This window comes from Frankia gtarii, assembly GCF_025403375.1.
GTDB lineage: Bacteria > Actinomycetota > Actinomycetes > Frankiales > Frankiaceae > Frankia > Frankia gtarii.
Window position 1 is genome coordinate 1 of sequence record NZ_JAMPTM010000004.1, and the last position, 57671, is coordinate 57671.

Annotated in this window: 50 protein-coding genes and 1 pseudogene (1 of these 51 running past the window's edge); 27 read left to right on the forward strand and 24 right to left on the reverse strand. The window is 72.2% G+C overall.

The genetic code is table 11. From position 1 onward, the window contains the following. Positions 1–17: 17 nt before the first annotated feature. The 4 genes from NBZ83_RS01310 to NBZ83_RS01325 all read right to left on the reverse strand — a co-directional run bounded on the left by NBZ83_RS01310 (position 18) and on the right by NBZ83_RS01325 (position 5109). On the reverse strand, positions 18–911 hold the full coding sequence (locus tag NBZ83_RS01310) for an ABC transporter permease (protein ID WP_261564873.1): 894 nt from the start codon (positions 909–911) through the stop codon (positions 18–20). A 1-nt stretch (position 912) separates the two neighbouring features. Then, the gene (locus NBZ83_RS01315) at positions 913–1947 is read right to left on the reverse strand and encodes an ABC transporter permease (protein ID WP_261564874.1); all 1035 of its coding nucleotides are present in this window, start codon (positions 1945–1947) and stop codon (positions 913–915) included. 118 nt (positions 1948–2065) lie between these two features. After that, positions 2066–3640: an ABC transporter substrate-binding protein gene (locus NBZ83_RS01320; protein ID WP_261574165.1), complete on the reverse strand. Its 1575-nt coding sequence runs from the start codon at positions 3638–3640 to the stop codon at positions 2066–2068. Between the two features lie 44 nt (positions 3641–3684). Beyond that, complete coding sequence (locus NBZ83_RS01325) at positions 3685–5109, reverse strand: NtaA/DmoA family FMN-dependent monooxygenase (protein WP_261574166.1); 1425 nt, start codon at positions 5107–5109, stop codon at positions 3685–3687. A gap of 350 nt (positions 5110–5459) precedes the next feature. Between NBZ83_RS01325 and NBZ83_RS01330 the strand changes: the two genes are divergently transcribed. Beyond that, entirely contained in the window at positions 5460–6380 is a 921-nt protein-coding gene (locus NBZ83_RS01330; RefSeq protein ID WP_261564878.1) for a LysR family transcriptional regulator, read from the forward strand. 116 nt (positions 6381–6496) lie between these two features. Here the strand turns inward: NBZ83_RS01330 and NBZ83_RS01335 are convergent, their stop codons facing one another. Beyond that, positions 6497–7432 (reverse strand): LLM class F420-dependent oxidoreductase, encoded by a 936-nt coding sequence (locus tag NBZ83_RS01335; protein WP_261564879.1) that lies wholly within the window; start codon positions 7430–7432, stop codon positions 6497–6499. A gap of 155 nt (positions 7433–7587) precedes the next feature. On the opposite strand from NBZ83_RS01335, the gene NBZ83_RS01340 reads away from it, so the two are divergent. From NBZ83_RS01340 to mctP, 9 genes are all read left to right on the forward strand, one after another. After that, a complete protein-coding gene (locus tag NBZ83_RS01340) occupies positions 7588–8211 on the forward strand; it encodes a TetR/AcrR family transcriptional regulator (RefSeq protein ID WP_261564880.1) in 624 nt (207 codons plus the stop codon). Between the two features lie 161 nt (positions 8212–8372). Continuing rightward, complete coding sequence (locus tag NBZ83_RS01345) at positions 8373–9449, forward strand: DUF2889 domain-containing protein (protein ID WP_261574167.1); 1077 nt, start codon at positions 8373–8375, stop codon at positions 9447–9449. Between the two features lie 604 nt (positions 9450–10053). Then, positions 10054–11058, forward strand: a complete 1005-nt coding sequence (locus NBZ83_RS01350) for an ABC transporter ATP-binding protein (RefSeq protein ID WP_261564883.1) — start codon at positions 10054–10056, stop codon at positions 11056–11058. Further along, complete coding sequence (locus tag NBZ83_RS01355; protein ID WP_261564884.1) at positions 11055–11882, forward strand: ABC transporter permease; 828 nt, start codon at positions 11055–11057, stop codon at positions 11880–11882. The genes NBZ83_RS01350 and NBZ83_RS01355 overlap by 4 nt, the downstream gene beginning before the upstream one ends. Before the next feature lie 52 nt (positions 11883–11934). Then, positions 11935–13299, forward strand: a complete 1365-nt coding sequence (locus tag NBZ83_RS01360) for a sensor histidine kinase (protein WP_261574168.1) — start codon at positions 11935–11937, stop codon at positions 13297–13299. Continuing rightward, the gene (locus NBZ83_RS01365) at positions 13296–13901 is read left to right on the forward strand and encodes a response regulator transcription factor (protein ID WP_261574169.1); all 606 of its coding nucleotides are present in this window, start codon (positions 13296–13298) and stop codon (positions 13899–13901) included. The genes NBZ83_RS01360 and NBZ83_RS01365 overlap by 4 nt, the downstream gene beginning before the upstream one ends. A gap of 277 nt (positions 13902–14178) precedes the next feature. Further along, entirely contained in the window at positions 14179–14841 is a 663-nt protein-coding gene (locus tag NBZ83_RS01370; RefSeq protein WP_261574170.1) for a GOLPH3/VPS74 family protein, read from the forward strand. 219 nt (positions 14842–15060) lie between these two features. Beyond that, the gene (locus NBZ83_RS01375) at positions 15061–15312 is read left to right on the forward strand and encodes a DUF3311 domain-containing protein (protein WP_261564890.1); all 252 of its coding nucleotides are present in this window, start codon (positions 15061–15063) and stop codon (positions 15310–15312) included. After that, positions 15309–17027 (forward strand): monocarboxylate uptake permease MctP, encoded by a 1719-nt coding sequence (gene mctP / locus NBZ83_RS01380; protein WP_261564891.1) that lies wholly within the window; start codon positions 15309–15311, stop codon positions 17025–17027. The genes NBZ83_RS01375 and mctP overlap by 4 nt, the downstream gene beginning before the upstream one ends. Here the strand turns inward: mctP and NBZ83_RS01385 are convergent. Next, positions 16988–17287: a VOC family protein gene (locus NBZ83_RS01385; protein WP_261564893.1), complete on the reverse strand. Its 300-nt coding sequence runs from the start codon at positions 17285–17287 to the stop codon at positions 16988–16990. The genes mctP and NBZ83_RS01385 overlap by 40 nt on opposite strands. A gap of 42 nt (positions 17288–17329) precedes the next feature. On the opposite strand from NBZ83_RS01385, the gene NBZ83_RS01390 reads away from it, so the two are divergent. From NBZ83_RS01390 to fxsT, 5 genes are all read left to right on the forward strand, one after another. Then, on the forward strand, positions 17330–18589 hold the full coding sequence (locus NBZ83_RS01390) for a M20 metallopeptidase family protein (protein WP_261564894.1): 1260 nt from the start codon (positions 17330–17332) through the stop codon (positions 18587–18589). 222 nt (positions 18590–18811) lie between these two features. Beyond that, positions 18812–19345, forward strand: coding sequence for an NUDIX hydrolase (locus NBZ83_RS01395; RefSeq protein ID WP_261564895.1), 534 nt, complete (start codon positions 18812–18814; stop codon positions 19343–19345). A gap of 328 nt (positions 19346–19673) precedes the next feature. Next, positions 19674–21236, forward strand: coding sequence for a VMAP-C domain-containing protein (locus NBZ83_RS01400; protein WP_261574171.1), 1563 nt, complete (start codon positions 19674–19676; stop codon positions 21234–21236). Between the two features lie 27 nt (positions 21237–21263). Beyond that, positions 21264–22340 (forward strand): AAA family ATPase, encoded by a 1077-nt coding sequence (locus NBZ83_RS01405; protein ID WP_261564899.1) that lies wholly within the window; start codon positions 21264–21266, stop codon positions 22338–22340. A gap of 140 nt (positions 22341–22480) precedes the next feature. Then, positions 22481–26770: an FxSxx-COOH system tetratricopeptide repeat protein gene (gene fxsT / locus NBZ83_RS01410; RefSeq protein ID WP_261574172.1), complete on the forward strand. Its 4290-nt coding sequence runs from the start codon at positions 22481–22483 to the stop codon at positions 26768–26770. 146 nt (positions 26771–26916) lie between these two features. Here fxsT and NBZ83_RS01415 read toward each other — a convergent pair whose 3' ends face one another. Then, entirely contained in the window at positions 26917–27534 is a 618-nt protein-coding gene (locus NBZ83_RS01415; protein WP_261564901.1) for a TetR/AcrR family transcriptional regulator, read from the reverse strand. A gap of 260 nt (positions 27535–27794) precedes the next feature. Between NBZ83_RS01415 and NBZ83_RS01420 the strand changes: the two genes are divergently transcribed. Then, on the forward strand, positions 27795–28805 hold the full coding sequence (locus tag NBZ83_RS01420) for an NADP-dependent oxidoreductase (protein ID WP_261574173.1): 1011 nt from the start codon (positions 27795–27797) through the stop codon (positions 28803–28805). A gap of 278 nt (positions 28806–29083) precedes the next feature. Here the strand turns inward: NBZ83_RS01420 and NBZ83_RS01425 are convergent, their stop codons facing one another. The 5 genes from NBZ83_RS01425 to NBZ83_RS01445 all read right to left on the reverse strand — a co-directional run bounded on the left by NBZ83_RS01425 (position 29084) and on the right by NBZ83_RS01445 (position 33317). Further along, a complete protein-coding gene (locus NBZ83_RS01425; protein WP_261574174.1) occupies positions 29084–30961 on the reverse strand; it encodes an HEXXH motif domain-containing protein in 1878 nt (625 codons plus the stop codon). Between the two features lie 125 nt (positions 30962–31086). Next, positions 31087–31278: a hypothetical protein gene (locus NBZ83_RS01430; protein ID WP_261564905.1), complete on the reverse strand. Its 192-nt coding sequence runs from the start codon at positions 31276–31278 to the stop codon at positions 31087–31089. Between the two features lie 261 nt (positions 31279–31539). Further along, entirely contained in the window at positions 31540–32355 is an 816-nt protein-coding gene (locus NBZ83_RS01435; protein ID WP_261574175.1) for a TIR domain-containing protein, read from the reverse strand. 23 nt (positions 32356–32378) lie between these two features. Continuing rightward, complete coding sequence (locus NBZ83_RS01440) at positions 32379–33062, reverse strand: DedA family protein (RefSeq protein ID WP_261564908.1); 684 nt, start codon at positions 33060–33062, stop codon at positions 32379–32381. Positions 33063–33119: 57 nt separating this feature from the next. Then, the gene (locus NBZ83_RS01445) at positions 33120–33317 is read right to left on the reverse strand and encodes a hypothetical protein (protein ID WP_261574176.1); all 198 of its coding nucleotides are present in this window, start codon (positions 33315–33317) and stop codon (positions 33120–33122) included. 246 nt (positions 33318–33563) lie between these two features. Here NBZ83_RS01445 and NBZ83_RS01450 point away from each other — a divergent pair, with 246 nt between their 5' ends. Next, the gene (locus NBZ83_RS01450) at positions 33564–33902 is read left to right on the forward strand and encodes a hypothetical protein (protein ID WP_261574177.1); all 339 of its coding nucleotides are present in this window, start codon (positions 33564–33566) and stop codon (positions 33900–33902) included. Between the two features lie 195 nt (positions 33903–34097). Here NBZ83_RS01450 and NBZ83_RS01455 read toward each other — a convergent pair whose 3' ends face one another. Next, the gene (locus NBZ83_RS01455; protein ID WP_261574178.1) at positions 34098–34694 is read right to left on the reverse strand and encodes a pyridoxamine 5'-phosphate oxidase family protein; all 597 of its coding nucleotides are present in this window, start codon (positions 34692–34694) and stop codon (positions 34098–34100) included. Positions 34695–34850: 156 nt separating this feature from the next. Here NBZ83_RS01455 and NBZ83_RS01460 point away from each other — a divergent pair, with 156 nt between their 5' ends. The 3 genes from NBZ83_RS01460 to NBZ83_RS01470 all read left to right on the forward strand — a co-directional run bounded on the left by NBZ83_RS01460 (position 34851) and on the right by NBZ83_RS01470 (position 38434). Beyond that, positions 34851–35891 carry a zinc-dependent alcohol dehydrogenase family protein gene (locus NBZ83_RS01460; RefSeq protein ID WP_261564913.1) on the forward strand — a complete coding sequence of 347 codons (1041 nt, stop codon included), beginning with the start codon at positions 34851–34853 and terminating at the stop codon, positions 35889–35891. Between the two features lie 357 nt (positions 35892–36248). Then, a complete protein-coding gene (locus NBZ83_RS01465) occupies positions 36249–37358 on the forward strand; it encodes an LLM class flavin-dependent oxidoreductase (RefSeq protein ID WP_261564914.1) in 1110 nt (369 codons plus the stop codon). A gap of 122 nt (positions 37359–37480) precedes the next feature. Next, positions 37481–38434 carry an SAM-dependent methyltransferase gene (locus NBZ83_RS01470; protein WP_438803129.1) on the forward strand — a complete coding sequence of 318 codons (954 nt, stop codon included), beginning with the start codon at positions 37481–37483 and terminating at the stop codon, positions 38432–38434. Between the two features lie 27 nt (positions 38435–38461). On the opposite strand, the gene NBZ83_RS01475 is transcribed toward NBZ83_RS01470, so the two are convergent. The 8 genes from NBZ83_RS01475 to NBZ83_RS01510 all read right to left on the reverse strand — a co-directional run bounded on the left by NBZ83_RS01475 (position 38462) and on the right by NBZ83_RS01510 (position 47431). Further along, positions 38462–39823, reverse strand: coding sequence for an LLM class flavin-dependent oxidoreductase (locus NBZ83_RS01475; protein ID WP_261574179.1), 1362 nt, complete (start codon positions 39821–39823; stop codon positions 38462–38464). Further along, positions 39820–41232 (reverse strand): LLM class flavin-dependent oxidoreductase, encoded by a 1413-nt coding sequence (locus NBZ83_RS01480; RefSeq protein WP_261574180.1) that lies wholly within the window; start codon positions 41230–41232, stop codon positions 39820–39822. Before NBZ83_RS01480 ends, NBZ83_RS01475 begins: the two co-directional genes overlap by 4 nt. After that, a complete protein-coding gene (locus NBZ83_RS01485; RefSeq protein WP_261574181.1) occupies positions 41229–42326 on the reverse strand; it encodes an LLM class flavin-dependent oxidoreductase in 1098 nt (365 codons plus the stop codon). Before NBZ83_RS01485 ends, NBZ83_RS01480 begins: the two co-directional genes overlap by 4 nt. Positions 42327–42381: 55 nt before the next feature. Then, positions 42382–43212, reverse strand: a complete 831-nt coding sequence (locus NBZ83_RS01490) for an ABC transporter ATP-binding protein (RefSeq protein WP_261564919.1) — start codon at positions 43210–43212, stop codon at positions 42382–42384. Then, a complete protein-coding gene (locus tag NBZ83_RS01495; RefSeq protein ID WP_261574182.1) occupies positions 43209–44036 on the reverse strand; it encodes an ATP-binding cassette domain-containing protein in 828 nt (275 codons plus the stop codon). The genes NBZ83_RS01490 and NBZ83_RS01495 overlap by 4 nt, the downstream gene beginning before the upstream one ends. Continuing rightward, positions 44033–44902: an ABC transporter permease gene (locus tag NBZ83_RS01500; RefSeq protein ID WP_261574183.1), complete on the reverse strand. Its 870-nt coding sequence runs from the start codon at positions 44900–44902 to the stop codon at positions 44033–44035. Before NBZ83_RS01500 ends, NBZ83_RS01495 begins: the two co-directional genes overlap by 4 nt. Next, on the reverse strand, positions 44899–45849 hold the full coding sequence (locus tag NBZ83_RS01505) for an ABC transporter permease (RefSeq protein ID WP_261574184.1): 951 nt from the start codon (positions 45847–45849) through the stop codon (positions 44899–44901). Before NBZ83_RS01505 ends, NBZ83_RS01500 begins: the two co-directional genes overlap by 4 nt. Positions 45850–45913: 64 nt before the next feature. Next, entirely contained in the window at positions 45914–47431 is a 1518-nt protein-coding gene (locus NBZ83_RS01510) for an ABC transporter substrate-binding protein (protein ID WP_261574185.1), read from the reverse strand. Positions 47432–48020: 589 nt separating this feature from the next. On the opposite strand from NBZ83_RS01510, the gene NBZ83_RS01515 reads away from it, so the two are divergent. The 4 genes from NBZ83_RS01515 to NBZ83_RS33575 all read left to right on the forward strand — a co-directional run bounded on the left by NBZ83_RS01515 (position 48021) and on the right by NBZ83_RS33575 (position 52033). Further along, the gene (locus NBZ83_RS01515) at positions 48021–49199 is read left to right on the forward strand and encodes an isopenicillin N synthase family dioxygenase (protein WP_261574186.1); all 1179 of its coding nucleotides are present in this window, start codon (positions 48021–48023) and stop codon (positions 49197–49199) included. A gap of 19 nt (positions 49200–49218) precedes the next feature. Next, entirely contained in the window at positions 49219–50517 is a 1299-nt protein-coding gene (locus NBZ83_RS01520) for a bifunctional o-acetylhomoserine/o-acetylserine sulfhydrylase (protein ID WP_261564925.1), read from the forward strand. Between the two features lie 181 nt (positions 50518–50698). Further along, positions 50699–51232 carry a large conductance mechanosensitive channel protein MscL gene (gene mscL, locus NBZ83_RS01525; RefSeq protein WP_261564926.1) on the forward strand — a complete coding sequence of 178 codons (534 nt, stop codon included), beginning with the start codon at positions 50699–50701 and terminating at the stop codon, positions 51230–51232. A gap of 195 nt (positions 51233–51427) precedes the next feature. Then, positions 51428–52033 carry a LysR substrate-binding domain-containing protein gene (locus NBZ83_RS33575; RefSeq protein WP_498041036.1) on the forward strand — a complete coding sequence of 202 codons (606 nt, stop codon included), beginning with the start codon at positions 51428–51430 and terminating at the stop codon, positions 52031–52033. A gap of 215 nt (positions 52034–52248) precedes the next feature. Here the strand turns inward: NBZ83_RS33575 and NBZ83_RS01540 are convergent, their stop codons facing one another. Continuing rightward, positions 52249–52608 carry a putative quinol monooxygenase gene (locus NBZ83_RS01540; protein WP_261564927.1) on the reverse strand — a complete coding sequence of 120 codons (360 nt, stop codon included), beginning with the start codon at positions 52606–52608 and terminating at the stop codon, positions 52249–52251. A 294-nt stretch (positions 52609–52902) separates the two neighbouring features. Then, complete coding sequence (locus tag NBZ83_RS01545) at positions 52903–53976, reverse strand: alkene reductase (RefSeq protein ID WP_261564928.1); 1074 nt, start codon at positions 53974–53976, stop codon at positions 52903–52905. Between the two features lie 120 nt (positions 53977–54096). Between NBZ83_RS01545 and NBZ83_RS01550 the strand changes: the two genes are divergently transcribed. Together NBZ83_RS01550 and NBZ83_RS33580 are read left to right on the forward strand one after the other, a co-directional pair. After that, the gene (locus NBZ83_RS01550) at positions 54097–54468 is read left to right on the forward strand and encodes a MerR family transcriptional regulator (RefSeq protein ID WP_261564929.1); all 372 of its coding nucleotides are present in this window, start codon (positions 54097–54099) and stop codon (positions 54466–54468) included. 50 nt (positions 54469–54518) lie between these two features. Beyond that, positions 54519–54659, forward strand: a pseudogene (locus tag NBZ83_RS33580) (threonine dehydratase); the annotation flags it as partial. 200 nt (positions 54660–54859) lie between these two features. On the opposite strand, the gene NBZ83_RS01555 reads toward NBZ83_RS33580, so the two are convergent. Then, entirely contained in the window at positions 54860–55762 is a 903-nt protein-coding gene (locus NBZ83_RS01555) for a siderophore-interacting protein (RefSeq protein ID WP_261564930.1), read from the reverse strand. 817 nt (positions 55763–56579) lie between these two features. Between NBZ83_RS01555 and NBZ83_RS01560 the strand changes: the two genes are divergently transcribed. After that, positions 56580–57671, forward strand: the 5' portion of a protein-coding gene (locus tag NBZ83_RS01560) for an LLM class flavin-dependent oxidoreductase (protein WP_261564931.1). 186 nt of this gene lie beyond the right edge of the window; 1092 of the gene's 1278 nt are visible here — the first part of the coding sequence; it begins with the start codon at positions 56580–56582; its stop codon lies beyond the right edge, outside the window.

A 57671-nucleotide genomic window follows, 5' to 3' on the forward strand; every position in this document is an offset into this window, starting at 1 on the left:
ATCGGGACGGGTGGTCGTCATCGGGCGGCACCTCCGGCGGGGATCGGTTCGGGCTGGGCGGGGCGACGGGCGCGGGCCCGGCGGCTGTTCAGCAGCGCGCGCCCCGCCTCGCCGGACACATCGCGGATCGCGTCGGCCAGCAGGTTGCTGCCCCACACCGTCGCCATGATCAGGACGGCGGGAACGACCGGAGCCCACGGCTGGTACGACAGGTAGCCGAGGTCGGAGGCGAGCAGGCCACCCCAGGTCGGCGCCGGCGGCTGCACGCCGATGCCGAGAAAGCTCAGGCTGGAGACGACGACGAAGCCGATGCCGATGGTCTGGGCCAGTGACACCGCGACGGGCGGCAGCACCTTTCCCCACACGTGCCGCCGCGCGATCCGGCCGACGGACGCCCCGGAGATCAGCGCCGCCTCGACGTACTGCGACCGGGCGACCGCCAGCGTCGCCGCCCGCGTGACCCGGTAGAACAGCGGCGAGACGAGCACGCCGACGGTGAGCATCGCCTGCGGGATCCCGTTGCCGAGAAGCGCGGTGACGGCCACGGCGTAGATGAGGAACGGCAGCGCGATGAGCGTGTCGGCGATCCGCAGCGTGAACCACTCGAACACGCGGCCGAGGTACACCGACAGGATGCCGGGGGCGACGCCGACGACCAGCGCTATCAGCGCGACCTCGACCGAGCCGAGCACGCTGGTGCGCGACCCGGCGAGCAGCCGGCTGAAGACGTCCCGGCCGAGGTAGTCCGTCCCGAGCCAGTGCTCCCAGGAGGGGCCGGCCAGGGTCTGCGCACTCGTCCCCAGCGGGTTGTGCGGAGCCAGGGTCGGGCCGAGGATCGCCAACAGAACAATCATGGACAGGATGCCGGCGGCGAGCCGGCCGGTCGGCAGCGCCAGGAGGCGGCGGACCATGTCACACCCCCCGCTGCGAGGCCGGGGTGACCCGGCCCAGGACGACGTTGACGATCAGGTTGAAGGTGACGACCAGCACGATCGAGACGACGAGCACGCCCTGGACCGCCGGCACGTCGCCGGCCTGCGCGGAGTCGTTGGCGAACCGGCCGAAGCCCTGCAACCCGAAGATCCACTCGGTGACCACCGAGCCGCCGATGAGCGTGGGGAACCGCCATCCGAGCACGCTCAGGGCCGGTCCCACACCGTTGCGCAGCACGTGCCGGAAGAAGATCCGCCGCGGACTGAGCCCCCGCACGATCGCGCCGGTCACGTAGTTCTCCTGGTAGGAGGCGATGAGGCCGGAGCGCAGCTGGCGGGCGACGTCGGCCATCGGGTCGAGGCTGAGCGCCAGCGCGGGCAGCAGGATGTGCGCCAGCCACGGCCACGTCCCCGCACTCGCCGGCACGTAGCCCGCCGCCGGCAGCCAGCCGAGCCCGACGGCGAAGACCGTCACCAGAACGATGCCGACCACGAAGGGCGGCATCACCGAGAAGACCGTCATGAAGCCCGTGATCGCCCGGTCGATCCAGGTGGTGCGGCGCACCGCCGCCAGCGTGCCGAGCCCGAAGCCGAAGAGCACGCCGATGATCAGTGCCAGCACCACCACCGACAGGCTGACGGTCAGGCCGTTGCCGATCAGCTCGGTGATGGATGTGCCGTTGGCCCAGCTCGCGCCGAGCTGGCCGTGCAGCATGTCGGTGAACCAGGTCCAGTACTGGGCGAGGAACGGGCGGTCCAGACCCCACTGCTGCTCGATGCGGGCGACCGCGTCCGGGGTGGCGCTCTCGCCCAGCTGCATGGCCGCGGGGCTCAGACCGCTGAGCGCCCGCAGCGCGAAAGTCAGGAAGGTCGCCACCAGGAAGACCGGGACGAAGATCGCGACCGAACGGGCAAGTGTGACCAGGATGCGGCCGGCGGCGCGGCGCGCCCTGGCGGCGGCGAGCGTTACCCCCGGGTCGGCAACGACCGCGCGGTCAGCCGTGCTCACCGCCATGGATTGCCTCCTCTCTTAGGGCCTGTACGGACGTCTTAGGGCCTGTACGGACGTGGGCTGGCGGAAATGCAGGTTGGCGGAGCTGCAGGTTGGCGGAGATGCGGTCGGGTCGGCGGGATCAGTCGCCGATGGTCACGCCGGTCCAGTCGATGTGGGCCGGATTCGCCGGCAGGGCGGAGATCGCCTTGTTCTTCACGAACAGGTTCGGCGCGGAGTAGGTGAAGACGAGCGCCTTGCTCTGCAGGCCCACACGGGTGGCCGCCTGCAGGATCTGCGGGTAGTCCGGCGCGTCCAGCGGCGTCTGGCGGACCTTGGCGATCGCGGCCTCGAAGCCGTCGGGCTCGTACGGCGAGCTGAGGTTCAGCGGGCCGTCCGGGCCGAAGTGCGCCGTGAGCGTCTGGACCGCCGAGTCACGCCCGGTCGTGCCGTACAGCGAGAGCGTCAGATCCTTGGCGAAGAAGGGCGTCGCCCAGTTCTTGTTGACCTTGATCGTGACGGTGATTCCGACCGCGGCCAGCTGCGACTGCACGATCTCCGCCGCCGGATCCTCCCCCATGATGACCAGGTCCAGCTTGATCTGGCCCGGCTTGTAGCCGGCCTGTTCGAGCAGCTGCTTCGCCTTCGCCGGGTCGTACGGGTAGAGGTTCGCCGACTTGGGGTCGTAGGCGACGTAACCTGACGGGAAAGGCTGGTTTGTCGTCTTCCCGTACCCGAAGGTGAGTTTGTCGACGAACTCCTGCCGGTTGACGGCGGAGCGGACGGCGTCGACAACCTTGGGGTTGTTGAACGGCGCCTTGTTGATGTTCAGGCTGATGTTCGAGGCATTGAAACCCGGCTGCACGAAGACGTCGAGACCGGCCGCCTTGGCGGCCTTCGCCTGGCTCGGGGCGAGATCGGCGAAGTTGTAGACGCCCGTCTGCAGACCGGAGACGACCGTCGCCTTGTCGGGCGCCGAGACCAGCTGCACGTTGTCGATGTGGATGTTCTTGGCGTCCCAGTAGTTCGGGTTCTTCTTGAGCACGACCTTCGTGCCCGGAATCAACTGCGTGACGATGAACGGTCCGGCGCCGACCGGGTTCTGGTCAAGCTTCGCCGGGTCCGCCGCGGCCTTGGGACTCGCGATCTGCAGCACGCGCTCACCGAGCAGCAGCGGGATCTGGTGATCGACCTGCGTGAGGTGGACGACCACGTCCAGGTCGCCGCCGGTCGTGACCGACTTGATCGAGGTGAGGTCACCGAACAGCGCCGAGTTCTTCTGCGTCTTGGCCCGGTCGATGGCGTTCTTGACCGCCGCGGCGTTGACCGGTGTGCCGTCGCTGAACGTCAGGTTCGGCCGCAGATGGAACGTGATCTCGTCGCCGGCCCCGTTGTAGGCCCAGCTCTGCGCCAGATCCGGGACGGCGTCGCCCTTCGCGTCCGTCTTCGTCAGTGCCGCGTAGGGCAGGGCGAGGATGCGGAACTGGGCACCGCTACCCCCGACCACCGGATCCCAGTGCGTCGGGAAGAAGGAGGAGGCCCATTTGAGGGTGGTCGATTTGCCGCCGCCGCCTCCGCCGCCGGCGGCGGCCGCGGTTCCGGCGCCGGAACCGGAGCCGCAGGCGCTGAGGACGAGGGCCGCGAGGGCCACCAGGGCCCCGAGGACGGCGCCGCGTCTCGTGCGGCGGGCGGACGGCAGATGTTGCGCGGAGGTCATTGGCTTCTTTCTCTGTTCGGATCTCGACGGGAATGTTGCGTGGTTCAGGGGACGAGCACCGGGGCCGCGCTGTCGGCCACCGCCTCGCCGGCGGACTGCTCCTCGCCGGCGGACTGCTCCTCGCCGGCGGACTGCTCCTCGCGGCGTCGGGCCGCCGTGTACCGGTTCTCGGGGATCGGCAGGCCGAGGTTGCCGCGCAGCGTGGTCGACTCGTATTCGGCGCGGACGACGCCTCGTTCGCGCAGGATCGGCAGCACCTGATCGGTGAAGCGCGCGAACTCGCTCGGCACGTTCACGGTGATGTTGATGCCGTCGAAGCCACCGCCTTCGAACCAGCGCTGAATCTCGTTCGCGACGGTCAGGGGCGATCCGACGAAGGGCGAGCGGCGGGCCTGCAACTGGTGCTCGACCACCTGGCGCAGCGTGAGATTGTTCTCCCGCGCCAGCGTGGTGATGGCGTCCGCATGGGTGCGGAAGCTGCGCTCGGCGATCTCCCCCACCTCGGGGAACGGCGCATCCAACTCGTACTGCGAGAAGTCGTGCCAGCCGAAGGGCCGACCGAGCTCGGCCAGGGCCCGCTCGAAGCTGCCCTCACCGACGATCGCATCCTCCTTGGCGCGGGCCTGCTCATCAGTGTCGGCGATGATCGGGAAAATCCCGGGGACGATGAGCAGGTTTTCCGGGTCGCGGCCCTTGGCCGCCGCGCGGGCCCGCAGCTCGGTGCGGAACGCCTGCGCCTGCTCAAGCGTCTGCGAGTGGGTGAAGATTGCGTCGGCGATGCCCGCGCCGAGGTCGCGCCCTTCCTCTGAGTCGCCTGCCTGAAAGATGACCGGCTGCCCCTGGGGAGTGCGCTCCAGGTTCAGTGGTCCGACCACGGAGAAAAATTCACCTTTGTGATTGAGCGCATGCTGACGGCTGCGATCGAAGAACTGGCCGCGCTGCTTGTCGCGGGGGAAGGCGTCCGCCTCGTAGGAGTCCCAGAGCGCCTGCGCCACCCCCACATGTTCAAACGCGCGCCCGTAGCGGGTCGGATAGTCGTAGTGCTCGTCGCGGCTGTAGTTGCCCGCCGTTCCGGAGTCACCACTGGTGACGACGTTCCAGCCGGCCCGGCCGCCGCTGATGTGGTCGAGGGAGGCGAGGCGGCGGGCGACGTTGAAGGGCTCGTTGTAGGACGTCGTGATCGTCCCGACCAGGCCGATGTGGTGGGTGTGAACGGCGATCGCGGAGAGCAGCGTCAACGGCTCGAGCCGACTGAGGTAATGGTTCGGGGAGTCCGCGGTGATGAACTGGCTGTCGACGATGAAGACGTGATCGAACCTCGCGGCCTCCGCCTCCTGGGCGCGGGCGATGTACCAGCGGACGTCCACGCTGGCATCGCCCGGGATCTCGGGGCTCAGCCACGTGTTGTGCTGCCCCGGACCGCCGACGCCGATGAGGACGGCGCCCAGTTTGAGCGTGCGAACAGACATGGTGGAACCTTCCCGAGCTGGGGACGGGACGCGCATGACGACAGCGGCGTCCATCGGGACGAATCCGGCTCCGGTGACGGCTCCGGTTACGACGTAATGGGCGCGCTGAAGCACGCGGAAAAGGGAGAGAGATACCTACGTCGCGTCGCGACGAGCGACGGCTTTGGCTGCGGCTGCGCAGCGACCGGTCAGGTCAGCGACAGAGCGATGCCTGGCCACGGGCAAGATCGAGCCAACGGCAACACGTGAGCAACACGGCCGTCAGCTGGGTCATGTCGATGAGCATGCTGGTCCGGCGTCAAGATGTCCAACGACGCTTCGTTATGGCGATCAATCGCGTTCGGTTATGAATGTCCAGTACCCTGACCGACATGCGACGAACACTGGACATCGCCCCGCTGCGCAGCTTCGTCGCTGTCGCGGAGTGTGGCGGTTTCCAGCGGGCCGCGACGTCGCTGCACCTGAGCCAGGCTGCGGTGAGCCAGCACGTGCGCCGGCTGGAGTCCGCCACCGAACGCGCGCTGATCGAACGCCAGGGACGCGGCTCCCGGCTGACCCCCGACGGCGAGCACCTGCTCCGCCAGGCCCGGCGGATCCTGGCCATCCACGACGAGACCCTGCACGGTTTCGACATGGAGACCGAGCAGACGGTCGTGATCGGCTCGACGGAGCATGCCGCGGCGCAGCTGCTGCCCTTCCTCGCCACGGCGCTGGAGCAGTCCCTGCCCGGCTATCGCATCCGCTTCCGCATCGACCGCGGCACCACCCTGCGCGAGGGCCTGGACGCGGGGCGGATCGATCTGGCGTTGCTACTCGGCCCGCCCAACGACCTGCGCGCGACGCCGGTCGGTGAGCTGGAGCTGACCTGGTATTCCTCCCCCATGTGGCGGCGGCCTGCGGCGGCGCAGCCGGTGCCCGTGGTTGCCTTCGACCATCCCTGCGCGCTGCGCACCTGCGCGCTGGAGGCATTGTCCTCGCAGGCGATCCCCGCGGTGATCGGCGCGGAGGCGATCCAGCTCGCCGGCGTCCAGGCGGCCGTGGGCGCCGGCCTGGGGGTCGCGTTGATGGCCACCATGGGGCAGACGCCCGAAGGGCTCGCGGCACGCGACGACCTGCCGAAACCCGCGCCGCTGCCGCTCGCGGTCTGGTCCCGCCACGGCCTGGCCACGATCATCTCGGAGCGGGTCGCGGTGGCGTTGGGGCGGCTGCTCGCCGAGCCGGCGGCGGCCGAGACGGCCGTCGAGAGCCTCCAGCTCGCCAGGAGAGCCTGAAGCTCCGTGCTTCATGCTCTCCCGACGTGCCGACGTGCCGCGATGCCGACGTGCCGCGATGCCGACGTGCCGCGATGCCGACGTGTCGATGCCCGGTGGCCGCCGCCCCGGCCCGCTCAGACGTGCGGGAGCACCTCGGCGGCGATCAGGTCGAGGTGGTCGAGGTCCGCCAGGTCGAGGACCTGTAGGTAGATCCGGCTGGCCCCGGCGCCGTCGGGGCCGAAGGTCGCGAGCTTGGCCAGGATCTCCTCGGGGGTGCCGGTGAAGCCGTTGGCACGCAGCTCGTCGACCCCGCGGCCGATGCGCTCGGCCCGCCGGGCGAGGTCCGCGTCCGACTTCGCGCAGACGACGACGTTCGCCGTGGAGTAGACCAGGTCCGCCGGATCACGCCCGGCCGCCGCGGCCACCTCCCGGACCCGGGCGAACCGCCGCCCGACCACCTCGGCGGGGGCGAAGGCGGCGTTGAACTCGGCCGCGTAGGTGACGGCGAGCTGCGGGGTACGCCGCGGCCCGCCTCCCCCGATGATGATCGGCGGCCGGGGCCGCTGCGTCGGCTTCGGCAGCGCCGGGCTGTCGGCGAGCTGGTAGTACCGGCCGTCGTGGGAGAAGGTCTCGCCGGGTGGGGTTCCCCACAGCCCGGTGATGATCGCGAGCTGCTCGGTCAGCCGGTCGAACCGCTCCTCGACCGAGGGAAACGGGAGGCCGTAGGCGGTGTGTTCCGCCTCGAACCACCCGGCGCCGAGGCCCAGTTCCACGCGGCCGCCGCTCATCGCGTCCACCTGCGCGACGGCGATGGCCAGCGGTCCGGGCAACCGGAAGGTCGCGGAGGTGACGAGGGTGCCCAGCCGGATCCGCGAGGTCTCGCGGGCCAGGGCCGCCAGCGTCACCCAGGAGTCCGAGGGGCCCGGCGACGGATCACCCGGCCCCATCCGCAGGTAGTGGTCGGAACGGAAGAATCCGTCGAAGCCGGCGTCCTCGGCGGCCTTCGCCACGGCGAGCTGCCGCTCGTAGGAGGCGCCTTGCTGAGGCTCGATGAAGATGCGCAGGTCCATCCGTCCACCCTGGCAAATGGCCGCCTGATCCGCGCGGCGGCCCCCGGGCCGGGAGGTGGGGTCGAGCTCGGGCGGACGGCCCGACGCCGGTAGGGTGATCGTCAAGGCACTTCCGGCGCTGCGGCGGGACGTGACGAGGGCGAGGAGGTGGCACCGTGGCGGTCCCGGACGACCAGGACGACGAGCGAGAACTGATCATGGACGCCGCCTACCGGTGCCTGCTCGCGAGCGAGGGCGTCTCCGTGTCGATCACCGACATCCTGCACGCCGCCGGCCTGTCGACCCGCGCCTTCTACCGCCACTTCGCGTCCAAGGACAGCCTGCTGCTGGCGCTGTTCCGCCGCGACTGCGAGCGCGTCACCGACGAGCTGGCCTCGTCGATCACCGCGGCCGCGACCGCCCGCGAGGCGTTGCGCCGCTGGATCGACGGCGTGCTGCACCTGATGTCGGCGCAGCCCCGCCGCCGCCGCGCGCTGATCCTGAGCTCCGAGGAGACCCGCCGGGCCCGCGGTTTCGCCGCGGAACGGGAGCGGTTCCAGAGCACGCAGGAAGAGGCCCTCGCGGCAATCCTGCGCCGAGGCGTCGAGGATGGCTCCTTCCCCTGGGCGGACCCGCGGGCCGATGCCGAGCAGATCCAGGCGGTTCTCGGCCGCACCCTGGACCGCCAGCTCCTGTGCCCGCCAGCCGACAGCACCGCCAGCACCGCCGAGACGGCGGACCGGGTCACCGACTTCGTCTTCCGCGCCCTCGGCGCGTCCGGCGGCACCCCCGCCGCCTGATCCTCGCCACCGCCGCCTGATCCTCGCCGGCCCCGGGCATGGTCCGGGGAGCCGCGGCGCGACCCGTTGACATCCCGCGTCGACGGGAACACTGTTGGCGAAAAAGCCGTTTTCACTTGCGATGGCGCGTGAACACACTGACGGAACGAGGTGAGTCGGGGATGACGACGATTCCCGTGCGGATCCTGCATCCGCGGCACGGCATCCACGAGCCGACCGGCGGCACACCCGCCCGCACGGCCGGCTCGGTGCGCCGGACCACCACGATCGACATGCTGCGCCCCGACGGGTTCGACCGCCCGATGCATCTCGTCGGGCACGGCCGTGACCTGCGTACCTTCGGCCCCGGCGACGACCGGCGGAACATCCGGGTGCTGGGCGAGGCGACGATGTTCGCGCGGGTGGACTTCGCGGCGGGGCGCGAGCTGCGCGAGATCACCAGCGGGCCGGCACGGCCGGCGTTGGCCGGGCTGGTCGGGCATTCGGTCGCCTCGGGCTTCCGGGCCCGGCTCGACGCGCTCGACCCGACCCTGATCGCCGAGAACGATCTGCTCCACCTGTTACTCGACGATCTGCCCGGCGCCTCGCTCGTCTCCGGCCATGCCTACAGTGCCGCCGCACAGGATGCGCGGGACGGGCCGCAGGCGCCGGGGAGCGACGTCCCGCGGACCCCGCCGATGCGCCAGGGCGACTACCGGTACGTGACGGACCTGTGCGCGGGGTTCGCCACCGGCGGGACGATCATGAATGAGGTCGAGGCGTTCGGCCGCTCGCCGGTGGTGACCGGTCCGGTCGCCCCGTCCCTGGCCCGGCCCGGTGACCCACTGGCCTGGCACGACATCCCGCCGCTGCCGCCGCGCGGGATGCGCCGGGCCCGCCGCGTCGACGTCCGCCTCCACGACCGTGGCGCGCTCGCCCACGTGGACGCGCTGTTCCGGGACTCCTACGTCCTGCCCGAGGGCGTGGAGACCGTCATCCACGAATACACCGTGACCGCCGAGGTCGACACAACCACGTCGACGTTCCTGAGCTGCGAGGCGACGCCCCGCGCGCTGCCGTTCGTCGAGTGCCCGGCCGCCGCGGCCAGCGCCACCCGGCTCGCCGGGATGCCGCTGGCGGGCCTGCGCCCGCACGTGCGCCGGGCCTTCACCGGCACCTCGACCTGCACCCACCTCAACGACACGCTTCGTGCGCTGGAGGACATCCCGGCGCTGCTCGCCCCGCTGCGGGCGGGATGAGCCCGACAGCGGACCCACACCCCTCGGATGGCATGCACGAACAGGAGTCGACACATCATGGACAAGATCTGGGCCAACTCGGGAGACTCGCACTTCCTGGAGCCTGAGGACCTGTGGCGGACTCGGCCGGCCACCCGCCCCTTCTCGATCCGGCCGCAGCCAGTCCGACGACCCTCGACATAGCGAACCTGGTGATAAATGTGACCAGGTATGACGCGCCGCCTCCCACATGCCCATGCCAATCTGCGGCACCTCCGCGGTCCGTCGAGCCCAGCCCGACGACAGCCGCCGCGCGGGCGGGCGCACCATCAGCGAAAGAGAGTGCGGATGGCCCCTCACACCATCGCGGAAATACTCTCGGAGCGATGCACGCCCAGCATCGACAGGGCTGGTCATCACCCACGTGTCGGCCGGTTTCCTCAATCCGACCTTCGGCTCGACGGCATTCTTCGTCGCCCGCTTCCGCTACTGGCCACATTCGGAACACGGCTGGTCGACGCCGGCGGCCCGGCCGGGTCCTCGGCGCGCGACCATGACAGTTGTCATGACGGGCCGGTGACGGACATGACTGGGGCGGCCGGCCGCGAACCGGGACCCTCGTCCTATGACGAGAACCCCATCGCCGCCCGGATCGGCGTCCCGCGCCACGGTCCGGGCCGGCGCCGAACCCGACCCGGCGCCGCCCCACAGCGTGCACCTGGTCGGCGTCCGCAAGCGGTACGGCGGCGTGCAGGCCGTCGACGGCGTTGATCTGGCGATCGCGCCCGGCGAGGTGGTCGCCCTGCTCGGACCGAACGGCGCCGGCAAGTCGACGACCATCGACATGCTGCTCGGCCTGACCCGCCCCGACTCCGGCGCGGTCCGGCTGTTCGGCCGCGCCCCGCGGCAGGCGTGCACCGCCGGGCTGGTCGGCGCGATGCTGCAGAACGGCGGGCTGCTGCCCGAGATCACCGTGGGGAAGATGCTGACGGCGGTGCGCGCGCTGTACCCCCGCGCGCTGCCGACCGCCGAGGTGCTGGCCCGCGCCGGCGTCGGTGATCTCGCCGACGCCCGCACCGACCGGCTCTCCGGCGGCCAGCGCCAGCGGGTCCGCTTCGCCCTGGCCCTGCTCCCCGACCCGGACCTGATCGTCCTCGACGAGCCGACGGCCGCGATGGACGTGGAGAGCCGCCGGGCGTTCTGGGCGGCGATGCGGGCCTGGGTGGCCGGCGGACGCACCGTCCTGTTCGCCACCCATTACCTCGAGGAGGCCGACGCCTTCGCCGACCGGATCGTCCTGCTGCGCCGCGGCCGCGTCATCGCCGACGGCCCGACCACCGAGATCAAGGCCCTCGTCGGCGGCCGGACGATCCGGGCCACGCTGCGTGGGCTCGACGACGCCGGGCTCGCCGGGCTCGGCCGGCTGCCGGGCGTGGCACGAGTCGAGGGCCGCGGCGAGTCGATCACCCTGACCTGCCCCGACAGCGACGCGGCCCTGCGTGCCCTGCTCGCCGCCCACCCGGCGGCCGAGGACATCGAGGTCGTCGGCGCCGGCCTGGAGGACGCCTTCGTCGCCCTGACCAGCGACGACGCAGCCGCCACCACGGGCCGCGAGGAGACCTCGACATGACCACCAGCCCCGCGGCCGGCACGGCCGGCACCGCCGCCGTGTCCACCGCCGATGCCTCGATCACCGCCGTCCCGATCACCGGCGCGGCGGTCACGTACCTGCGCTACGTCCGGTCCGAGGTCAGCCGGGTCTGGCGCAACACCCGCCTGCTGATCTTCAGTCTCGTCCTGCCGATCATCCTGTTCGGCGCGTTCAGCTCCTCGGGCGCCGACGACCGGCTGGGTGACCTCACCGTCGCCCCCTACATCATGATCAGCATGGCGTCGTTCGGGGCGATGAACGCCGTCCTCGGCACCGCCGGGCGGATCGCGACCGAACGCTCCATCGGCTGGAACCGGCAGCTTCGGCTGACCGCCCTGACCGGCCCGCAGTACGTGCTGGGCAAGGTGACCACCGGTTTCACCCTGGCCGTGCTGCCGATCGTCGCCGTGTTCGCGGCCGGCGACGCGATGCGCGGTGTCCGCCTGTCGGCCGGGACGTACCTCGGCGCGGGCGCGTCGATCCTGCTCGGCCTGGTGCCGCTCGCGGCGTTCGCGATCTGGCTCGGCTACCTGGTGCGCCCGGAGAACATGCAGGCGATCACCGGCGGAGTGTTCAGCCTGCTGGCCCTGGCCGGCGGGATCTGGGTGCCGGTGGAGAACTTCCCGGGCTGGCTCGCCGATATCGTGAAGCTGCTGCCCATGTACTGGTCGGCCCAGGCCGGCCGGGCGGTACTCGCCGGCGGCTGGGTCGGCGGGCGCGGCCTGGCCACCCTGGCGGTGTGGACAGTGATCCTCGGCGCCGTCGCCGGCCGTGCCTACCTGCGCGACCAGCTCCGCACTTGACGGTGCGCCCGGCGCACCGCGGGCGGGCAGACCGGACGGGGAGGCATTGACGATGGCCGAGCGGATGGCCGACGCGGGCGCGGGCGGGACGTCCACGGCGGGGGCGCTGCGCCGCTGGCTGTTGCAGCCGGCGCTGCCGCAGCCGGTGCTGCCAGGTGCGCCAAGCCGGGTTGGCATGGACCCCTGGCGGTGGCGTCGGATCGCCGGCGTGTTCCTGATCTACCTCGGCTACGCCGTCTCGGACATGTTCGCCCTGCATGACGGCGACGGCGTCGTCGTGTTCGGCTTCGCCGTGCTCGCCGCGTTCAGCCTGCTCTACCTGTGGGGCGTTCCGCTGATCGCCTTCCGCGGCCGGCGCGAGTTGCGGGTGCCGGTGCTGGTCGCGATGGCGGCCTGCATCGCCGCGTACCTGCCGGTCGTCGGCGGCGGCGGCCTGGTCATGACGATCTACCTGGGCGTGGCGCTGGTCCTGCTGCTTCGCCCGGCCGTCTCCCTCCCGCTGATCCTCGCGATCGCCGCCGTGGACACCTGGCTGCCCGAACGCATCGGCTGGTGGCAGACGCACGGCGAGCAGTGGTCGCTGTCCGGGCCGGTGCTGTTCGTCGCGTTGACCATGTTCGGGATCCGCGCCGGTGCGCGTAACCAGGTGGAGCTGTCCCGTGCCCACCGGGAGATCGAACGGCTCGCCAAGGAGCAGGAACGGCTGCGCATCGCCCGCGACCTGCACGATCTGCTCGGCCACGCGCTGACCACGATCACGGTGAAGGCCGAGCTCGCCTCGAAGCTGGCCGGGCGCGACCCGGCCCGCGCCGCCACCGAGATGGCCGAGGTCGCCGCCCTCGGCCGCCAGAGCCTGGCCGACGTGCGGGCCACCGTCGCCGGTTACCGGGAGGTCAGTCTGGTCACCGAGCTCGCCGCGGCGCGCCAGGTGCTCGCCGCGGCGGGGATCAGTGCCGAGCTGCCCGCCTCCGTCGACGAGGTGCCAGGCTCCCTTCGGGAGTTGTTCGGCTGGGTGGTCCGCGAGGGCGTGACCAACTCCGTGCGACACAGCGGCGCGCACCACCTGCGCGTCACCGTCGACGGCCGCAGCATCGAGGTGGTCGACGACGGCACCGGCCCCGCCGACGCCGCGGGCCGCGCCGCCGCCGGCCCAGGCGGGGGCGCGGGCCTGGCGGGGCTCTCCGAGCGGGTCGCGGCGGCGGGCGGGCGGACCGAGACCGGTGCCGCGTCCACGACCGGCCCGTCGCCCGGCTTCAGGCTGCGCGTCGTCGTCGCGCCGCCGGCCGCCGCGGTTCCCCCACACCGCGAGGTCACCCAGGCGACCCACGGCCCCGCGGACCCAGCGGCGGCCGGGGCCCTGCTGCCGGTCGCCGGCCTGGACGGGGCGCGGACGGGCCCAGCAGGGACACCGAGATGATCAGGGTCCTGCTCGCCGACGACCAGCATCTCGTCCGAGGCGCGCTCGCCGCGCTGCTCTCCCTGGAGGACGACATCGAGGTCGTCGGCCAGGTCGGCCGCGGCGACGAGGTCGTGTCCCAGGTCGGCGCGCTGCACCCGGACGTCGTGCTGATGGACGTGGAGATGCCCGGTATCGACGGCCTGGCCGCCGCCGCGGCGGTGCGCGCCACCGCGCCGTCGACCCAGGTCCTGATCGTGACCACCTTCGGCCGCACCGGCTACCTGCGCCGGGCGATGGAGGCCGGCGCGCTCGGCTTCGTCGTCAAGGACGCTCCCGCCGAGGCCCTCGCCGCCGCCATCCGGCGGGTCGCCCGCGGGGAACGGGTCGTCGACCCCACCCTCGCCGCCGCCACCCTCGCTGGCGGAGCAAGCCCGCTGACCGGCCGGGAACGCGACGTCCTCGTCGCCGCCCGCGACGGCGCGACCGTCGCCGACATTGCCGGTCGGCTGTTCCTCTCCGAGGGCACCGTGCGCAACTACCTGTCATCCGTGATTGCGAAGACGGGCACCCGCAACCGGATGGAGGCCCTGCGCGCCGCCGAGGACGCCGGCTGGCTCTGACCGCCCGCGCCGATCAGGCCAACCGGGCGCAGGTCGCCAGCATGGCCAGGCTCTCACTGGATGTTTGATTTGTCTTGATTGCCGCTTATGTTCTATCGGGGGTCTCGCCAGGTGGGTGTTGCTTCGCCCGTTACACGCCCGGCCGTGTTGTCGATCACAGCGATTCGGCTGTCGGGCCGGCGACGGAGGGTTGCGCTCCCGGAGACAGGGGCATGATCATCACTGCTGGAGCCGGGACCGCAGTCCCGGCACGCCGATCCGGAGGGGGACGACGGCTGTGCTGCTCGCCGAGGACCTGCTGCTGCTCGCGCTCGACCCGGATGCCGGGACTCCGGTGAACTCGTCCCGCGAGCCGCTGGGGGTGGCGCTGTGCGGCGCGCTCGTGGCCGAGCTGGGGCTCGCGGGGCTGGTCGAGGAGGACGGGCGACGGCTCGCACCCATCGGCGCCCGCCCGGACCATCCGCTGCTCGCCGACGTCCACGCCGCACTCGGCACGGTCCGCGGGCGGCGGGCGGCCGATCAGCTCCGCCGACTGGACTCGGCGATCGGCGGGGTCTGGGCGCGGGTCGTCGACGGGCTGGTCGACGCCGGCGTCGTCGGCCGCCGGCGCGACCGGGTGCTCATCGTGCGGATCACCCACCATCCCGTACTGCGCACCGAGGTTCGCGACGAGATGGTGCGGCGGATGCAGGCCGCGGCGACCGGCGACGGGCCGCTGGATGCGCGCACCGCCACCGTGCTCGCCCTGTCCGGGCCCTCCCGCCTGCTGGAGGTCGTCGCCCCCGCGCGCGCCGACCGCCGCCAGGCCAAGACGCGCATCGCGGACGCGACGGAGCAGACCCCGGTCGCCCCGATCGTGCGCAAGGTGATCCAGGAGGCGCAGCAGGCGGCCGCCGCCGCCGCGAGCACCGCCGTCATCGCCAGCACGGCGTCCGGCTGACCGGGCCACACGCCACGCGTCGATCACTACCCATCCCCACCAGGATCTCAACCTATAGTCATCATCCGACTCCTCTGCGCAGTCATACGTCAGGAGTGACGCCGGATGATGCACGACCGTGACCCCGCCGAACCCGACGATCGACCTCGCCGGTCCCCCAGATCCCGCCGGTTCCCCGGCTCCCATCGGTCCGGCCGGTCGCGCCGGCGGGTAGGAGCGGTGGCCGCCCGCGGTGTCGTCGCGGTCGTGCTCACCGCGCAGGTCGTCGCCCTGCTGCTGGTCGGCGCCTACGCGCGGCGCAGCCCACGGCTGTGGGGATTCCCCTTCTTCTACTGGTACACGCTGCTGTGGTTGCTGATCGGCGCGGCGACGATGGCGGCCTGCACCTGGCTGCTCGGCCGGACCGCCCCGGCGGGCGCGGCCGTATGCGCCGAGCATGGCGCCACCCGGCCGAATCGGGAACGTCGGTGACGCCGACCGGCGTTGGGACGTCGGCCCTCGCCGGGACGGCCCCCGGCGGGGACGGTCCGCTGGCCGCGCAGCCGTTGCACACCTCCTTCCACGGAGTGGAGTTCGCGGTGTTCGCCGCGCTGTTCGCCGCGGTGGCCGTCCTCGGCTTCGGCGCGGCCCGCTGGCGGCGCGCCGGGTCGGGGCGACTGGCCAGCCTCGACGAGTGGGGACTGGGCGGGCGCGGGTTCGGCTCGTTCGCCGCCTGGTTCCTCATCGGCGGCGACATCTTCACCGCCTACACGTTCGTCGCCGTCCCCGGCGCGATGTACGCGACGGGCGCGGTCAGCGGCTGGTTCGCCGTCGCCTACACCACGATCGTCTGGCCGATGATGTTCGTCGTCATGCCGCGACTGTGGACGGTGGCCCACCGGCACGGCTACGTCACCCCGGCCGACCTGGTCCGCGGCCGGTACGGCTCGCGCCCGCTGGCCCTCGCGGTCGCCGTCACCGGGGTCGTCGCGACCATGCCCTACATCGCCCTGCAGCTCGTCGGCATGCAGGCGGTGCTGGAAGTGATGGGCGTCGGGACGAACAGCACCAACCCGATCGTGCGCGATCTGCCGGTCATCGTCGCGTTCGGGGTCCTCGCCGCCTGCACCTACACCGCCGGGCTGCGGGCACCGGCGCTGATCGCGTTCGCCAAGGACCTGCTCATCTACGCGGTGGTCCTGGTCGCTGTCGTCGTCATCCCGCACCGCCTCGGCGGCTTCGGCGCGGTCTTCGACGCGGCGCAGCACAAGTTCGACGCGGCGAACGCCGCCGCGGCGAAGGCGGGCCATCCGGCGCCGGCGGCGTTCGTCCCCGGGCCCACCCAGTTCCTCGCCTACGGCACCCTCGCCCTCGGCTCGGCGATGGCGCTGCTGCTGTACCCGCACGCGATCACCGGGGTGCTGGCAACCCGAAGCCGGGAGGTCATCCGGCGCAACACCGCCGTCCTGCCGCTGTACTCGCTGCTGCTGGCCTTCCTCGCGTTGCTCGGATATGTGGCGATCGCCGCCGGGGTGCACACCACGAATCCGCGCCTCGCCGTGCCGCTGCTGTTCGAGCGGGAGTTCCCCGCCTGGTTCACCGGCGTCGCGTTCGCCGCGGTCGCCATCGGCGCGCTGGTCCCCGCCGCGATCATGTCGATTGCGGCGGCGAACCTGTTCACCCGCACCGTCTACGTCGGGTACCTGCGGCCAGGTGCGACCCCCGCCGAGGAGGCACGCGTGTCGAAGCTCGCCTCGCTGCTGGTCAAGGCCGGTGCGCTGGTCTTCGTCCTCGGGTTCGACACCCAGAACTCCATCAACCTGCAGCTGCTCGGCGGGGTGTGGATCCTGCAGACGTTCCCGTCGGTGGTGTTCGCCCTGTGGCGGCCACGGCTGCACCGGTGGGCACTGCTAGCCGGTTGGCTGGTGGGCATCTGCTACGGCACCGCCGAGGCCTACGCCCAGCACAGCGCCCTGGCCGCCCACTTCGGCGGCTCGCTGGCGAACGTGCCCGGTCTCGGCCGCGCCGGATACATCGCGGTGACGGCGTTCGCGCTCAACCTCGCCGTCGCCCTGGTCGGCTCGGCGCTGCTGCGGGCCGTGGGCGTCCCGAACGGGCCCGACGCCACCGCGGTCGAGCCGGCCACGATGGTGCCCGAGCAGGCCCGTCAGCCGGTGGCAATCGGTGACGCGGCGGCGTCGGCGTAGGTGCTGATCTCGATCAGGTTGCCGTCCGGGTCGCGGACGTAGCGGACGTAGCAGCTGGTGATCGGTCCGGTGGCGCCCGTGCGGCCCACCGGGCCCTGCTCGACGGGCCCGCCGAGCTCGGCGGGCCGGGCCTGTACCTCGTCGAGGGGCACGCCGCTGACCAGGCAGAGGTCGACCGAGCCGGGGGTGGGGCGGGCAGCCCCGCCGATCAGTCGTCCAGACCACCGAAGCCGCTGTTGGCGCACACTTTCACACGTCATCCGTGTTGAACCTGCTCGCCACCGTCTCCGGAGAGGACAGCCATGTCGCTGCTCGACGATGCCCGCTCCATGTCGGATGATCTCGTGCTCCTGCGACGCCGCCTGCACCGGGAGCCGGAGATCGGCCTGGACCTGCCTCGTACCCAGGAACGGGTGCTCGCCGCCCTCGCCGGGCTCCCACTGGAGATCACCACCGGCCGCGGCGCGACCTCGGTGACGGCCGTCCTGCGCGGCACCGCGCCCACCCCCGAGATGGTGGCCGGGCACGGTCGTCCGCCGGCGGTGCTGCTGCGCGGGGATATGGACGCGCTGGCGGTGCAGGAACGTACCGGGCTCGACCACGCCTCCACCGTCGAGGGGGTGATGCACGCCTGCGGCCACGATCTGCACACGGCGATGCTGGTTGGCGCCGCCCACCTGCTCAGCGCGCACCGCGACCGGCTGCCCGGCGACGTCGTGTTCATGTTCCAGCCCGGGGAGGAGGGCTGGGAGGGCGCCCAGCAGATGATCGACGAGGGCGTGCTCGACGCCTCCGGACGCCGGGTGTCCGCGGCCTACGGGCTGCACGTGTTCTCCGGGGAGCTGCCCCGCGGGCAGTTCTGCGGCCGGGTCGGCGCGATCACCTCGGCGTCGGCGATGCTGAGCGTCACCGTGCGCGGCGAGGGCGGGCACGGTTCGATGCCGCACCGCGCCCACGACCCGGTCACCGCCGCCGCCGAGATGGTCCTCGCCCTGCAGACGATGGTGACCCGCCAGTTCGACGTGTTCGACCCGGTGGTGCTGACCGTCGGGGTGCTGCGGGCCGGCACCCGGCGGACCGTCATCCCGGACGAGGCGTACTTCGAGGCGACCGTGCGCACCTTCTCCGCGCGCACCGGCGACCGGGTCGAGTCGGCCGTGCGCCGGCTGCTCGGCGGGATCGCCGACGGGCACGGCGTCGAGGTGGACATCGGCTTCGTGCCGGAACGGCCGGCGACGGTCAACCACGCCGCCGAGACCGCACTCGCCGCCCGCGTCGTCGCGGAGACGTTCGGCGAGCGCCGTTATACCGATCTGGCGCATCCCCTGGCCTGCTCGGAGGACTTCTCCCGGGTGCTGGCGCTGGTGCCCGGAGCCTTCGTCGCGATCGGCGCTGGCACCGCGGACTCGGACCCGCACACCGCGCCGTTCAACCACAGCCCCCGCGCCCGCTTCGACGAGACGGTCCTGCCCGACGGCGCGGCGCTGCACGCCGAGCTCGCCCTGCGCGCCCTCGCCGCCGCCAGCCCGGATCCGGCAGACCGGCGGGACGCCCCAGCATGACGGCCCATCAGACCACTCCCGCCCACCCGTCCGCGGTGCCCGGGGCCGAGTGCCGATCCGTTCGCCGGGCGTCACCGCAGCCTGGCCGGCGGCCACGCCGTGGAATGCCACGGCCCGTGCCATCATGAGACGGCGGCATTTGAAGACCATCGGCCGACGACACCGACCCCGTACAGACGACGAGTACCGACGATGAATGAGGAATACAGATTGAACGATCGGGTGATCTCTGCGGTTCGGGACTATCTGGTCACGTATCCGACGGAGGCCGAGGGGCTGGTCCCGCTGCTCGAGCTGGCGACCACCGCGGCGCCGGTCACCGCCCGCACCACCCTGCCAGGCCACGTGACCTGCGGGGCGATCGCCGTGAACACGACCTTTCGAGTTCTGCAGGTCCGCCACCGCACACTCGACCGCTGGCTTTTCCCCGGCGGCCACGTCGACGACACCGATCCCACGCTCGTGGCCGCGGCCTTGCGGGAGCTCGCCGAGGAGACCGGCGTTCTCCCGTCGACGGTCCGGCCTCTGCGTAATATTCCGGTGGACATCGACGTCCATTCGATTCCCGAGAATCCGGAGAAGGGCGAACCGGAGCACACGCATTACGATTTCCGGTTTATTTTCCAGATCCTGCGGTCCACCGGGCCGGGCACGGTGGACCTACGTCACGACGAGGTCACCGACCACCGCTGGATCCCGGTGTCGGATCTGGACGGGCCCACCGGGGCGAGAATCGCCGCCGTGCTGACAGGCTGATCCTCGCCGGCCGAGCACCGCCGGCCGAGCACCGCCGACTCGCCCTCGGCCGAGAGCGGGTCGGGTCGGGTCGGGTCGACGGTTGTAAATCCGTTGACCGCCGGTTGAACCCGCGGCCTCACCCTCGTCCATGGTTCCCGACCATCCCGGTGTTCGCGCAGGTCCGCCGCGTGCGGGCGAGCCGGACGACGCCCACGCCACGACAACCCGCACCGATTCAGAGCGCTCATTTGCCAGGTTCATTCAATGACCGGGTCTTACGCTTGTGTTGCGGATCGCCGGCCGCGAACCGCCCTTGACGACGACCTGACCGGGGGGCGGGTGGCAGGTGCCTCATCGGTTCACGACTCTGCGCCTACGTACCGAACTCGACCTGGTGCGGGCGCTGGAGACCTGCACGGCCGTCGCCGAGGAGGGCGGGCTGCGGCTGCTGCAGGACTACATCCAGGATGCCGTCACCGAGCGGTTACAGCCGCACCGGTATCTCCTGCCCGGGCTGGCGCTACGCGATCTTGTACGTCTGTGTGTGAAGCTGCCCGACGCCCTGGCGGCGCTGGCCATGGCGGTGGAGCTCATCGGGGATGAGACGACGGCGCGGGCGGTCCGACTCTGCATCGCCGAGCTGGACGCGCTTGCCGCGCTGGAGGGGGAGCTGTCCGTCGCCGACTGGCTGATGCTGCGCGACTGCCTGCGGGAACGGGTGCTGCCCGACGCCGCCCGGGTCGCCTACGAGATCACCGCCGACCGGCTGCCCCGGCCGCCGGCCGGGCACGAGACCCTGTGGCATCTGTTCGTCCACCTCGCGCCGTGCAACGCGGCGCCCGAGGTGGAGCCGCCGTGGCTGGTGTTCCTGCGCTTCGCCGCGGCGCGGCTCGATCCGCCCGCCCGCGCCCACGTGGAACGGCTCGTCCGGGCCACGGCCGACCGGTGGGATCTGCCCGAACCCCCGGCGCGCCGCGATCCGGATCCGCCCGCCGACCGGCCCGCGGACGAGGAACCCACCGCCCACCTCATGATCCAGATAGAGCCGGCGGCGGCCCGGCCGGACGAGCTGCTGGTCTCGTCATGGCGGCAGTGGGACCTGGGACCATGGCGACCCGTGCGCGGAGAGGAACGTACGGTTGCGGCGGCCGAACTGCAGGCGACCGTGGAGCAGCTCATCGTCGACATGGAGGCGGAGTGGGGTGCGGGGGGCACCCGCGACGACGCCGGCCGGGCGCGGACGCTCGCCGTCGAGTTCATCCTGCCGGACGACCTGTTCGGGCTGCCGGTCGAGGCGTGGACGCTGGAGAGCGGCTCGTTTCGCCCGGTGGCGCTGGGGCTCGCGTACCCGGTGATGATCCGCAGCCTGCGCCGGCTGCGCAGCCGGCACTGGGGCCGGATGTGGGCCAACCGGTGGCGGCTGGTGGAGGAACCGCGGCCGAACGGTACCCGGCCCCGCGCGCACCACAGCTCCGGCCACGGCGCCGACGATCTCCGGCGCCTTGACGCCGCGCTGCGGGCCGACGAGATCGTCTGCCTCGTGCTCAGCGCCCCGCCCGGCGGTCCGGACACACACGGCGGACGTGAGGTCGAGCTCGCCCTGCGGGCCGGCTGTCCCGTGATGATGTGGCATCGGTCGGACTGCTTCTCGCCGCTGTTCCGCGAGGAGGTGAGCGGCCTGCTTGCCGGGGGTGATTTCCGCTCGCTTCCGCGCCGCGTTCTCGAAAGGCGTCGTATTGTTGAAGTGAGGATGGCGTCGGCTGCGGCGAACAGCTCGCCCGAGCCTGCGCGCCAAGCCTCGGAAACGGCGAACGAGACAGACGAAACCTGGGACGATGAACCCGCCGGATTCCAGCTGGCTCTCCTGTGGGATGATCCGCGAAGACGTCCGGACGTACCCGCAGGCTAGCGGATTCTCGTCGGAGGGGGCCCGCCCATGAGCGGAGAAGACGAAGGTGACGCTTCCGTAGCCGCCGCGACCGCCGGGCCGGGTGACACCCGATGGTGGGTTTTCCAGGGTACGGGCATTCCCCTCGACCCCGATGAGCGGGACCGGCGCTGGCCCGCGCCGCCGCGGTGGCGGGACTTCGACGGCGGGCCTGACCTCCCCCCGCCCCCGCTGGACAACGCCGACCTCGACCGCAGGCTCGGCGCCACCGTGGCGCAGTGGGTCGACGCGGACGAGGTGTCGATGGTCAACGCGGCGATCTACCTGCGTCGCCCGCTGCTGGTCACCGGCCCGCCGGGCACCGGCAAGTCGAGCCTCGCCCTGCGGATCGCCCGCGAGCTCCAGCTGGGCCGGCCGTTGCGCTGGCCGATCACCAGCCGAACCACGCTACGTAACGGCGAGTACGAGTACGACGCCATCGGCCGGGCCCAGGCGGCCGCCGGTCGCCGGGGCGGCCCGGACGATGCCGGCGGCGAGGGCCAGATCGGCGACTATGTCCATCTCGGCCCGCTCGGCACGGCGCTGTTGCCTCACCGGCTGCCGCGGGTACTGCTCGTCGACGAGATCGACAAGAGCGACATCGACCTGCCCAACGATCTGCTGAACATCTTCGAGGACGGCGGGTTCGTCATCCCCGAGCTGGTCCGGGTACGGGACCGCCAGCGCGAGGTCGTGGTGCACACCGCCGACGCGGGCCGGACCGCGCCGCTGCTCGACGGCACCGTGCAGTGCCACGCCTTCCCCATCGTGATCATGACGAGTAACGGGGAACGAGAGTTCCCCGCCCCGTTCCTGCGCCGTTGCCTGCGGCTGAGCATCACCGAGCCGAACGAGGCCAAGCTGGTCCGGATGATTGCGGCGCATTTCCCGCCGGGCACCGACGAGACGACCCGCGACCTCGTCACGGACTTCCTGCGCGCCCGGGAGGAGCGGGGTGACCTGGCCGCCGACCAGCTGCTCAACGCCGTGCATCTGGTGACGTCCGGGGCGTTCGAGCTCAGTGATCGAAAGGCCTGGCAGGCCCTGCTGCGCGCGGTGTGGCGGCCGCTCACCCCCGCACCATGACGGGGTCCGGCCCGGCGGCCGGCGCGGCCGCGCGGCGCGCCAGCACGCCGGGAGGTCCCCTGCGCGCGGTCCGCCCCCGGGAGTCGGATCCGGTCGGTCGTCTTTCCCGCCCCCGGCGGCCGGGCACCGGCGAACCCACCGTGGCGCCGGTACCCCGCCCGGCCGCTCCCACCGACCTGCTGTGGTCCGAAATCTCGGACGCGCTCTGGCTGGCCGGCCGGATCCGCGCGGCGGCGAACGGATCGGCCCCCGGAGACGATGACGGCGACGCCGACGGGGCAGCGCTGCGCCCGGCGCCACCGGCGGCCGCGCGACCGGCGCCACTGTTGACGCCGGGCGGCACCCACCGGGAACGCGGCGGCGCGGCGCCGGACGGGCCCGAGCCGGACGACGCACACCGGGCAGGAGAGGGCTCCTGGCCGCTGCGGCAGCCCGGGCCGAGCGGCGAGACGACGAGCCGGGCGGGGGCGCCACCGAGGGCGCTGTCGAGGGCGCTGCGACCGCTACGGATGTTCGTCCGGTCCGCCCACGGCCGCACGCTGCACGAGGAGGCGACCGCCGACCGCGGCGCCGCCGACGGCCTGTGGCTGCCGGTGTTCGAACCCGCCCGCGAGCACCGGTGGGATCTCGTCCTCGTCGTCGACAACCACACCTCGATGATCTTCTGGCAGGAGGCCGTGACCTCCTTCACCGCCGCACTCGAGCAGTCTGGGGCGTTTCGCAACGTCACCCGCCGCCGGTTGATCACCGGAGGGGGCTCGCCGGCCTCGGTGCTGCTGCGCGGCGGGCGGCTGGGGTCGGCCAGCCCGCCGGCGGAGATCGCCGACCCGAGTGGGCGCAGGCTCATCCTGGTGATCACCGACGGGATCGGCCGGGCGTGGCGCACCCGCTCCGTCGAGCCGGCGCTGCACCTGTGGGGCCGCCACCAGTCCGTCGCGCTCGTCCACCTGCTCCCGCAGCAGCTGTGGTTCCGGGCCGGGATCCCCGTGGAGCGCAAGAAACTACGGGCAGTCGGCGACGGGCCAGGAAACAGGCTCCTCCTCGCGGACCCACAGCCACGGATCCCGTGGGACGCGCCCCTGCCCGCGACGGATCTGCACGGCGTTGCACTCCCCAGCCCCGATAATGCTGTTCCTGTGCCGGTCCTTCAGCTCGATCCCGCGTCGCTGGGCAACTGGGCCGGTCTCGTCGCGGGCACGCTGCCGGGCTGGACCGATCTCGCCGCGACCGTCGCGCACCGGCGCCCCGAACCGGACGATGAGGTCGCCGCGCCCACCGCCGCCGGCGCCTACCACCGGGTCAACGCGTTTCGGGCGGCCGCCACCCCGCAGGCGCTGCGGCTGGCGACCCATCTCGCGGCGGCGCCGCTGAACGTTTCGGTCATCCAGGCGATCCGGCGTCACCTCCTGCCCGGCACCCGGCCCTGGCACCTTTCTGAGCTGCTGCTCGCCAACCTGCTGCGGCCGACGGTCGGCCGCGAGCTCGCCGGCGACGACACCCTCGTCACCTTCGAGTTCGACCGGGGCATCCGCGAGGAACTGCTCGCCCGCGGCCGGCGCACCGAGACCGCCGGTGTCATGCGCGTCGTGCAGAACGTGCTCGGCCCCCGGGTCAGCGCGGTCCGCCGCTCCGCGCGGGCACTCGACGAGCCCGTCGACGAGACGTTCGAGCCGGTGACCTCGACCAGCCGGCCCTACCTGGTCGCCGAGCTCGCGGCGTTGCGCGCGATGTCCGGCCGGCATCTGCGCCGGGCACGTGCGCTGGCCGCCGCGCTGGAGCCCGACGCGCCGCAGCTCGACCGCGCCGGGTCACACGGCTCCGACGCCGACAATGACGTCCCGACGGATCCCACCCAAGGAGCGAACGTGTCCGTGGTCCTAGCCCATGACCAGCTCGCCGCGCCGGCGCACCGGTCTCGCGGCAGACTGTCGATGGAGCACGGTCACCTGCCGGTCCGCAACACCTACTTCACCGGCCGGGAGGACCTGCTCCACCAGTTGCACACCAGGCTGATGCGCGGGCCGACCGCCGTGCTGCCGGACGCGCTGCACGGTCGCGGCGGCGTCGGCAAATCCCAACTGGTGATCGAGTACATCTACCGGCATCTCGCCGACTTCGACCTGATCTGGTGGATCCCGGCGGAACGGCCGGCGCAGATCGACGCCGCCCTCGTCGAACTCGCCCAGCATCTGGGCCTCGACGTGGGCAGCGAGGCGAACACGGCGACCCCGGCCGTGCTGCGCGAACTCGCCGCCGGCCGGCCGTCGGACCGCTGGCTGCTGGTGTTCGACAACGCCGACTCCCCCGACGACGTGAAGAAGTACTTTCCGACCGGTCCGGGCGGACCACCGACCTCGGTCGGCCGCATCCTGGTCACCTCACGCAACCCGGCCTGGGCCGACGAGAGCGCGCCGCTGGCCGTCGACGTGTTCGAACGCGAGGAGAGCCGGCACCTGCTCCAGCGGCGCAGCCCGGATCTCGACGTCGAGGACGCCGACCGGCTCGCCGCGGCACTCGGCGACCTCCCGCTGGCCGTCGAGCAGGCCGCCACCTGGCGGGCGGTGACCGGCATGCCGGCCGCCGAATACCTCGAACAGCTCGAACGTGAACGGGCGGAGCTCGCGACCCGCTTCCCGGACCTGCGCCACGAGCTGCCGGTCGCCGCCGCGTGGCGCATCGCCCTCGATCGGCTGGAACAGACGAACAAGGGCGCCTTGCAGCTCCTCGGCGTCTGCTCCTACTTCGCGCCCGAGCAGATCCCGTGGGGCCTGTTCGCCAACGTGCGCTCCACCACCATCATCCCCGAGCTCGACACGGCGCTGCGCGACCGCACGAAGCTACGTCGCGCCATGCACCAGATCGACCGCTTCGGTCTGGCGAAGATCGACACCGACCGCGAGACACTGCACCTGCACCGGCTGGTCCGCGACGTGGTGCGCAGCCGGCTCACCGACGACGAACAGTCCGTGCTGCGCCACGGCGCCCACCTCGTCCTGGCCTCCAACGATCCCAACGACTGGGCCGACCCGGCCCAGTGGGCACGCTACGGCGAGCTGTACGCGCACGTCGTCGACTCGCGGGCCTTCGACTGCGACGAGGCGTGGGTCCGCCAGCTCGTCGTGAACGAGGCGAAGTACCTGTGGAAGTGGGGCGCGCACGCCGCCAGCCGGGACCTCACCCGGCGCACGTACGACACGTGGCTGGCGAAGTACGGCGAGGAGGATCTCGAAACCACGCTGACCATCTCGAAGTGGCTCGGATACATCCTGTTCGTCGTCGGACGATTCACCGAAGGCGCCGAGATCAACAGTCGGCGCTACGCGGTGCTGAGCCGCATCCGCGGCGAGGACGACGAGGACACCCTCAAGACCCTCGGCGACGTGGCGGCGGACGCGCGGGTGCGCGGCGACTTCGGCCGGGCCGCGGAGCTCTCCCGCCAGGTCCACGACCGGTTGCGCAACGCCTACGGCGATGACGATCCCTCGGTCCTCACCGCCGCCCACAACCTGGGCGTCAGCCTGCGCCTGGTCGGCGACTTCCGCGGCGCCCTTGCGCTGGACGAATCGACCGTCCACCATCTCACCCGCCACCTCGGCGCCGACGACGACTCGATCCTGCCCACCCGGATCAGCGTCAACATCGACCGCTGGGAGCTCGGCGACTACTTCGACGCCCGGGTGTCCCAGGAGGAGATCGTCGCGGCCTACCGGCGGATCCTGCGGGACGAGAACAACCCGCTGCTGCTGTTCGCCGTCCGCTTCCTGGCCGTCGCGGCGCGTAAGTCGGGCGAGGTGGAGCGGGCCCGCGGCCTGTCCGAGGACGCCCACGCCCGCTATGTCTCGCGGTACGGCTCGGACCACCCCGACACGCTGGCCGCGGCGCTGAACCTGTCCATCGACCGGCGGCTGACCCACGATCTCAACGGTGCGCTGCTGCTCAGCCGGGACACCCACGACCGCTACGGACGGATCCTCGGCGAGACCCATCCGCACACCCTCGCCGCGGCCGTGAGCATGGCGGTGACGCTGCGCCTGCTCGGCGACATCGAGCAGGCGTACAGCCTCGACCGGTCAACGCTCGCCCTGTTCCGGGAAGGGGTCGGGGAGAACCATCCTTCGACCCTGTTGTGCTCGACGAACCTGGCCAGCGACGCGTTCGCCCGTGGGGAGTTCGAGGAGGCCGAGGAACGCGACCGCGACACGCTGGCCCGGTCCACCAGCGTGCACGGCGAGGCTCACCCGGCCACCCTGATGTGCGCGGCGAACCTGGCCCTGGACCTGCGGGCCGCGGGCCGCACCGGCGAGGCGGCAAAGCGCAACGCCGCGGCCGTCGCGCACCTCACCCGCACTCTGGGCGCGGCCCACGCGGCGACCCGGATCGCCGGCGAATGGCGCCGGGCGGACTGCGACATCGACCCGATGCCGCTGTGAGTACCGGTGGCGCTGACCGTCACGAGTGAGGTGGTTCGGTGAGGTGGTTCGGTGGCCGCGCAGCTTGTCCGCGAGCTCGAGCGGCTGCACTGGCTACCCAGGCATCATGAGACTCACTCCCCCGGCGGAGAGTCGCGCGGCCACGTTCACGTGTCCGCCTGCTCGAAAATTTCGGCGGCGGGCCCGGGGACGGCGTTCCCCCCGACATCGCTGCTCGCTCGATTCGTCAGGATCGCGCTCGCGATCACACCGAAGAGATGATCGGCGCGTGGCGCGAGCGAGGGTTGGTCGCCGAGCCACGCGAGCGCTCCGGCCAGCGCAAACAGGTCAGTGCCATCGATGTCGATCCGCGCCGTGCCCTCGGCCTGAGCGCGGTCGAGAAGCCGCGTGCCTGCCGCGCGCATCGTGACGCACGAAGCATGGAGTGCGGAGTTCGGGTCCGCGATGGCGGCCATCATCGACGCCACAACGCCGCGATAGGTGTGCGCGCACGCGACGAAGTCGCCTAGCCACGACACGAGAGCATCCTCGGGCGAGCCCGAGGTTTCGAGCTCGGCTGCCTGTGCCGTCAGCTCGTCGAAGCCTGTGCGGAGCAGGGCCTCGAGCAACACCTCTCGCGTCGGGAAGTGACGGTACAGCGTGCCGAGCCCGACGCCAGCTCTGCGGGCGATGTCGCGCAGCGATGCGTCGGCGCCCTGCTCGGTTACGACGGCACGCGCGACGGCGAGTAGGTGGTCGTAGTTCTTCCTGGCGTCGGCTCGCATATACCTACCTTGACAATCGGAGCAGTGCTCCATATATTCGGAGCAGTGCTCCGCTAAGTGTAACCCGTCGAGCTGGCGACGGTACCGGTACCGGTACCGATCATGCTGGTCCGGCTCCTGTCGAAGCACGCCCGCGGCCCGGAGTCACGGTCCATCAGCCCGGCGGTGAGGCCGACCGCAACCTCGGCAGCGCTCGTGGTTGGTACAGGCCCTCGCGGCGCGCGTAGCGCTGGCGCCGTCCGCGACGAAAGGAGAAAGCGATGCCGACAAACACGATGAAGGCGATTCGACTGCACGAGTTCGGTGGTCCTGAAGTGCTGCGTTACGACGAGGTGCCGATTCCCGAGCCGAAGCCGGGTGAGGTACTCGTTCGCGTTCACGCGGTTGGCGTCAATCCCCCCGACTGGTACCTGCGCGAAGGAATGCGTAACGTGCCTCCGGAGATGAGGCCGAAGTTGAGCTTGCCCGCCATTCCGGGGACGGACGTGTCGGGCGTCGTCGCGGCCGTCGCCGCGGATGTAGAGGGCTTCTCCGTCGGCGCCGAAGTTTTCGGCCTCCTTCGCTTTCCCGGCCTCGAGGGCAGTGCATATGCCGAGTACGTAACCGCGCCTGCGTCGGACCTCGCCCGCAAGCCGGCCCGCATCGATCACGTGCAGGCCGCAGGGGTGCCCATGGCAGGGCTCACCGCGTGGCAGTTCCTGATCGAGCTCGGACACGATCATCCGTCGCCCTTTCAGGCGACGCGGCATCGCCCGATGGCACTGAACGCCGAGACGACGGTGCTCATCAATGGCGCCGCTGGCGGCGTGGGGCACTTCGCACTGCAGCTCACGAAGTGGAAGCGTGCGCGCGTCATCGCGGTCGCCTCGGGCACGCACGAGTCGTTCCTGCGCGAACTCGGCGCCGACGAGTTCATCGACTACACCAAGAGCCGTCCCGAGGAAGTCGCGCACAACATTGATCTCGTTCTCGATACCGTCGGCGGTCCCGCCAGTAGTCGTTTCCTGCGCACACTCAAGCGCGGCGGCGCGTTGTACCCGGTGTTCTTCGGCGACTACAACCCCGCGGAGACCGCGAAGCTAGGCGTCACGACCTCGGGTACCCAGGTGCGCTCGAACGGCCCGCAGCTCGCAGAACTCGGCCGCCTGCTCGATGCGGGCACGCTTCGCGTCGCCATAGACAGCATATTTCCGCTTGCGGATGCTCGGAGGGCGCACGAACGAGCCGCGCGTGGGCACATCCAAGGCAAGATCGTGCTCACGGTCGCGTGAGGACGGGCCGTTCGTGGACAATATCGAGAGAAGACAGGTACACGTCCGTCGGCGGCGAGGACGCAAACGCGACAATCGATGCCGCCCGGGATGATGGCATCCGTAGCCTCGATTACACAACCGGTTCACACCTCATAACTGGTCGTCGCCGAACCTGTGACAACCGTGGAAGTAGCGGATTCCGTGCGTGCGCTTGTATGTGGCCGGCGCCCGGTCCGGATGCGACAGCAGGTGAACGGCCGGTCGAGCTGGCCCCGCCGCACGAGTTGTTGCAGTAGCTAGCTTGCGAGCCACGCGGCGAGGAGCACCGGGTCCGGCGCCGGGCGGCCGGCGTCGGCCACCCGGCGGGCGACCGCCCGCACGACCTCGGCATGGCGCAGCAGTGCCGTGCGGGCCGCGGCGTCCACCGTCCCGGGGGCCGGGTCCTGTCCGTACAGGCAGAGGGTGAGCCCCAGCCAGGCATCTCGCTGCGCGGGCGCGGCGCGGGCCCGCGCGGTGTGGATCCGCCGCGCTTCGTCGAAGCGGCCGGCGGCGAGCAGGACGTCGGCGGCGTCGGCGCCGTCGACCGCCGCCACGGCACGGTGCGGCTCGGCGACGAACTGGGCGAAGGTCGCCGGGTCGGCCAGTCGGTAGCGCAGGAGCACGGCCCGGGTCTCCAGCCGAGCCGGATCCCGTGCCGGTTCGACGAGCGGGGGCCCGGCCGCCGGCAGGCTGGCGGCGGTGCCGGCGTGCCAGGCCGCAGCCAGTCGTTCGACGACCTCGGCGGCAGGGCGCAGGTGGTACAGCCGCCACCCTGTGCGGTGTTCGGTAGCCGCGAGGCCGGCGGCCCACTCGATCGGCGACGGCAACGGCTCGGCCGTCCACGGGGCCAGCCATCGGCCGATCCGGCTGACGAACCACTTCCCGAGCGGGGTGAGGTCCGGGTTACCGCGCAGGCTCGCCACAGTCCCCGTCGTCTGGGCCCGCCACAGCGCGAACTCGAACTCGGCCAGCCGGCGCTCCCGCTTCGTCCCGGCTCGATGTCGATGCGCGCGCCAGAACCAGGTCACCCCCGCGAAGGCGTAGATGCCTTGTAACACCCCCGCCAGCGGACGAGGATCGTTGCGCCACGGGGCGTAGAGAAGACGGTCGGAGCCGGCCTCGTGCAGCCGGGCGAGGTGCATGACCGCGCCAAGCTTGCTGTGCTGGAACTCGTGGACGAGGACCGCGGCGAGCTGAGCCGGATCATCCGGCGCCGAGGCGAGCAGGGAGCCGAACGCGTCCGCGGAGGAGGCGCTGCGCAGGTTGAACCGCTCCGCATAGGGCAGTGGAGTGATCGCCCCGAGCACCCGCGCCATCGTCCGAGCCGCCTCGCCGTCGACGGCGACGAGCAGCCTCCAGGCCTGCGCCAGCAGTTCTCGCCAGTGCGCGGACTCCGCCGCTCCCAACGGCTGCGGCTCGGTCCGCCCGGCCAGCAACCGGTACGGGTCGAGGTCCTCCACGGTGACCGCGAGCGCCACGCCGCCCTCGATCACCCGGACGTGCCGGACGGGTCGCCAGGACCGTGCCTCGTCTGCGAGCGCTGTGGGCAGTGGCACGACCGCCTCGCCGAAGTCCACCTCAACCCGGCCGGGCAGTCCCGTGACCTGCGCGGTAGCCGCCTGGGCCAGGACGTTCGCGACCTTGGTGGCGGGGGCGGCGCCGGGCAGGCGGACCAGGCCCAGCGTCGGCAGGCTCACCGCGCCGTGCACCGCGGGTACCCGGATGCCGAACGCCAGCCCCGCCTGGGCGGCGGCCGACGCGGCAAGCGCGTGCAGGTAACCGACCTCCGCCCAGAGCGGCACGGCAGCCCCCGGCGGAGGTGGCCCGTCCGCCGTCGCCGCCCCGCGCAGGCGGCGGAGCACCGACCTCGCCCAGGTCCCGACATACGGGTAGGCGAGCACCCTGCGGGCGACCTCCGGGGCGGCGGTCTCCACCCGGACGAGGAGATCCCAGGCCTCGTCGACCTCCGCGAGGGGGGTATCCAACGCCGTGTCCCGCACCGTGTCCAGAACCGCCCGCAGGGCGACCAGACGCAGGCTGTACTCGGCGTCCACCAGGATCTGCATGAATTCCTCGGCGGCCATTTCCGACGTGACGGAACGCAGGAGATGAATGGGCAGAAGGTGCCTTTTCACGACGCCCCCGTCATGGGTTGGGCGCATCGACGCCGCCGGCCGGCGCTTCGCCTGCCGGCTGCCGGCTGCCGGCTGCCGCCGACTTCAGTTTTTCGGCCCGCGGACCGCGCAGCCGAGGAATTAGCTCAGTCCTGCCGATCGACCTTGTGCCCACCGTACGCTATCGGCTGTTCGCACTTCTCGACGAAGAATCGCACCATCCCGATGATGTCCGGATCGTTGCTCGACCGCAGCGCGTCGAGGCCGAGACCGTCCAGATCGACGAGCGGGGAGACGATCCCCTCGTCTCCGTCACCCGCGATGCCCTGCCGGGTCACTCGACCTCCGTTTCACCGCGCGGCCCGGAGTATCCCGGCAGTCCAGCGCAGAACACAACGCGATCCGATGGACATCGCGGAGACACCCGTCCGGGTGAATCCCCTGCGGTCTGCCAGTCTCGCATGTCGGGCTGCCATATGCCGCCGGCTCGAGTGCGCTACGGCTCTCCAGTGCAATCCGCGCAGGTCACGACGGGTAACATTTGACGCGTCCAGCCCCGCGCCGTGCACCGTTCTCCAGCCGCGGCCGCCCCGGCCACATCATCCGGACGGCCGGGGAAAGGGCACCCCGGATGGCGCTTCGGCATTCCCGGCCGGGCGCCGGACGCCGCCCACCACGGCGAGCAGAGCCGACTTCGCCGCGGGCTCCGCCAGACCCCAGAGGTTCACCTCGGTGCGCAGGCCCGGGATACCCGGCGGGCGGACGGGTTCGATGAGGACCGGCACCAGGCGCAGGCTACCGTCGCCGTCGCCGTCGCCGTCCCGGCCGGCGGCGAGCCTCCACTCCTGCGCAGCCCGGGGCGAGCGCGGATAGGCGGACGACAGCAGCGCGAGCATCAGGCCGCCCTCGTCGAGAGCACGGCCCACCACGGCTGTCCAGTCGCGGCCGGGCATGTCGTCCCAGACAGCCGCGGTCACCGTCAGGCCGACGCCCTCGAGCACCGCCACGGTCCAGGCGGCCCAGGCGCGGTCCAACGCCGCGTCCGCGTGACTGACGAAGATCTGCTTGAGGGCTGAGGGGGACTCGCCGGGCCCGGCGGCCGGGCGCCCGCGCGCCGGCAGCCACGTCCGGGCCTCGATGATCGCCGAGGCGGCGGGGTCGCCATCGACGAGCAGGCTCGCGTTGTCCAACCAGACCTGCAGCGGAACCGTACCGTCGGGCAGTTCGCCGGCCGAGTTCAGGCGCTGGAGATCGGCCAGGAGCTGGATGCGGGGCACCGCGTGCACGGGCATCAGGGCCACGAAGGCGGGCGGCAGCCCGTCGAGGAGCAACCGTCGTCGGTCGGGAAACCCGAAGCCTGCGCCCTCCGCGGCCCGGGCGAGCCGGAACAACTGACCATGGGAGAGATGGCCCATGCCGCAGGGTAACAACGGGATCGTCAGGGAGTTCGCCGCCCGCCGATGTGCAGCTGCCCGTCCGCGGTGCGGTCCTCGTGGGGCTGCTGGGCATGCTGGGGCTGTGGGGCATGCCGGGAATGGCGGCGCGACCACAGCCACCGGCCGGTCTCGATGGCCACGGTGGCCGCCCCTGCCAGGCCGAACGCGAGCAGGAAGCCCTTCCACGGCGCGTCGGTGAAGGTGGACCCGCCCACGAAGCCGAGCAGCGCATTGTACCCGCTCCAGCCGACGGCACCGACCGCGGCCGCCGGCACGAACCGCCGGTAGTCGAAGTGGGTGGTGCCCGCCACCAGGGTGGTGGCGGTCCGGCCGCCCGGCACGAACCTGGCGGCGATGATCAGGATGACACCGCGGCGGTCGAGGGTGCGCCGCGCCCAGTCGAGCGTCCGCTCCCCGCGCGGCCCGCGGACGACCAGGCGGGCGACGCGTTCGCCGAACAGGCGCCCCAAGCCGTAGGCGAGGTTGTCGCCCGCGAATGCTCCGACGGCCCCGGCAACCATGATCAGTATGAGGTTGAGGTCGCCGGAGCTCGCGAGCACCCCGCCGGTGATGACCATCGTCTCGCTGGGGACGACCGGCAGGACCGCGTCGAGCAGGCAGATCCCCCAGACCAGCAGGTAGGTCCACCAGGCACCGGACATGGCGTCCACGAGTTGATCGAACACACCACGGGTCGTTTCCCGCCGGAGCCGACACAACCGCACGGGCGTCGACGGATCCGGTCACAGCAGCCCGGGGTGTCGGGAACGCTGTGCGTCGTGGCGGCGGTAGCGCAAGGTGGGAATGTCGAGCAGTATTCCGGTGGCGAGTGCGGAGCCGGCGATGAGGGTCGCGGTGTCGAGGACGTCGCCGTCGAGCACCGCCAGGATCAACTCCGGCCGAGCCAGGTCGGCCGCCGCCACCTGCATTCCCGCCGGCACCTGCACTCCCGCCGGCACGTCCGCCCGAGCCGGATCCGGCCTGCGAACACAGCCTCCTCGCGATCCACCGACTGATCCATCCTGCCGGTCCCGATCGCCCCCGCATCCGGCGTCATGCCCGGCCACCATCGCCGCCTGACGCGGCGCCGCCGGACATGACCACCAGCCGGGCCGGTCCTCGTCGCGCCCAGCCTCCAAGATGAAGTCCTATTCAGGTAAACCCGACACGCCGGATATCTTTGTCCGGTGGACACAGTCGAGTTCCGCATCGAATCCGCGGCGTTCCCGACCGGCACGGATACGGCCGTCGAGCCGTGGGTCAACGGAGTCCCCCTGCGGGATCTCGCCCGCGCAATCGAGCTTCCGTTCGCCGAAGCGGAGGGTTCACCGAATCTGGCGGGCGGCTACGCGGGTCTGAGCACCGACCGCGACGTGCGATGGCCGAGCCGTCATTTCCTCGGCGAACCGCGGATCTCGTGGTTCGGCGACGGCGATACCGTCCTGCTGGGCTGTCGCTGCGGAGACCCGGGTTGCTGGCCGCTGACCTCCAACATTGTGATAACCCCCGAGACGGTCGGGTGGTAGTATTTCCGAAACGGCCACCGATCATGGGATCTTTGTGCTCTCGGGCCGTTTCGCTTCGCCACCTCGGACTACCTGGCCGCCCTTGAGCGGACCAGCGACGGGGCCGATTCGACCCGGTGACGGAGTGGTGCTGCGCGGCCCGGGCCTCGACCCGCAGCACTGGTCCGCCGGGCCCGGCTCACTCCACTCACCGGGTCAGGGAGCACGGTCGGGCGGCGCGGCCGTCCAGATTCCGGCGCGGCGCTCGACGACGACGGGAACGAGGCCGAACGGATCCGGGTGCAGCCGGCGGGAGAAGTCCATCAGCTCCAACCGCCGGGGATCGAGTCTCAGGAGCACGAAGTCGTCCCCGAGCGGGCCTGCGGGAAAGAAGGCGGCCAGGCCCTCCTCCCACTTCGCGGCGCGCTCGCGCTCGTCGTCGACGACGGTGACGGTCGCCGAGATGCTCAGATACGCGAAGGCCGCACGGTCCTCGACCGCGTACGCCACCCGGCTGTCGGGGTTCGCGGCGAGGTCGGCGACCTTGCGGGAGCGGGGGCTGGTGCCGATCCACACGGTGAGGTCGTCGGTCACGGCGAGGTGCTGGACGAGCCGGGCGTGGGGGACGGCCCCGTCGTACGCGACCTGTCCGGACGCATCACGGCGAGCCGCGGCACCCAGGGTGGTCAGGAAACCGTAGGGATTGCCGCGCAGCAGGGCCCGCGCCGCCGCCAGGGCCTCCTCGACCGGCCCCGCCCCCGCCGCGGACTCAACATCGACATCGACAGCGACAGCGGGATCGACATCGGGCATGGGACGGACGATAGCGACCGGCGGGCGGCACCCCGACGACCCAATCGTCCTGGATCGGATAGCGTCCAGATGGCAGGTATGGTTCCGGTCGGACTGCGACCGGAACGCGACCGTGGTGGACAGCCACCAGGACGACCGTCGGGGAGGCATGGGAACGTGCGAGCGACCCTGCTGGAGGATGTCGGGAAGATCGCGCTGCGCGAGTTCCCCGACCCGGTCGTCCAACGCCCCACCGACGCGGTGGTGCGCGTCACCGCGAGCTGCATCTGCGGTTCGGACCTGCACCCCTACCGCGGCAAGACGCCCAGCGTGTTCCCGAAACGCATCGGGCACGAGTTCGTCGGGGTCGTCGAGGACATCGGCGACCAGGTCGGCACCGTGCGGCCCGGCGACGTGGTCGTCGCCCCCTTCCTGATCAGCTGCGGCACCTGTCGGTACTGCCGCGCCGGCCTGCAGACCTCCTGTGAGAACGGCTCGGTCTGGGGAACCGACGACAGGTCCGGCGCCCGCTCCGACGCCGGCCAGGGCGACCTGATCAGGGCGCCGTTGGCCGACGGCACCCTGGTGCGGGTCGGCACCGAGCTGCCCGACGCGTTGCTGCCCGACGTCCTGGCGCTGTCCGACGTGATGGGCACCGGTCACCACGCCGCGCTCTGCGCGGGGGTGGGTCCGGGTTCCACCGTCGTGGTCGTCGGCGACGGCGCCGTGGGCCTGTGCGCGGTGCTCGCCGCCCGCCGCCTCGGCGCGGAGCGCGTCGTGGCGATGTCGCGGACGCCGAGCCGGCAGAAGCTGGCGGCCGAGTTCGGCGCCACCGACATCGTCGCCGGTCGAGGGGCGGAGGGCATCGCGCAGGTGCTCGAGCTGCTCGGCGATGGAGCCGACGCCGTCCTGGAGTGCGTCGGCTCGCAGGAGTCGCTGGAGCAGGCCGCGGCGGTCGCCCACCCCGGCGGGCGGCTGGGCTGCGTCGGCGCCCCACTGGGCAACCTGCCCCTGGGCCCGTTGTTCATGAAGAACGTGCGGCTGGCGGGCGGGGTCGCGCCGGCGCGCGCCTACCTTCCCGAGCTGCTCGACGACGTGCTCGCCGGCCGGCTGCGGCCGGGGCGGATCTTCGATCTGGAACTGCCGTTGGACGAGGTCGCCGAGGGCTATCGGGCGATGGACGAGCGCCGGGCGATCAAGGTGCTGCTGCGTCCCTGACGCCGCACCGCCGCCGACACGCCGTCCCGCCGGGCACGACAGGCATGGCGGTGGACTGCACCACGGCCGGGGCATACGGTTGTTTCATGCGCGCGGATCCCACTCTGGTCTGCCGCCTGCACGTGGATTTCGCCCGGGTGGCCAGCGCGCTGTGTCGCGTCCCGCGCCGCCCGCTGTCCCACTGATCGGCGTTGCGGCCGGCCCGTCGAGCGGCTGACCCGCCGGCAGGATCGCGGGGCTCGCGTCCACTGGTCCGGACGCGCCGTCGGTCCGGACGCGCCGTCGGTCCGAGGCTTAAGCCCTTCAGCTCGTCCTTCCGGCACCTGCCCCTCGCCCTCCGGCATATGGGAGATCCGCGTGAGCGTGCACGCACACTGGTTCCTGCCCACCTCGGGAGACAGCCGCAACCTCGACGCCGCTGCGGTGAGCGCCAAGGAAACCCCCCATCTGCAGCCCGCCGCCCAACGGCCGCCGAGCATCGAATACCTCGCCCAGATCGCCGGCGCGGCCGAACATCTCGGGTACGAGGCCGTGCTCACCCCGACCGGAACGTGGTGCGAGGACGCCTGGCTCACCACCGCGGCCCTGCTGCGCGAGACCACCCGGCTGCGTTTCCTGGTGGCGTTGCGGCCCGGCTTCCTCAGCCCCACCCTCGCCGCGCAGATGGCGGCGACCTACCAGCACATCTCCGGCGGACGACTGCTGCTCAACGTGGTCACCGGCGGCGACGCCGACGAACAGCAGCGCTTCGGCGACTGGTTGAACCACGACGCCCGGTACCGGCGTACCGAGGAGTTCCTGCAGGTCGTCCGGGGGGCGTGGACGGGCCGGCCGTTCACCTTCGACGGCGAGCACTACGCGGTGCGGGGTGCCACCGTCCGGGAGCGTCCCGATCCGACGCCGCCGATCTTCTTCGGTGGCGCCTCCCCCGCGGCCGAACTCGTCGCCGCCCGGCAGTCCGACGTCTACCTGATGTGGGGCGAGCCGCCGGCCGCCGTCGCCGAGCGGCTCGACCGGATGCGCCCGCTGGCCAAGGAACAGGACCGCGAGCTGACATTCGGTATCCGGCTGCATGTCATCACCCGGGACACCGCCGCCGCCGCCTGGGCGGTCGCCGACGAGCTGCTCGCCCAGCTCGATCCGGCGGCGATCGCCGCGGCGCAGCGGCGTTTCGCCCGGACCGAGTCCGTGGGACAGCAGCGGATGGCGGCCCTGCACCGCGGCAGCAGCGACGCCCTGGAGATCTCCCCGAACCTCTGGGCGGGCTTCGGCCTCGTCCGCGGCGGCGCCGGCACCGCGCTCGTCGGCAGCCACGCCGAGGTCGCGGACCGCATCGCGGAATACCACGACCTCGGCATCGAGCACGTCATCCTCTCCGGCCACCCGCACCTGGAGGAGGCGTACTGGTTCGCCGAGGGCGTTCTGCCCCTGCTGCGCCGCCGGGGACTGCTCGCCGAGACGCCGTAGACCGCGCACGTGTCCCGCGGGGGCAGGATCCGGGCCGGATACACCCCGTCCCTCGATGCAGGCGCGAAGTCACCCACTATGGTAGTTCGGTGACATTCCGCCAACACGAAGGGCGCGACACGGTGACGGGAACCGAGAGCGTACTGAGCACCGTCGGCGAGAGCCCGGAGGAATCCGGCGGCGCGCGGGCCGGCCAGGCACCGGACGGCGCCGGCCAGGACCTGAAGATCGACGTGCCGCATCCGGCCCGCATGTACGACTACTTCCTCGGCGGCAAGGACAACTTCCCCGCCGACCGCAAGACCGCGGAACAGGTCCTCGACGTGTTTCCGAACTCCCGGATCGTGGTCCGGCAGAACCGCCTGTTCATGACCCGGACGACCCGCTACCTGGCCGCCGAGCTCGGCGTACGCCAGTTCCTCGACATCGGCACGGGCATCCCGACCTCGCCGAACCTGCACGAGGTCGCCCAGAACGTCGCCCCCGACGCACGGATCGTCTACACCGACAACGATCCGATCGTGCTCGCCCACGCCCGCGCCCTGCTGGCCAGCACCCCGCAGGGACGCACCGCCTACATCGACGCGGACCTGCGCGACACCCGCCGCATCCTCACCGCCCCCGAGCTGCACGAGACTCTCGACCTGACCAGGCCGATCGCACTGTCCCTCATCGCGATCTTCCACTTCATCCCGGACGGCGACGACCCATACGGGATCATGCGCCACCTCGTCGACCTGCTCCCGTCGGGCAGCTACGTCTCGCTGACCCACCTGACCGCCGACTTCGACCCGGCGATGCGCGAGGTCGAGCGGGCCTACCTGGCCAGCGGCGTCCCCATGCACCTGCGCACCCGCGCCCAGGTCGAACGGTTCTTCGACGGCTTGGACCTCGTGGAACCCGGGCTGCAGATCGTCCACCGCTGGCGGCCCGAGTTCGCGGACCCGGCCGAGACGGACCCTGCCGGCGACGGCGCGACCGCGACAGACCCGGCCTCGCGCGTGAAGGCCATCCCGCTGTCGGAACTGACCGACGCGCAGGTAAGCATCTACGGCGCGGTCGGCTACAAGCCCTGACGCGGGTCGGGCCCGACGGTGGTGGCGTCAGGTGGCCGCCTCCGACCGGGACGCGTAGCGGCTGGGCGGGCGCGGCAGGCCGAGGTGCTCGCGCAGCGTGCGGCCGGTGTAGGCGGTGCGGAACAGACCGCGGCGGCGCAGCTCGGGGATGACCAGGTCGACGAAGTCGTCCAGCGTGCCCGGCAGATACGGGAAGATCACGTTGAAGCCGTCGGCGGCGCGCTGCTCGAACCACTCCTGGATGTGGTCGGCCACGGTCGTCGGCGTGCCGACCAGGGTCCGGTCGTCCCGGGCGATCTGCTCGGCGAGCTGGCGGATGGTCAGGTTGTCCGCCCGAGCCTGGTCGAGAATCTGCCGCTGGCCGCTGAGACTCTGGTTGGACGGTGGCAGTTCGGGCAGCGTGCCGTCGAGGGGGAAACGGGTGAGATCGAACCCGCCGAGCCGGTAGGTGAGGTCGGCGAGCGCCACCCGCGGGTCGAGCAACGACCGCAACGCGGCGATCTTGTCCTCCGCCTCGGCCTGGGTCCGTCCCACGATGGTGGACAGCGCGGGCAGCACGAGCACGTGGTCGGGGTTGCGCCCGGCGGCCGCGGCCCGCGCCTTGATGTCGGCGTAGTGCGCCTGCGCCTGCGGCAGGGCCGGCGGCGCAGTGAAGATCACCTCGCCGACTCGGGCCGCGAGCTCCCGCCCCGTCTCGGAGGCGCCGGCCTGGACGACGACCGGGCGGCCCTGTGGCGGCCGCGCGATGTTCAGTGGCCCGCTGACCCGGAAATGCGTCCCGGCATGGTTCAGCCAGTGGAGCTTCTCGGGGTCGAAGTAGACCCCGCTGGCCTGGTCGTGCCGGAAGGCGTCGTCGTCGAAGCTGTCCCACAGCCCGGTCACCACGTCGTGGAACTCGGCGGCCCGGGCGTAGCGCAGCTCGTGCTCGACGTGGCTGTCCAGCCCGAAGTTGCGCGCCTCCGCGTCGTTGAGGGAGGTGACGAGGTTCCAGCCGGCCCGTCCACCGGACAGATGGTCCAGCGAGGCGAAGGTCCGGGCCAGGTGGTAGGGCTCGTTGTAGGTCGTCGACGCCGTCGCGACGAGCCCGATGTGGGTGGTCGCCGTGGCGAGCGCGGCGAGCAGGGTCGTCGGTTCGAACGAGTCGTTGACGACCGAGACGCGGGAAAGCACCTCCTGGCTGGTCAGCGGGACACCGACCAGGTCGGCGAGGAAGATCGCGTCGAAGGTCCCCCGCTCAGCGGTGCGCGCCAGCTCGATCACATGCCGGATGTTCACCCCGGCGTCGGCGACGGCCTGGGGGTGCCGCCAGGCGGCGAGGAACTCCCCCGGCGGCTTGAGGAAGGCGTTGAGGTGCACCTGACCGGTCCGCCGCGCTTCGGTCGACGTCATCGGCTGACCGCCTCACTCGTTTCGGCACCGGACTCGGCACCGGACTCGGCGCCTACGTCGGCGCGGTCCTCGGGGCCCGGTCGGGCGCTCGGCCGCGGCAGGCCGAGATGCCCGCGCAGCGTGGTCTCGGTGTAGGACTCGCGGAACAGGCCCCGGCGGCGCAGCTCCGGCACGACGTGGTCGACGAAGTCCTCGGCGGCGCCGGGCAGGTAGGGGAAGCCGACGTTGAAACCGTCCGCGCCGCGCCCGGTGAACCATTCCTCGACATGGTCGGCGATCGTCTCCGGCGTACCGATGATCATGCCGCCGCCCGAGGACCGCCGGGCGAGCTCCCGGATCGTCAGGTTCTCGCCGCGGGCGAGGCCGACCATCTGCTCCTGGCGGCTGCGGCTGCCGTTCGTCTCGCCGATCTCGGGCAGCGGCCCGTCCAGCGGATAGCCGGACAGGTCCAGGTCGCCGACGGTGTCCTGGACGAGGCGGCGGGCCACGTCGTCGTGGATGAGATCCAGCAGTTCGTCGCGCCGTGCGCGGGCGGCGGCCTCGGTGTCGGCGACGATCGGCGCGAGGACCGGCCAGATCAGCAGATGGTCGGGGTTGCGCCCCCGCGCCGCGGCTCGCGTCTTCACGTCGGCGTAGAACCGCTGCGCACCGGCCAGCTCGCGCTGCGCGGTGAACACCACCTCGCCGTCGCGGGCGGCGAAGTCCCTGCCCGCCTCGGACGAACCGGCCTGGAAGATGACCGGGTGGCCCTGCGGCGGGCGGGAGATGCTCAGTGGCCCGCGCACGGTGAAGTGCTCGCCGCGGTGATGCGGGGTGTGCAGGCCGGCGGGGTCGTAGTAACGGCCCGCGGCGGTGTCCCGCAGCACGGCGCCGTCGTCGAAGCTGTCCCACAGCGCGCGGACGACGTCGACGAACTCCGCGGCGCGCCGGTACCGCAGGTCGTGTTCCAGGTGGGTGTCGCGCCCGAAGTTCGCGGCCTCCCGCGGGCTCACCGAGGTCACCACGTTCCAGCCGGCGCGCCCGGCGGACAGATGGTCGAGTGAGGCGAACTTGCGGGCGACGTGGAACGGCTCGTTGTAGGTCGTGCTGGCCGTGCCGACCAGGCCGATCCGCTCGGTCACCGTGGACAGCGCGGCCAGCAGGGTCAGGGGTTCGAAGGTGTTCGACCGGGCGGTGCGGGGCAGCGAGTCCAGGTGCGCGCCCGAGACCGCGAGGAGGTCGGCGACGAACACGACGTCGAAGGTGCCGCGCTCCAGCGTCTGCGCGACCCGGATGTGATGGGCGAGGTCGAGTCCGCCGTCGGGCGGCGACAGCGGATGGCGCCAGCCGGCGATGTGACCGCCGGCGCCCTGCAGCACGGCACCGAACGTCAGCATCCGCCGCCCACGGCCGTTGCGGGTGGTTGTCATCTACTGTTCCTCTCCGGGCCGATCGGAGTCGGCCTGTCGGGCACGGGTGCGGGCACGGGCACGGGTGCGGGCCGCCAGCCCAGCGCCGGGGCGATCTCGGTGGCGATGAGCTCCATACGGCGCAGCGTCGCATCGAGGTCGGCCGCCGCACCGGCCTCACCCTGCACCGCGGCGATGAAGTACGACACGGCGGCGGGGCCGACGGGGTTGGTCGCGAGACTGTGGATCACCACGCCGACGGGGCCGTGGTGGACGTTCATCGCGTCGAGCGCGGCGCCGTCGTCGAGGTCGGGGGAAAAACCGAAGTGCCCCAGGTAGGGCCGGAACCGGGCGATGTCAGGGGCCAGGTCCACCCGGGCGGTCAGCCGGTCCGGCCCGGGGAACACCCCGTGCGAGACGGCGAGCCGTGCCCCCGCGGGCGCCGAATGGACGGCAGGGCGGGCGGCCAGATGGGCGGCCAGGTAGGCGTCGGCGAGGGGACGCTGCGCGGAAGCCGCCGGGCCGATGCCCAGCAGCAGCCCGTCGCCGGCCCGCGCCGCCGCCCGCGCCCCATCTGCGCTCGTCGTCGAGTCCCAGAACCGGCTGGTGAGGGTCGGCGCGGACGGATGCAGCCGCAGCCCGTCGGTCCCGGCGATCTGCTCGCCGACAAGCAGGTCCCGCAGCCGGCTGCGTGCCTGGGCAAACAGCTCCCGGCGGCGGGCAGCGTCGCGTCCGAAGGCGCCGAAGGCGGGTGTGCTCGGGCCGCCGGTGCCGAGCCCGAGCTGCAGACGACCGCCGCTGAGCGCGTCGAGGACGGCGGCGTCCTCGGCGAGGCGGATCGGATCCTCCAGCGGCAGGACGACGACGGCGGTGCCCAGCTCGATGCGCCGGGTCGCCTGGGCGGCCGCGGCGAGCAGCAGCAGCGGCGACGGCAGGCGACCATAGTCGGGCGAGAAGTGATGCTGGGCGAGCCAGCCGCCGTCGAACCCGAGCTCCTCGCCCGCGACGAAAAGCTCCACCAGCTCGCGGTAGACGGCGCCGACCGGCCGTCCGCGGCCGTGCACATGGGTCAGGAAGCCCAGCCTGAACGGGCCGGGTCCGCCGGATACTGTCATCCTGTCCTTTCTCGTCGGGTCGGACAACTCTCGTCGGGTCGGGCGGCCTGCCCGGTCAGGGCGGCGGCAGTCGTGGCACCGCCGCGAGCAGCGCCTGGGTGTAGGGATGCGCCGGCCGGGACAGTACGGCGTCGGTCGCGCCCTGCTCGACCAGCGTGCCGTCGCGCATGACGGCGATCTGGTCGCAGAGCCGGGCGACCACGCCGACGTCGTGGGAGACGAGTACGAGGCCGAGCCGGTGCCGCTGCGCCAGCTGGCCGAGCAGATCCAGGATCTGGGCGCGGACGGCGACGTCGAGGGCGCTGACCGGCTCGTCGCCGACGAGCACCCGCGGCCGGGGCGCCAGCGCCCGGGCGATGGCGATGCGCTGGCGCTGACCGCCGGAGAACTCGTGCGGATAGCGCCCGCGGACGTCGGGATCGAGGTCGACCGCCCGTAGCACCTCGTCGACCCGCTCGCGGTGGTCGCCGGGAACGCCCAGGCAGGCCAGCGGCTCCGCGACGGCCGCGCCGACGGTCATCCGCGGGTCGAGCGATCCGGCCGGATCCTGGAACACGACCTGGACCTCGCGGCGGAACCAGCGAAGCGCCCGCGGGCGTCCGGGAACAACCGGCCGGCCCCGGTAGCGGACGGTGCCGGCATCGGGGCGGTCCAGGCCCAGGAGCAGGCGAACGAGGGTCGACTTACCCGACCCGGACTCGCCGACGATGCCGAGCGCCGCGCCGTCGGCGAGGCGCAGGGTCACATCGTGCACGGCGTGGCGGACGCCCGGCGGGCCGAACGGGGACGTCCGCGGCAGGCGGTAGCTCCGGCCGAGCCCCTCGGCCTCGAACAACGGCCCGACGGCGGTCGCGTCGCCGCCGGCCTGCTCCCTCACCGCGGTCACGGGCTCGTCCCCGCCGCCGCGGATCCGGCGGTCGGAAGATCCCACTGGGTGAGCCGAGCCGCCGCCAGCAGCTCGCGGGTGTGCGGGTCGGCGGGGGCGCGCAGCACGTCGTCGGTCGCGCCGGTCTCCACGACCCGGCCGTGACGCAGCACGGCGAGCCGGCGGGTCACCGCTGCGACCACCGCCAGGTCGTGGGTGATGAACAGCAGGGCGGTGCCGGTCTCGGAGACGAGCCGACCGAGCAGGGCGAGAATCTCGGCCTGGACGGTGACGTCAAGCGCCGTCGTCGGCTCGTCCGCGAGGAGCAGCGCCGGCCGGCACGCCAGCGCCGCGGCGATGCAGACCCGTTGGCGCTGGCCACCGGAGAGCTCGTGCGGGTAGGACCGGACGAGCCGCTGCGGGTCCGGCAGCCCGACCGCCGCGGCGAGTTCCACCGCGGCGGTCGCCGCCGCTTTGCGGGAGTACCCGCGGTGCAGCCGCAGGGGTTCGGAGATCTGACGGCCGACCCGCATCAGTGGGTTGAGCGCCGTCGACGGCTCCTGGAAGATCATCGCGAGCTCGCGGCCACGCAGCCGGGACAGTTCCCGGTCGGAGCCGCCGAGCAGCTCGCGGCCGTGCAGGCGGACGCTGCCGGTGACGCGCGCCCCCGGCGGCAGCAGGCCGAGCACGGCGAGCGCGGTCAGCGACTTGCCCGACCCGGATTCGCCGATGAGCCCCACCCGTTCGCCCGCGGCCAGCGCGAAGCTGACGCCGTCCACCACGTCGACGCCGCCGAGCCGCACCCGTAGGTCGGTCACCTCCAGCAACGCCACATCGGTCGTCATGTCCGGCCCTCCCGCTCGGCCGGGCGCTCGCGCAGCCGGGGGTCGCCGGCCTCGCGCAGGCCGTCCCCGAGCAGGTTGAAGCCGAGGACCGTCAGCACGACCGCGAGGCCGGGCCACAGCAGTGTCAACGGGCGCAGGGTGAGGTACGGCTGGAGCTCGGAGAGCATCCGCCCCCAGGACGGGGTGGGCGCCGCGGTGCCAAAGCCGAGGTAGGACAGCGCCGCCTCGGTCAGCACGGACAGGCCGAGGATGAGCGAGAGCTGGACCCACACCGTCGGCGCGATGTTCGCCAGCACATGGCGGCGCACGATCCGGCCGGTGCCGGCGCCGGCGGCCCGCGCGGCGAGCACGTAGTCGGCGCCCAGCACCCGGCGGGCCTCGCCGCGGGTGACCCGGCCCAGCCCGATGCCCGCCCCGACACCGATGGCGACGATCGCGGTCCAGCGCGAGCCGCCGTACACGGCCGCGAGCACCATGGCGAGCAGCAGCACCGGGAACGCCAGCAGCACGTCGACGAGGTGGGCGACCCCCTCGGCGACCAGGCGCGGCGGCAGGGTCGCCAGCAGCGCGAGCCCCACCCCGACGACCGCGGCGATCGCCGTGGCCGCCACGGCGACCACCAGGGTGGTGCGCGCGCCGACGAGGACCTGGCTGAACAGGTCCCGGCCGAGCCGGTCCGCGCCGAACCAGTGCGCGGTGCCGACGGGCGCCCAGGACGCCGCCGGGTCCACCCGGGTCGGGTCGTACGGCGTCCAGACCAGCGACACGGCGGCCGCGACGACGACGAGCCCGGACAGGACCGCGCCGAGCCGACCGGACCGGCTGCCCCACACGCCGCGGGCCAGCGCCCGCGCCGACCCGGTCACCGGGCGCTGCGCAGCCGCGGGTCGAGCAGCCGGTGCGCGAGGTCGACGCCGAAGCCGACGACGAGCACGGCCGCGGTGACCAGCAGCACCGTGCCCTGGACCTTCACCAGGTCACGGTTGCCGATGTCGGCGACGAGCATCTGGCCGAGCCCGGGCAGCGCGAACACGTTCTCGACGACCACGGCGCCGAGCAGCAACGTCGCGAACTCCACGCCGAGAATCGACACCACCGGCAGGGCCGCGTTGCGCAGGCCGTGGCGGCGAAGGGCCTGGCCGCGGGTGAGGCCCTTCGCCCGGGCGGTCCGGATGAAGTCGGCGTTCAGCACCTCCAGGGTCGCCGAGCGGGCGAAGCGCAGCAGCACCGCGGCCTCGACCACCGCCAGGGTGACCGCGGGCAGCACGAGGCTGCGCGCGGCCGCGACCGGATCGGCCCAGCCGTCGGTGGGGAACCCGCCGGCGGGCAGCAGCCGCCAGTCGACCGCGAACACCGTGATCAGCATCAGCCCGATCCAGAAGACCGGGACAGCAAGGCCGAGCTGGCTCAGCGTCGACAGGGCGACCCCGGACGCCCGCCGGTGGCGCGCCGCGGCGAGGATGCCCAGCGGCACGGCGACCGCGAGCGCCAGCAGGGTGGCGCCCCCAACGAGCGGGGCGGTCACCCTCAACTTCTCGGAAAGCTCCGCCGACACCGAGGCCCCGTTGAGCGCCGAGACCCCGAAATCCCCGGTCAGCACACCGCCCATCCAGTCCAGGTACTGCGCGGGCAGCGACCGGTCGGCGCCGATCTCGTGGCGGATCCGCAGCACCTGGTCGGGCGAGGCGGACGTCCCGGCCAGCACGTCGGCGACGTCGCCGGGCAGCAGCCGCAGCAACGCGAACACGAGCAGGCTGGCGACGAACAGCGAGATCACCAGCAGACCCAGGCGCCGCAGGATGATCACTGCCATCGGCGCGCCGCCCCGGCCCGGCTGCCGCCGCTGCCCCGGCTGGGGCAGCCGCCGACCGGGCGGGTCAAGACTTCAACACCTCGATCTTCGACAGGTCGTAGACCGCGGAGACGTTGTTGGTCGGGTAGCCGGTGACGCCGACCCGGGCGACCTGCCGCGCCTTGCCGAGCAGCAGCCAGTCGGCGATGGCGTCCTCGGAGTAGCGGCGGGCGAGGCCGCGCAGGGCCGTGTTGCGGTCGGTGTCGGAGGCGGCAGTGGCACCGGCCTTCGCGAGATCGCGGGCCTGCGGGGAACGGTCACCGAAGTAGTAGCCGGGCTTGACGTAGAAGGCGAGGTCCCGCGCCTCGGCGTGGTCGACGATGCTCAGGTCGTAGTCATGCTTGGTGTACACGCCGGTGAGCCAGGCGGGGAACTCGACGCGGCGCACCTCGACGGTGACACCGATCTCGCGTAGCTGCGAGGTGACGTAGTCGCCGATGCTCGGCGGGTAGATGTTCGGGATGGTGAGGCCGAGGCGCAGCCCGCCGCCGTGCCCCGCCTGCGCGAGCAGCCGGCGCGCGCTCGCCGGGTCGTGGCGGTCGATGCTCGTGAGATCCTCGTACCAGGGGTCCAGCGGCGGCACGGGCGAGCCGATCCGGGTCCCGGCGCCGAGCACCTTGATCAGGCCGTCCTTGTCGATGCCCTGGCGGATCGCATGCCGGACCCGGACGTCGGCCAGCGGCCCGCGGTCCTGGTTGAACGCCAGGGTGAACTTGTCGGTGGTCGTGCCCTCGGCGATGACGAACTTCGGGTTGCCCCGGTAGGCCTCGACCAGATCGTTGTCGGAGATCACGCCGATGTCGACCTGGCCGGTGCGCACCGCGTTGTTCTGCGCGTTCGTGTCGGTGAGGTAGCGGAAGACCACCCGGGCGACCTTGGCCTTCGGCCCGCGGTAGGCGTCGTTGCGCACGAGGGTGATGCTGTCGCCGCGGCGCCAGGAGTCGAAGCGGAACGGCCCGGTGCCGTCCGGATGGCCGTCGAGGCCGGTGGCGCCCTCGCGCACGACGACGCCGGCCGGGCCGGTCAGGTTGAACAGCAGGCCGCTGTCCCGCTCCTTCAGCGTCAGCACCACCGTGTGCGGGTCGGGGCTGGCGACCGCGGAGATGGAGGCCAGGTCGCTGGCATGCGGGTTCGTCGAGGCCGGGGCGATCACCTGGGTCAGCGACGACACCACGTCCGCGGCGCGCACCGGGGCGCCGTCCTGGAAGGCGGCGTTGCCCGCGAGGGTGAACGTGTACGTGCGCCCGTCCGGAGAGATCCGGTAGGCCGTCGCGAGCGCCGGGCTCACCACTCCCTTCTGGTCCCGTTTCAGCAGCCCCTCGTACACGTTGCCGAGCAGGATCTGGCCGACCGCGACCCCGCTGGTCCGGGTGATGTCGAGGCTCGTCGGTTCGAGGACGGCGCCGATGGTGACGGTGGCGTCGGGATTGGCGCGCCCGCCGCTCGACGCCGGCCCGCCGCCAGCGTCCCCGCCGTCCGACCCGCAGGCCGCCAGCGCCAGACCGGTGACGACAGCGACGGCGGCGAAAGATCTGATTTTCATCACGCGCCCTTTTCGAGGCAACAATGACGCCGGCGGGCGCGCCGAAAGCGGCGCCCGACGGCCGGAAGGATGAAGGCGGTGAAGCCGGGGACGGCCGCGCCGAGAATGCGCCCTCGCCCGCGGCGCCGCTGCGCGTCCACGGAAAGGCGAGCGGGGGGCGAGAACAGCCAGGTCGGCGAAGCGCCGAGCTGGACTGACGGCAGTCGGCCCGGAGCAGACGCCGTCAGATGAAGATCAACAACAGATCTGGTCGAAGTGGTGCGCGCGACGGGAATTCCAGAACGCGTCCAGAATCGCCGACCGTGGCGGCCGCCCAGTTCCCACGGCCCGACTGTAACCAGGTGCGTGCGGATCGGTCCAGAGGCGCGCAGAACGCCCGGAATATTCGCGCCACAGTCGGCGGGGACACCGCACGGACCGTGCTGCGGCCTGGCACAGTGGCGAGGTGGCTTTGCGCATTCGGCTCACCCGGCGCCGCCCGGTCGATCACATGCTGGTGGCCAGCTGGCTCTGTCCCTGACCGTCAGCATCCCTGACCGTCAGCGCCGCTCCCCCACCGTGCCACCGACGCGCCGAGAGGCGAACTGCCGTGACCACAGCCCACACCGAAACCAGCACCAGCGACCACTCCGAGCCCACTGTGCTGCCCACCCTCGACATCGGCCCGTTCCTGGCCGGCACCGCCGAGCGCACGCGGTTCCTCGCGCAACTGCGGGCGGCCTGCCACGGTCCCGGCTTCTTCTACCTGACCGGGCACGGAATCCCGGCCGCGCGGACCGCGGCCGTGCTCGACGTCAGCCGACGCTTCTTCCACCTCTCCGAGGCGGCGAAGCTGGAGATCGAGAACGTCCACTCGCCGCATTTCCGCGGCTACACCCGGCTGGGCCAGGAGATCACCCGCGGCAATCCCGACATCCGCGAGCAGATCGACGTCGCCGACGAACGCCCGGCCCGGGTGCTCGGCCCCGACGATCCGGCGTACCTGCGCCTCGAAGGTCCCAACCAGTGGCCGGCCCAGGTCCCCGAGCTGCGCACGAGCGTGCTGGCCTACATGGCCGAACTCGGCGGGCTGTCCCGCCGGCTGGTCCGCGCCTTCGCCGAGTCGCTGGGGCTGGCGGCCGACCATCTTGACCGGACCTTCGCCGACGAGCCCCGCTCGCACCTGAAGCTGATCCGCTACCTGACCGCCCCGGCGGCCCACCCTGCCGGCTATGACCAGGGGGTCGGCTCCCACAAGGACGGTGGATTCCTCAGCTTCATCCTGCAGGACGACGTCCGGGCGCTGCCGGAGGGCCACGGCGGGGACGGGGGTGCCGGGGGCGACGAGGGCCGCAACGGCGCTCCCGGCCGGCTGGGCGACACAACCGGGCCGGCCCCGGGGCTGCAGGTCGCCGACGGCGCCGACGGCTGGATCGACGCGGTTCCCCGGCCCGGGACCTTCGTCGTCAACATCGGCGAGATGTTCGAGCTGGCGACCCGCGGCTACTACCGCGCCACGGTGCACCGGGTCGTCAGCCCACCCCCGGGCCACGAACGGCTGTCCGTGGCGTTCTTCTTCGGCCCGCGGCTGTCGGCGACCCTCGCACCCGTCCCCCTGCCCGAGGAGCTCCTGCGCGAGATCGGCGACACTCCCCCACCCGACCCGCAGAATCCGATCTTCGCGCAGCACGGCGTGAACACGTTGAAGAGCTGGCTGCGCAGCCATCCCAAGGTGGCCCGCCGCCATTACCCCGACGTCGAGCAGCCCACCGGCCACGGCACCTACTGACCCTGACGAGAGGAACACCGTGACAACCCCCGAGACCGGCTGGAGCTTCGAGACCCGGCAGATCCACGCCGGGGCCGCGCCCGACGCGGCGACCGGCGCCCGCGCAGTGCCGATCTACCAGAGCACGTCGTTCGTGTTCGACGACACCCGCCACGCCGCCGACCTGTTCTCGCTCGCGGAGGTCGGCTTCATCTACACCCGGGTCGCCAATCCCACCCAGGACGCCCTGGAGCAGCGGGTCGCCGACCTCGAGGGCGGCGTCGCGGCGCTGGCGACCGCCAGCGGCCAGGCGGCCCAGACCCTGGCGGTGCTCAACCTGGCCGGCGCCGGCAGCCACCTGGTGTCCTCGACGTCGCTGTACGGGGGGACGTACGCGCTGTTCAAGCACACGCTGGCGGAGCTCGGCATCGAAACGACGTTCGTCGACGACCCGGACGACCTGGACTCCTGGCGGGCCGCGATCCGCCCGAACACCGTCGCGCTGTACGGCGAGACGATCGGCAACCCGCGGGGCAACGTCCTGGACATCGCCGGCGTCGCCGAGGTCGGGCACGCCGCCGGGCTGCCGCTGATCGTCGACAACACGCTCGCCTCGCCGTACCTGAACCGTCCCTTCGAACACGGCGCCGACATCGTGCTGCACTCGGCCACCAAGTTCATCGGCGGCCACGGGACGACGATCGGCGGGATCATCGTCGACGGCGGTCGGTTCGACTGGACGGCCGGGCGCCATCCCCGTTTCACCACCCCCGACCCCGCCTACCACGGCCTGGTCTTCCACGAGGCGTTCGCCGAGGCCGCCTACATCACGCGGGCCCGCGCACGGCTGCTGCGCGACCTGGGTCCGGCGCTGTCCCCGGTGAACGCGTTCCTGCTGCTGCAGGGGCTGGAGACGCTGTCCCTGCGGATGGAGCGCCACAGCGCCAACGCGGCCGCGGTGGCCGCCTGGCTCGCCGAGCGTCCCGAGGTCACCTGGGTGGCCTACCCCGGCCTGGCGGGCAACCGCTGGTACCCGGCGGCCCAGCGTTACCTGCCCCGCGGCGCCGGGGCGGTGCTGGCGTTCGGGATCCGCGGCGGCTCGGCGGCCGGGCGGGCCTTCATCGAAGGCCTGGAACTGCACAGCCATCTCGCCAACGTCGGCGACGTCCGCTCGCTGGCGATCCACCCGGCGTCCACGACGCACGCCCAGCTCACCCCCGCCGAGCAGGCCGACAGCGGGGTGAGTGAGGAACTCGTCCGGCTGTCCGTGGGCATCGAGGGCGTCGAGGACATCCTCGCCGACCTGGACCAGGGCTTCCGCGCGGCCAAGGAACGCTGACCCGCCGACTCCTCGGGGTTCCCCGGCGGTGGCGTCGCGGCCGACCGACGGGATTGAATCCACCTTCGCCGGGTGATAACGGACTGGCGTCGGGCGGGCCACGCGACCTCACGGGGGCGTTGCCCGCCCGCTGCGGGGCGGCATGCCCCGCAGGTCCGTGCAGAGCTGGCGAGGAGATGGCGTGCTCGGCTTCAGGAAGGTCATCGGTCGGGGTCGGGAGGTGATCGAGCCGTCCGTGCGGCTGATCCGGCCGGGCCTCGGGGGCTTCAAGCAGTTCCTCCTGCGCGGGAACATCGTCGACCTGGCCGTCGCCGTGATCATCGGCACGGCGTTCACCGCGGTGGTCAAGGCGATGGTCGACGACCTGCTCACGCCGCTGATCGCCGCGGTGGGCGGCAAACCGGACTTCGCCCGGCTGTCGTTCACGATCAACCACAGTGTGTTCCGCTACGGCCTGTTCCTCAACGCCGTGGTTACCTTCCTGCTCGTCGCCTCAGTCGTCTACTTCGTGGTCGTCCTGCCACTGGCGAAGGCGAACGAACTGCGCCGGCGCGGTCACCCCACGCCCGCGTCGGAGCCGGCGATCAGCGACGAGACGCGCCTGCTCACCGAGATTCGCGACCTGCTCGCCGGTGACGGCCGCCGCCTGCCCGAGCAGCCGAGCGAGTCGACGCAGGCGGGCGCGGTGATCACCGCGGAGAACACCGAGCCCTGACCCGCCGGGCCACCACGGAGGATCCCCGCACGGGCCGGGACGACCCGGGCAACGCGCTGTCGCCTGCAGGCGATCAGAGCGTAGGCGCTGATATCCGCGTCGGAGATGAGGTCGGGATCAAGGTCGGGACGATGGCAGGGGGATCCAGGGCGTTCCGGCGAGGGCTTGGCATAGCGCGGTGAACAGGTTGAGGCAGTGCTCGCGGCGCAGACCGGAGCGTCCCACGAGCTGCTGCGACGGCTCCTTGACGCGCCTGCGAGCGAACCTGGTACGGCCCCGATTGAGGTCCTTCTGTGCGAGGTCGGCGAGCAGGCACGGCTGCTCCGCGACGGGCACGCCGACGTGGCACTCATGCATCACCCGTTCGACGACCTCGCCGGGTTCGACACCGAAAACCTCTGCGTCGAAGGCCAGGTCGCGCTCCTCCCCGCGGGGCATCCGCTCGCGTCACGCGATCAGCCGACGCTGGCGGATGTCCGCAACGTGGCGGACCTGCCGATCGCTCGATGGCCCCGGCTGGACGGATCCTACCCGGACGGGCCCGGACCGGAGGTGCACACCCAGTCACAGCTCGCTCAGCTCGTAGCGCTCGGCAAAACGCTGCTCGTCATCCCTCCAGCCTGGGCTATCCACGCCACTTACTGTCTGGCGGATCGGGGTGGCCTGGTAACGGGAAAGTGCCCCTGGCCTGGGACGATGCGGGTGTCTGATGTTCGTGTCGTCAACAGGGTCGAGAGGCACTTTCCTGGTGGAGTTTACGGGGTGGTCGAAGGGACTGTCGGTCGAGGTGGGCGGCCGTGATGTTGTTTCGCATGTTGGGACGGCCGCGGTGCGGTTGTTGATCGCCACGCTGTCCGACCACAAGGAGCTGTTCGGGTCGGTGGCGTCGGTACCCATACGACCTCCCTGGCGGCCAGGAAAAGCGACATCCTCGACGACGCCACCAGCGCACCGAGATATTAGGTCTGGGACGTCTGTGGCGGCGTCGGCGCAATTCAGCCCGGATACCGGTGGTCTCAGGCCCGGGGGTCTCTCTCGTTGAGCGCGTCGAACTTGCGCACCTCATTGCGCATGTGCGGGCTCCACTTGACGAAGAGCGCCATGACCTCCGGTGTGGCCAGGTGCCGATCGAGCGCCTCCTGGGACGTCCACTGCTCGAGCACCGTGACGGTTCCGGTCGCCGCGTCCTCCACGCAGAACGAGATCAGCACGTTTCCCGGGTTCGCTGCGGCGACCGGGTACGTCGCCTGTGCCTCGGTGATGAACGTCTCGACGTCACCGGCAGGGACGAAGACCCGGCCGGCAATGATGATGGCCGTCTGGACAGGCGGTTCCGTGTCTGCGGTGGTGGCGGCCTTGTCCTGGAGCGAATTCATTGTTCTTTCTCGTCCTTCGTGTCCCGGCGCAGAGCCGGACCGGCCCTGCGCGTGCAAGGTGCACCCTGACGTTGGTGTCAGGGGCAGGAGTGAGCGGGGCGAGGGTTCGGTCGGGACCTCGATCAGGCGCGGGTCCTGTCGGACCCCGACGAGGCGTGCGGCCGGCCGGGCTCCATCGAGGCGCGAGACCCGGCCGGCCTGCGCGGAGGGGTGAAGTCCGGCCGGGAGCACACTGTTCCGCCCCTCCGCCCCTCCGCCCGTCTGTCCGTCTGTCCGTCTGTCCGCTTGCTCCGGTCAGGCGGTGTACTGGTACGCCGGGTAGGTGAGATAGCCCGCGTCGCCGCCCTGGTAGTACGTGGCCGTGTCGGCGGGCGCGACCGGCAGGCCGGTGCGGAGCCGTTCCACCAGGTCGGGGTTGGCGATGAAGGCGCGGCCAAAGCTGATCAGATCCGCGCCCAGGCCGAGCCAGTGGTCGGCGGCGCTCCGGTCGGCCTGCTTCGGGCCCATCGGGAGCACCGGGTTCATGATCAGGCTGCCCGGCCACGCGCGGCGCAGCCCGACCAGCACCTCCTGCTCGGCAGTCGCCTCCAGGTGCACGTAGGCGAGGTCGAAGCGGGCGAGTTCGGCGAGCAGAGCCGCGTACAGCTGCGCCACCTCGGTCTCCTCGACGCCCCAGAAGGTGCCGCCGGGGGAGAGCCTGATCGCGGTGCGGGCCGCGCCCACGGCGTCCACCGTGGCGGCGACCGCCTCGACGGCGAAGCGGATGCGGTGGGCGATCGGGCCGCCGTAGGAGTCGGTGCGCAGGTTGGCGTTGGACGACAGGAACTGCGAGATCAGGTAGCCGTTCGCGCCGTGCAGTTCGACGCCGTCGAACCCGGCGTCGACGGCGCGCCGGGCGGCCTCGGCGTACGAGCGGGCCTGCTCGGGCACCTCGGAGGTGTCCAGGACGCGGGGGACCGGCGCGGGTTGCGGCCCGGTCGGGGTGAACACGTCGCCCACGGCGGCGACGGCGGACGGTCCGACCGGCCGGAGACCGGTGGTGTCGGGGTGCGAGACCCGGCCGCCGTGCATGATCTGAGCGAAGATGCGCCCGCCGTTGGCGTGCACGGCGTCGGTGACGGGCCGCCAGGCGGCCACCTGCTCGTCGGTGTACAGGCCCGGGGTGCCCGGGTTGGACTGCCCGACCAGGCTGGGCTGCACCCCCTCGCTGACAATCAACCCGGCGGTGGCCCGCTGGGCGTAGTAGACCGCCATGGACGGGGTCGCGAGGCTCCCGGCCGCGGCCCGGACCCGGGACATCGGGGCCATCACGACACGGTTGGGCAGCTCCAGACCGCCGAGGCGGTAGCGGTCGAACAGCGTGGTCATGCCGGAACTCCTTCATACCTGGTCAAAGGCGCCGGAACGGCGAGCCCGACAGGTACGCTAAAACCTGACATCAATGTGAGAGGCAAGTCGCGGGGCCGGGATCACAGTCGGGAGGGTGAGATGCGGATCGGCGAACTCGCGGCGCGGGCCGGAGTCAGTGTCCGTTCGCTGCGCTACTACGAGGAGCAGGGACTGCTCACCAGCACCCGCAGTGCCGGCGGGCAGCGGCACTACACGCAGGACGATGTCGAACGGGTCGCCTTCATCCAGCGCCTGTATACGGCCGGGCTGTCCAGCCGCACCATCACCGAACTGCTGCCGTGCCTCGACTCACCCAGCGACGAGAACTCCGACGCAGCGATGGAGCGCATGCTCAAGGAACGCGACCGGCTCTCCACCCACATCGAGGACCTGCTGCGCACCCGCGACGCGCTCGACGTCCTGATGATCGCGGCCCAGGCCCACCGCGACGCCCGCCAGGCCGTCGCATGACGGCGTCCCGATCCTAGCCTCGGGCTTTCCTGGTCGCCGCCGACGCTGTCCTGGTCCAGGAGGCGTCGATCATCGCCGGTATGCGGATGCTCCTTGACCACGCTGGCCTCGTCGTCGAACCGTCGGCCGCGCTCGGCATCGCGGCGATCCTCGAAGACCGTGACCGCTTCGCCGGCCGCCGCGTGGTCACCATCATGTGCGGCAGCAACGTCGACGTAGACGACCCGCGCCTCCGGCGCCACCTGCTGGGCGATCTCGTGCAGGTTCGGCGAGGCCGGCCCGCTTCGCCCAGAAGTTCACAGACGCCGTTTGGAGATGCCGAAGCGTGGCCTGCAACGGGCCTTTCGACATCCGGGAGAACCGGTGGCGGTATGCCCGCTACGTTTCATGGTCAGGCGAGGACGATCTCCTCCAGGATCTCCGGGTCGCGCACGTCGCGGCCCTGGGCCGCCGCCTCGGCGTAACGGCGGGTGCTCAGCGCGTCCAGATCTTCCATCGTGGACCCGGCCTTCCAGTAGGCGCTGACCCGCACCTGCGCCCGCGGCACCCCGTGCAGCTCCAGCAGGTGACGGCGGATGATCCGGACCTGCGACGCCTCGGCGGCGACCCACGCGACGGCCGCCACACCGAGCCGCGGGAACGTCCGCACAGCCTCGGGCAGGGCGAGCCCGCGCACCCAGTGGACCTGATGCTCGGGCCGGGCCGGCACCAGGACCCGGTCCGCCTCGGCCACCCCGCCGAGCACGGCGAACGCCGGGCGGCCCGCCGGCAGCGCCGCGAGGATCGCCGCCACCGCCGGCAGCCCGCTGCCATCGGCCACCAGCAGCAGCGGCCCCCCGGCCGACGACGCCCCGACGGGCTCGGCGACGAACTCGGCCCGCATCCCGGCGATGCCGACGCCGTCACCGGGCCCGAGTCCGCGCATCCAGCGGTCGACCAGGCCCGCACCGTGCACGAAGGCGTCGAACGCGAGTCGGTCGGATCCGGGCGCGAAGGTTCGCACGGTGAACGCCCGCGACGGCGGCACTCCGGCCCTGGTCGCCCCAGTCGCCGCGGTCACCCCAGTCGCCGCGGCGGCCCCGGCATCGGCCCGCGAGGCCGGGACCGGGGGGAACAGACGGAAGGCGTCGGCCGGCAGCGGGTCGGTGTAGATGGCCAGCCCCGCGCCGCGCAGCGTGACCCGCCGGAAGGACGGGGAGATCTCGGCGATCGACACGACCTCAAGCTGGCACCTGATCAGGCGATCGGCCCGATCAGTCGCGACGGCCCGGATCGCACTGTGCAGCGACACCATCGTCCTCCCGGCACGTTCTCGTGACGGACGGCGGTGGCCCGTCGCGGCGGCGGCCCGTCCGGGCCAGGCGATTTAGGTAAGCCTAACTGTCATCGTCGCCGTCGCGCCCGACATTCGAAACAAGCCGAGACGGGTCAGGTCGACCGCGCGGCCAAGCCCAGCGATCCTGTGGACATAGTCGACTTGCCCGGCTAAGTTTGGCCCGGTCAGCCTGCCGAAACTGGGTCGGCGAGACGGTTGGCCGGACCGCGTTGTCCGGCCTCGGCCGGACCGGCCACCCGTCGGCGCAGTGGGGTCGTGGTGCCTCAGGCGGCCGGCGCACGGGAGGCGCAGGCCCGCCTCGGGGTCGGGCCCGAGTCGAGGAGGGGTGCGATGTCGCCGGCGCCCAGCCGACACGGTCGGCCCTCTGCGAACGCTCGGTGCCGCCCGCCGCGCAGCCGGTTCGCCAGGCGGCGGTTCACCCGGCGGCTTGTGATCGATCTGCGCCGTTCATCCAGCAGCCTCTGTCCCGGTCCCTGACCGGTTCACCGCGGGCCGCCGCAGGCCGCGTTGCGCGTTCCCGCTCGTGCCGCGGCCATCGTGCCATCCCGGACCGCCGCACCCCGACCCGCCAGGACGGCCAGGTTCGCGCAGCACCGCCCCCAGGCCGGCGGGCCGCGCCACCATGCTCGGCGCCCAGGCCGGGACGACCGCCTCCGGCGGCGTCGCGGCTCGGGCGAAGGTCCACGACAGGAGCCACCCGGCCGCAGGCCGGTTCGGGAGCCGACGCCCCCGGTGGACGCACCTAACCCCACCCGCCTCGACCGAAAGGCCGGACATGACAGACCTCCCGCTGGCCGTCCTCGATCTCGTGCCGGTCAGCGCCGGTGACACCCCGAACGACGCGCTGCGCAACACCGTCGACCTGGCCCGGCGGGCGGAGGAGTTCGGTTACCGGCGGTACTGGTTCGCCGAGCACCATCTCAACCCCGGTCTGCTCGGCGTGTCCCCCGCGGTGGCGATCGCGTTGGTGGCCGGGGCGACGTCGACGATCCGGCTCGGCTCGGCCGGCGTGCAGAGCGGGCATCGCACCCCGCTGTCCGTCGTCGAGGAGTTCGGCCTGATCGACGCGCTGCACCCCGGCCGCCTGGACCTCGGCATCGGCCGCTCACCGGGCCGGCCGGCACCGACGAACGGCGAAGTCCGCAACGGCGCATCCTCCACCGGCGGGACCGCGAACGGCAGGACCCCGAACGGCGGATCCACAGCCGGCGGATCCACAGCCGGGGCAGCGCCCGCCTCGGGCCCGGCGCTCGTCTCGGCCGCGGCGGCCGCCTACCAGGCGAGTCTCGGCGGTGCCGATCACAGCACCGATCAGCGGGCTGACAACGGCCTGTTGATTCCTCGCCGTTTCGACTTCAGCGCGCTACTCGGCTCGCCCCGGCTGGGGGTGACCCTGTCGCTGCTGCAGCAGCCGGGCGCCTACACCCCGGAGTACGCCGACCAGGTCGACGACGTCCTCGCCCTGCTGCGCGACACCTACCACACCGCGGACGGCCAGACGGCCCGCGCCTGGCCCGGGGCGGGCGCGGCGCTTCAGGTGTGGATCCTCGGGGCGTCCGGGGGGTCGAGCGCGTCCGTCGCGGGCTCGCGGGGGCTGCGCTTCGCCGCCTCCTACCATCACAGCCCCAGCACGGTCCTCGACGCGGTCGACGGCTACCGGGCGGCGTTCGCACCGTCGACGGGCCTCGCCGCACCCTACGTCTCGGTCTCCGCCGACGTCGTCGTCGGCGAGGACGACGCGAGCGCGGCCCGGCTGGCCGCCGGCTACGGGCTGTGGGTTCGCAGCATCCGCAGCGGCACGGGAGCGATCCCGTTCCCGACCCCTGAGGAGGCCGCCGCGCACACGTGGAGCGACGCCGATCGGGAG

Excerpts from the sequence above, each read along its gene's own strand:
- NBZ83_RS01330 (WP_261564878.1), top strand. The coding sequence starts at position 5,460 with ATGTCCAGTACCCTGACCGACATGCGACGAACACTGGACATCGCCCCG.
- NBZ83_RS01480 (WP_261574180.1), bottom strand. The coding sequence starts at position 41,232 with ATGACAACCACCCGCAACGGCCGTGGGCGGCGGATGCTGACGTTCGGT.
- NBZ83_RS01505 (WP_261574184.1), bottom strand. The coding sequence starts at position 45,849 with ATGGCAGTGATCATCCTGCGGCGCCTGGGTCTGCTGGTGATCTCGCTG.
- NBZ83_RS01325 (WP_261574166.1), bottom strand. The coding sequence starts at position 5,109 with ATGTCTGTTCGCACGCTCAAACTGGGCGCCGTCCTCATCGGCGTCGGC.
- NBZ83_RS01415 (WP_261564901.1), bottom strand. The coding sequence starts at position 27,534 with ATGCGAGCCGACGCCAGGAAGAACTACGACCACCTACTCGCCGTCGCG.
- NBZ83_RS01485 (WP_261574181.1), bottom strand. The coding sequence starts at position 42,326 with ATGACAGTATCCGGCGGACCCGGCCCGTTCAGGCTGGGCTTCCTGACC.
- NBZ83_RS01345 (WP_261574167.1), top strand. The coding sequence starts at position 8,373 with ATGACGACGATTCCCGTGCGGATCCTGCATCCGCGGCACGGCATCCAC.
- NBZ83_RS01355 (WP_261564884.1), top strand. The coding sequence starts at position 11,055 with ATGACCACCAGCCCCGCGGCCGGCACGGCCGGCACCGCCGCCGTGTCC.
- NBZ83_RS01455 (WP_261574178.1), bottom strand. The coding sequence starts at position 34,694 with ATGCCCGATGTCGATCCCGCTGTCGCTGTCGATGTCGATGTTGAGTCC.
- NBZ83_RS01350 (WP_261564883.1), top strand. The coding sequence starts at position 10,054 with ATGACGAGAACCCCATCGCCGCCCGGATCGGCGTCCCGCGCCACGGTC.
- NBZ83_RS01420 (WP_261574173.1), top strand. The coding sequence starts at position 27,795 with ATGCCGACAAACACGATGAAGGCGATTCGACTGCACGAGTTCGGTGGT.
- NBZ83_RS01310 (WP_261564873.1), bottom strand. The coding sequence starts at position 911 with ATGGTCCGCCGCCTCCTGGCGCTGCCGACCGGCCGGCTCGCCGCCGGC.
- NBZ83_RS01315 (WP_261564874.1), bottom strand. The coding sequence starts at position 1,947 with ATGGCGGTGAGCACGGCTGACCGCGCGGTCGTTGCCGACCCGGGGGTA.
- NBZ83_RS01405 (WP_261564899.1), top strand. The coding sequence starts at position 21,264 with ATGAGCGGAGAAGACGAAGGTGACGCTTCCGTAGCCGCCGCGACCGCC.
- NBZ83_RS01550 (WP_261564929.1), top strand. The coding sequence starts at position 54,097 with ATGCGGATCGGCGAACTCGCGGCGCGGGCCGGAGTCAGTGTCCGTTCG.
- NBZ83_RS01540 (WP_261564927.1), bottom strand. The coding sequence starts at position 52,608 with ATGAATTCGCTCCAGGACAAGGCCGCCACCACCGCAGACACGGAACCG.
- NBZ83_RS01495 (WP_261574182.1), bottom strand. The coding sequence starts at position 44,036 with ATGACGACCGATGTGGCGTTGCTGGAGGTGACCGACCTACGGGTGCGG.
- NBZ83_RS01335 (WP_261564879.1), bottom strand. The coding sequence starts at position 7,432 with ATGGACCTGCGCATCTTCATCGAGCCTCAGCAAGGCGCCTCCTACGAG.
- NBZ83_RS01385 (WP_261564893.1), bottom strand. The coding sequence starts at position 17,287 with ATGACGTGTGAAAGTGTGCGCCAACAGCGGCTTCGGTGGTCTGGACGA.
- NBZ83_RS01435 (WP_261574175.1), bottom strand. The coding sequence starts at position 32,355 with ATGGGCCATCTCTCCCATGGTCAGTTGTTCCGGCTCGCCCGGGCCGCG.
- NBZ83_RS01510 (WP_261574185.1), bottom strand. The coding sequence starts at position 47,431 with ATGAAAATCAGATCTTTCGCCGCCGTCGCTGTCGTCACCGGTCTGGCG.
- NBZ83_RS01390 (WP_261564894.1), top strand. The coding sequence starts at position 17,330 with ATGTCGCTGCTCGACGATGCCCGCTCCATGTCGGATGATCTCGTGCTC.
- NBZ83_RS01365 (WP_261574169.1), top strand. The coding sequence starts at position 13,296 with ATGATCAGGGTCCTGCTCGCCGACGACCAGCATCTCGTCCGAGGCGCG.
- NBZ83_RS01545 (WP_261564928.1), bottom strand. The coding sequence starts at position 53,976 with ATGACCACGCTGTTCGACCGCTACCGCCTCGGCGGTCTGGAGCTGCCC.
- NBZ83_RS01360 (WP_261574168.1), top strand. The coding sequence starts at position 11,935 with ATGGCCGAGCGGATGGCCGACGCGGGCGCGGGCGGGACGTCCACGGCG.
- NBZ83_RS01555 (WP_261564930.1), bottom strand. The coding sequence starts at position 55,762 with ATGGTGTCGCTGCACAGTGCGATCCGGGCCGTCGCGACTGATCGGGCC.
- NBZ83_RS01475 (WP_261574179.1), bottom strand. The coding sequence starts at position 39,823 with ATGACGTCGACCGAAGCGCGGCGGACCGGTCAGGTGCACCTCAACGCC.
- NBZ83_RS01320 (WP_261574165.1), bottom strand. The coding sequence starts at position 3,640 with ATGACCTCCGCGCAACATCTGCCGTCCGCCCGCCGCACGAGACGCGGC.